Raw genomic sequence first — 52,794 nt, 5'->3', positions numbered from 1 at the left:
GCCGCCACATTATTAAAAAGCCTTTCAGGAAACTGAGAGGCTTTTGTGTTTTATAGCCCCTTGCTCTCGCTAAGCTAGCAAAGGAGTAAAGAGCGGAAGGAAGTAGAAGGAAGATAGGAGAAATAAGACAAAAGATCAATATCGTGCTTTTCCAAACTTTAAACTAAATTCCACCCTCTTCGAGCAGTCAATTCACATCATAACTCAATATCCCAATCAACTAACCCCCGCTAACTTTCTAACCTTCAAACCTTTCAACTCAATTCCCAATTTTCCAATTTTCCAATCTTGTAATCTCAAATCCCTTAATAACCCAATCAACCAATAACTAAATCAAATAACCCCCGCTAACTTTTAAACTTTCTAACCTTTCAACCCAATTTCCAATTTTTCAATCTTAAAATCTTGTAATCTCTAATTCGCCCAATAACTCAACCAACCAATAATTATATAGATTAAAAATTCTAGTCAAGTAAGAAGTTGTTGAAGAAAGTGCTTTTTAGAATCATCCAACTGAAAAAGAATAAAAGTCCCCAGAATAAATAAATTCGATAGTAATCATTGGTCTCTTTATATCTTGATTCAATGATTTCTGCTTTTTCTAGATTGTCTATTTCTTCAAATATTTGTTCGAGTGCATTATCATCAGATGCTCTGTAAAATTTACCCCCTCCTATAGTAGCAATTTCTCTCAGAGTAGTTTCATCCAAATAACTTTCAATCATTTGAGGCCTACCAAAAAAATCAACTCCATAAGGAACCATGCCATCTTTCCCTACTGCAATGCTGTATATTTTGATATCAAAAGCTGCTGCAAGTTCAGCAGCAAATATAGGGTCTACATTTCCTGCGTTGTTTTCCCCGTCAGAAAGAAGGATCATTACTTTGGATTTAGATTCTGCTTCTCTCATTCTGTTTGTACCCGCAGCAATAGCACTACCAATTGCAGTGCCTTTGGCATCCATCATATTGAAGGAAATATCTTTGATCAAATCTGTCAGTAAATTATAATCAGTTGTCAAAGGAGCCAATGAATATGCTTCACCCGAAAATATGACCATGCCTATCCGGTCTCCAAATCGACCATTAATGAAATCAATAGCAGTTTCTTTCGCAGCTTCAAGTCTATTTGGTTGGAAATCTTGAAGGTCCATTGATTCTGAAATATCAAGAACAAGCATGATGTCAATGCCTTCAGTGTATTGTTCTACTCTTTCATTTGATTTTTGTGGCCTTGCTAATGCTAATGCTACCATCCATAGGGATAATAAGAAAAATAATGTAGGAACTAATCTGAGATAAGTCCAAGGGTTATTGGTGGCAACAGAACCTGGAAGAGATAGCTCTAAAACAGGATTTTTTAGAAGTTTCACGAATTTTCTAAGGATCATCAAAAGTGGGATGATCCATATTAAGTGAAGCGCCCAGATATTTTCCCAATCAAAGCTTTTGAAGGTTTCAGGAAAAAACCAATACAAAGAAAAGAAATCAGAGATGCTATTAACGCTCATTACTTTTGGGTGATTTTTTGTTGATAGGATTCAGCACAGATTCCTTTGAGGTTTTGACATGCTTTGCTTATATCTTGCCCTTCCTTACCAGCATAAATGACCATTTCTATGTCTCTGAAGTCTTTGATTATTTCTTTATTGGCTAAGAACGCTGATATTTCTAAAGTAGTCCATTCCCTAAATGGCTTGTTATTTAGATGCTCCATGTAGGTTTTCCATAATCCTAGTAATTCATCTGCACCATCCATGTCGGGTTTTGAAGCAAATGTTCTTTCTGCTTTTTCCCAACGAAGCATGAATCTCTTATATTTTCTTTTTTCATTCCAAATTTGAAACTGTCGTTTAATACCTTCTCCAAAGAAGAAAAATAGCACTAGAGATAAGATGATAATGCTTACCAATACAGCAATCAATAAAAGGTAATTAAAGCTCTTTGGGATTGTTTGATAGACATTGTTATCTTGAAATAAAAGCTGCTCAGGTAGAGGATTGATCATCAGCTTTAATGCTAACGATGCCTCTTCAGGATAGTATTCTAAACTATCATACTTCATTACCTCAAAAACGGGCAAGGAAAAAGAAGAAATTGGATCTAAGGAAAAATTGGACACATAATAAATAGCACTATCTAGTGTTATATCCTCCTTGGTATTACTCATAAAGGTTTGCTTTTCGAGTAATACAAATGGACTAAAATCAAATGTGGAATCGGGAAATACCACATTCATTCCTTGACTGTATTTTGCTTTAAGCACATAAGGGATTTTCTCTCCAATTTTGGCAGAGTCTTTCATGAAGTAACCCTCCACTTTCAGTTCTTGTCCTTGACTGAACTGACAAGTGAATAGTAGGATTGAAAAGAATAGAAGTTTAGTAATCTTAGCCACGTTTCATGGTTTTATTTCTGGTCTTAAACAACTCGATTAACGGCAATACGATGTCTTGCCCTGTATCGATTTCAAGATAATTGATCTGGTTTTTTTTGCAGATTCTTTTGAGTAAATCTCTTTCTGTAGTAAATGTATCTGTAATTTTCTTAGAAAATGATCCAAATGCAGTATTTACCCAGGTTGTTTTTCCTTCTTCTTTGTCAAAGACTGGAATAATTCCCAATGCAGGTAGTTTGGATTCCCTAGGGTCAGTCAATTGAATGGCTACCAAATCGTGTTTCTCTGCCAAAGCTTTAAAAGGACGTTCATATCCATCATCAATGAAATCAGAAATCACAATTATGATGCTACGCTTTTTGATTAAGTTCAGCGCAAATGAGAACATCTCCTTTAAGTTTGTTTTTAGTGATTTGTTCTCGTGGTTAAAAATCCCTTGAATTACTTTAACTCCTTGCTTGGGACCCTTACTTGGAAGAATGATTTTTTCTTTTTGGTCTGAGAAAGATACAAGTCCTACTTGGCTTCCTTCAAAAATAGCCGCTAAGGTCAAAACGCCAGCAACTTCTTTTCCTTTATCTATTTTCTTTTTTCCTGATGCACCTATATCTTGAGATCCACTGATATCTAAGAGGAAATAGACACTTTGATCTTTATCTTCTTTGAATGTTTTGACAAAGGTCCCGTGGCCTTTAGCTGAGACCTTCCATTCTATGGTTCTTACATCATCACCATACTGGTATGGTCTCAAATCATCAAATTCCAACCCTGCGCCTTTGAAAATGGATTGGTAATCACCCTGAAGGTGGTTGTTGGCCACTTTCCGGATCATGATTTCATATCTTCTAAGTTTTTTGAGTAGTTGGTTCATGAAGGTTGTTTTCGGATGTCTAATTTAAGGCAGTCTTTTGAATAATAAAATTTATATGTGGTTCTCTGTTTAAAGTGTTAATTTTGAAACGTGAAAAAGTTATTATTCTTTATACCGCTCATCCTTTTCATGCAGTCTTGCAGAAAAGAAACCAAGCCTGAGTATGTTCTCAATGAAGATCAAATGGTAGGGATGCTGATAGATATTCATATTGCGGAAGGCTATGTGAGCACCTTACCTATCAATTATGATTCATCAAGAAATTTGTACCCCATGTTTGAGAAGGAAGTTTTTCGAAAACATCAAGTGTCAGACTCAGTTTTCCATAGGAGTTTAGAGTACTATTTGGCTCGACCTAGAATTATTGATAGGGTCTATGCCAGAGTAATCGATTCATTGAATGTAATCGAAAAAGAAGGGAACGTAAAAGAAAGTGATGAATTACCCAACTAGTGTTGAAGAAAAGATCAATTTTGATAAAATCAGAGAGTTGATCAAAGAAGAATGCTCCAGCTCCTTAGGGACTGCTTTTGTTGATAAAATGACTTTTTCAAAAGATCTGGGTTTGATTACTCGGCTTTTGGATCAAACGGAAGAATTTAGACAAATATTAATTTCAGGTGAGTCTTTTCCAGCTTCCAATTATACCAATATTCACCCCTATTTGGATAAAGCTAAGGTTGAAGGTACTTTCTTGTATGAGGATGATTTCCATGAAATCAAATTGTCTTTATTCACATTGGTGGGCTGTGTTAATTTTTTTAATAGGTTTTCTGAAGAATATCCCAACCTACACCAACTTCTTGGCCTAGTCCAACTGGATCAAACGCTACTGAAGGCAATAGAGCGTGTGATAGATGAAAAGGGAAAAATCAGAAATAATGCATCAAAAGACTTGGCTCTGATACGCTCCCAGATTCTTTATGAAGAAAGTCGACTTAGGAAAGTTTTGGATAGGATTTTTAGAGATGCAAGATCCAAAGGTTTGACACCAGAAGATGCATCTGTTACTATCAGAGGTGGAAGGATGGTAATCCCAGTTTTGGCCGAAAACAAACGGAAAATAAAAGGATTTATCCATGATGAATCAGCTACCGGTCAGACGGTTTTCCTCGAGCCAGCCGAAGTATTGGATATCAATAATGAACTCAAGGATTTGGAGTACATGGAGCGTCGGGAAATCCAACGAATCCTCACTCAATTGACGGATATCTTGAGAAGTTTTATTCCAGATTTGAGAAAGGCATTTCAATTTTTGGGATTGGTCGATTTTATCAGAGCGAAAGCAAAATTTGCTCTGAAAACAAACGCTGCTAAGCCTGTTCTTGAAAAAGCAAAGCAACTAGACTGGTACAATGCTAAGCACCCACTTTTGCAGTTTGCGCTAGCCCAGCAGGGAAAAAAAGTAACACCACTGAATATTCAATTAGACCACAATAGGAGACTTCTAGTGATATCTGGGCCTAATGCAGGTGGTAAATCTGTGACCTTAAAGACCGTGGCCATGTTGCAATATATGCTGCAATGTGGTTTATTAATTCCTGTGGATCCACATTCCAAATGTACTGTTTTTGATAATTTCTTTATAGACATTGGAGATGAACAAAATATTGAGAATGATCTCAGTACCTATAGCTCACATTTGATGAGCATGAAGTACTTTACTCAGTTTGCCAATAAAAAGACCATCCTTTTTATTGATGAATTTGGGACGGGTACAGAGCCTCAGTTTGGAGCAGCTATAGCAGAAGGAATTCTCTTGGAGTTGAATAAGTCAGGAGCATACGGAGTAATCACTACTCACTATGGTAACCTCAAGGAGATTGCTTCGAAGAATCAGGGTTTGGTTAATGGAGCCATGCGCTATGATGTAGATAAGCTGGAACCCTTATATCAGCTTGAAATTGGTAAGCCAGGTAGCTCATTTGCGCTTGAGATAGCTTCTAAAATCGGCATATCTAAGGATATAATCGCCTATGCAAAAGCTAATATTGGGGAAGAACGTGTCCGATATGATCGTATGCTCAACAAGCTTGAAAATGAAAAAGTAAAGTATGAACAATTAGTCAGTGAGAATGCTAGGAAGGAGCGAATGCTGGAGCAGCGTATGAAAGAGTATACGCAGCTAAAAGAAACCATCGACACCAATAAAAAACAATACATCCAAGAGGCTAAAGCAGAGGCGAAGGCACTACTTGATGAAGTAAACAAAAAAATAGAAATCACCATCAAGTCTATCAAAGAACAAAAAGCAGATAAAGAGGCAACCAAGAAGTTGAGAGTTGATTTGGAGGTGTTCAAAGCAAAAGTCAAACCAGAAAAAGAAGTGGTCAAGGCTCCTGAGATCAAGGTCATAGGAGGAGATATTCAAGTAGGGGATTTTGTAAGGCTAAAGGATAATGGTGCTGTAGCTGAGGTGCTTGCCATCAAAAGTAAGGATGTGGAGATCAGCATCGGAGATTTGAAGTCTAATGTCAAATTGAAGCGCCTGGAGAAGATATCCTCTTCTGAAATGAAGAAGGAGAAGAAATCCATAGCCAGAAGGTCAGGATTTGATCCCAATGCTAAGATGATGGACTTTTCCCCCAATTTAGATATTAGAGGAAAAAGGGGAGAAGAGATATTGCCATTGGTTCAAAATTTTGTGGATGACGGGCATATGTTGGGTCTCAAAGACCTCAGAATTGTACATGGTAAGGGAGATGGCATACTCAAGGATATTACAAGAAATATCCTTCGTAACATGTCTCAGGTAAAAAAAGTAACTGATGAACATGCTGATCGGGGAGGAGCTGGAGTGACGCTTGTAGAGCTAAAATCGTAATTTAAAGTATTGCTTAAAAACAACAGCGCCTTGATTTCATCAATAGAATCAAGGCGCTGTTGTTTTGGTTTTAATTTATGGTCAAGGCTTTCTTTTCAAAGCGAATCTATAGTTGCCAGCGATTGCGCCATTCGGAGGAGTGATTTTTTCACCAGACCCTGGCGCAACAATTGTAAAGGTCAATATAAGGTCCGAGCCCGATCTTGTAAAGGAAATTTCTGGTCCGGACGCAGGTCTTGTTCCTGCTAAAATGAATTTTGAAACATCGGTTCCTACAAAATTCCAGTTTCCTGAGCCATCGAAAAGATCTCCACCGTTGACTGTATTATAAGTTTTGCTGTTTTGATTGGCAGCGAAAGTTAATTCAAAATTTGCATAAATATTGGTCTCTGAGCGGTTATCCCTAGTGACGGTACCGCCACCAGCTACAGTCCATGTGGTAGAAGAACTGCCAGCCAGGTCTTCTATAGCCAATTCTTCGGGAGTTTTTTGCGGAGCAGGATCATCACCTTTTTTACATCCAAAAAGCACTAAGCCAAAAGCTGAAATCAATAAAAGGTTAAGTACTAATTTATTCATAATAGGGTTGTAATTTTTTGAGATTTGTAAATTTAAACATATGGCTGAAGAATCAAACACTTATTTTAACTTATAGTTTTCGATGTGTATATGATTTTCACAAAAAGTATATTCTCTTGGATCATTGGAACATACCAATATAGTCCTTTCCTTACCAAATTTCTCGATCAGCGCAAGGTACCAGTTCACCCCTTTTTCATCAAGATTGGAAGTAGGCTCGTCTAATAGTACGAGTGGGACATCTGAAAAAAGGCAAAGCCCTAATTTCAGTCTTTGCTTCATCCCTGAAGAAAATTGGTTAATAGTTTTTTGGCTATGATTTTCCAAATACATCTCTCCAATCATTTCCTCAAAAGAAAGATTTTGAAAAACTTTTTTAAACTGAAAGTGAAAGTTAAGGATCTCCAGTAAGCTAAACTCTTCGGGTAACTCCAAGTAAGGAGCAGAAATAGTCAAATATTGATAAATCTGTTCTTCAGAAATTTCTTTGTCTTCAAAAAAATACTTTATTGATCCTTCCGTCAAAGGGTTGAGGGAAGCAATAGATTTGATCAAAGTGGATTTACCAGAGCCATTACTCCCCGTGATTGCCCACTTTGATCCTGCTGGAATACTGATGCTCAAGTTTCTGAATATCCATTCATATTGAAACCTTTTTGACGCATTAACCAGCTCTATTTGAACCATATTATTGGATATAGCCTTTCATTACTCCTCTTTCGGAAGAACGGATGAAATTTACAATTTCATCTCTCTCTTTGGTAGCTGGGAGATTCACTTCTATTTCTTCCAAGGCCCGACTGTTATTGAGGCTATTTAGGAAGAGGTAACGATACACATCCTGAATATGACTAATAGTCTCACTTGAAAAGCCTCTTCTTCTTAAACCAAGACTATTGACGCCTGCATAACTGAGTGGTTCTCTGGCTGCCTTGGTGAATGGGGGAACGTCTTTTCTTACAAGTGAGCCTCCAGAAATCATCGAGTGCATCCCAACCTTTACAAATTGATGGATTGCGCTACTTCCACCTACGATTGCCCAATCGTCAATGATCACGTGACCAGCTACTTGAACGGCATTTGCTATAATTACATTATTTCCAACAATACAGTCGTGTGCAATGTGTACATAAGCCATCAATAGGCAATTGCTTCCTACTTTAGTGGTCATTTTGTCCAAAGTACCTCTACTGATGGTCACACACTCTCTGATCGTTGTATTGTCACCAATTTCAACGAGTGTTTTTTCCCCTTGGAATTTCAAATCTTGAGGAATCGCTGAAATCACAGCACCAGGAAAAATTTTACAGTTTTTACCAATTCTAGCCCCAGGGTAAATAGTGACATTGGAACCTATCCATGTACCCTCTCCGATGGTGACGTCTTCATGGATCATGGTAAACGGATCTACATGAACACCTTCACCTAAAACTGCGTCTTCGTGTATTTGGGATAGTTTGCTGATCATGATTCTTTTCTTACGATGCTTGCGGTCATAACGGCCTCGCAGACGAGTGTATTGCCTACGTAAGCTTCACCTTTCATTTTTGCTATTCCTCTTCTTATAGGAGCAAGTAATTCACATTTAAAAACTAGGGTGTCTCCAGGGATAACCATCTTTCTAAATTTACAATTTTCAATCCCTAAGAAATATGTCCAGTAGTTTTCAGGATCATCTACAGTGCTGAGGACTAAGATTCCTCCAGTCTGTGCCATCGCTTCTACTTGCAGTACGCCTGGCATCACGGGATTATTTGGGAAATGCCCCATGAAAAATGGTTCATTCATGGTGACATTTTTTACTCCTGCTACAACAGTATCATCGAGGTAGATAACCTTATCCAATAACTGAAAAGGGTATCTATGTGGTAAGATATTGCTGATTTGAGCAATGTCCATCACAGGAGGGAGTTTTGGATCGTAATATGGAATGTGACTTGGGCCAGCCTTTTCCATAGCTCTTTTTATTTTTTTTGCAAAAGCTACATTGGCAGCATGACCTGGTCTAGCTGCAAGAATTTGAGCTTTCAGAGGTCTTCCAACTAAGGCTAAGTCACCTACCACATCTAGAAGCTTGTGTCTTGCAGGTTCGTTTTTATACCTCAAATCCACATTGTTTAGGATGCCTTCTTTACGAACTTCTACTTTTTCTTTGTTGAACATTTTTGCCAAATGTGCCAATTCCTTTTCCTCGACAACTCTATCAACTACTACAATAGCATTGTTCAGGTCGCCTCCTTTGATCAGGTTCTGATTGTACAGCATTTCGAGTTCGTGTAGGAAGCAGAAAGTTCTACATGATGCTATCTCAGATCTGAATTGGCTAATATCTGTAATAGAGGCATGCTGAGAGCCTAGAACTGGAGAGTTGTAGTCCACCATCACAGTGACTCGGTAATCATCCAAAGGTAGTGCCGCCATCTCTACTTCCCTAGATGGGTCCCGATAGGAGATGCTTTCAGGAATTTCAAAAAATCTCCTCAAGGCGTTTTGTTCTTCAATACCTGCCTGGTCCAAAGCCTCGATAAATTGTATCGAAGAGCCATCCAAGATTGGAGGTTCTGGACCATCCAATTGTATCAGGACATTGTCTATTTCTAAACCTACAAGAGCAGCAAGTACATGCTCTACAGTGAAAACTCTTGCGCCACTTTGCTCCAAGGTAGTCCCTCTAGATACGTCTACGACATTGTCAACATCTGCATCGATGATGGGCATACCTTCGATATCTATCCTCTGAAATTTGTATCCATGATTGGGAGGTGCAGGCAAAAAAGTCATGTTTGAAATTACTCCTGTGTGGAGCCCGACACCAGATACGGTGACTTGTTTTTTAATAGTATGTTGTTTTACCCTCATAGGTATCGATTACTAAATTTGATTTGAGTGCGTAAATTTATTGTTTTTTTTCCAGTTCTCTCAATCGATCCTGAAGCTGAGGTAGATTTTTGAAAATTGCGTAAGCTTTTAAGAAACCTTTCAGCTCAAATCCCATGTATCCGAAAAGTGTTTGACCTGAAGTCTCTATGGATCTAATAATCCCTGTATTAGCACCTATGGTAGTTTTATCGGCGATTTTGATATGTCCTACGATTCCAGCCTTTCCCGCAATGACGCAGTTTTTACCAATTTCAGTAGATCCTGAGATGCCAGCTTGAGCGGCAATCACAGTGTTTTCTCCTATGATTACATTATGGGCGATTTGTACCTGATTATCAATTTTAGCGCCTTTTCTAATGACTGTTGATCCCATAGTTGCGCAATCTACTGTGGTGTTTGCACCTATACTCACAAAATCTTCAATGATTACATTGCCTATTTGTGGAATTGCCTTGTAGGTGCCGTCTTCTTGTGGTGCAAAACCAAAACCATCAGAGCCTATGACCGCTCCTGGGTGAATTTCACAATAAGAGCCAATGATCGTGTCATTGCAGATTTTCACTCCTGGATGTATGATACAATGATCACCAATCCTTACATTATCACCTATAAATACATTGGGGTAAATTTTCACATTGTCACCAATTACGGTTTTTTGGCCAATGTACGAAAAAGCGCCTCTATAGTGATCTCCGCCTATGGTGCTGCTATCATGAATGAAGGAGGGTTGTTCTATGCCTGATTTACTGTTTTTGGTAAATTGTGCATAAGCTTCTAAAATTTGTGTAAAACCTGTATAGGCATCTTTCACCCTGATGAGTGATGTTTTGAGTGATTTTTTGGGTTGGAAATTTTCAGATACGATTACCGCAGATGCTGAAGTTTCGTAGATGAAGTTTTCATACTTCTCGTTTGATAAAAAACTTATGCCACCAGGCTGCCCATCTTGAATCTTATCCAATCTATTGACTTTTGTAGATCCATCTCCTTCTACTTTGCCATTGAGAAGTGAAGCTACCTGCTCTACGGTAAATTCCATTATAATTGCTATTTTTTGGCTACAAAGTTAAATTTTTAGCGCGACATGCATAGTGTTTTTTGACAATCTTACTCATCGCTTTGATATTGGGTAAGTCAGCAGCTTGTGCTACATCAATAATTTCTCCTTTTTTAGTGAGGATATGAATTCGCTCTTTGGCTACATAGGCATTGTTACTGATAGTACCATTAGAGAAGAAATACTTCATGTCTTCTGTTGGAACTTGAAGCTTTTGTTGTGTTTTCTTCCAAAGGTTTTCCAATTCTTCCTGCGAAAACTCCTCACTATTTAAATTGATCTTAAATAGATTACGAGAAAGAAACATATTGGATATGCTGCGAAGGATATAATCTTTGTCTTTTTTCCAAAACTTGATACCTCCCCAAATGTCATAATCATCAAGCTCTAAGAAGGTCTTGATCAGAACATCGGAGGATTTGAAATCATCCAAAGTGAAATCATTTTTCAGGAAATGCAAAAACTCGTCTGTAGCTTTGATCTCTACACCTTCTTGAGTGAGATCTTTTGCTCTACTGATTAAGTTGATTAACATCTTCTCTGCAGCGACTGTGGTCTTATGTAAGTAGACTTGCCAATACATCAGACGACGAGCACTCAAGAAGTTTTCGATACTGTAAAGTCCCTTTTCTTCTACTACAAGTTGATCATCTTTGATCGCCATCATTTTGATGATCCGGTCTGCTCCTATGGTTCCTTCAGAGACCCCGGTAAAAAAGCAATCTCGCTGTAAATAATCCAATCTATCTATGTCGAGCTGACTAGAAACTAGTTGGTGAAAAAATTTTCTTTCATAATGATTCTTAAAAATCCTCAGTGCAAGGTCAAGTTGGCCGTTTAATTGTTTATTAAGTTCGTCAATGATCAATAAGGATAAGGATTCATGAGGGATGTTTTTCAACAGTGAAAATTCCAAAGCATGAGAAAATGGTCCATGTCCGATATCGTGAAGCAGTATGGCAATAAGAGCTGCTTCGTACTCTGCGTCACTAATTTCATTACCTTTATTTCTCAGGTTGTCCAAAGTGATGCTCATCAGGTGCATAGCACCTAATGCATGATGAAATCGGGTATGTAGTGCACCGGGGTAGACATAGTCAGTCAAACCTAGCTGCTTGATCCGACGTAACCTTTGGAAGTATGGATGGTCTATAATGGTAAAAATCAACTCGCTGGGAATTGTGATGAATCCATAGACAGGATCATTTAATATTTTACGGCTTTTCAATGTCTCGGACATTTGATTGGAGTCAAAAGTAATTATAATTTTAAACGATTTAAACAGAATTTTATGCAAAAATACAAAATCCTTTGGGCTGATGACGAAATAGATCTATTAAAACCGCATATACTTTTTCTTCAGCAAAAAGGCTATGATATCAGTACGGTGAATAGCGGGGTAGATGCAATTGAAAAGGTAGAGGAACATAATTTTGATGTTATTTTTCTAGATGAAATGATGCCAGGCATGACAGGTCTAGAGACACTTCAGCAAATCAAAATGATCAAGCCACAGATTCCTGTGGTCATGATTACCAAAAGTGAAGAGGAGCACATCATGGATGATGCCATCGGAGGTAAAATTGCTGATTATCTGATCAAGCCTATCAATCCAAACCAGATTCTGCTCTCTGTCAAAAAAATTCTTCAAAACAAGCAGTTGATCTCTGAAAAGACCAATTTATCCTACAGACAGGATTTTATGAATATCAGCATGGCTTGCAGTGATGCTTCTACACATCAGGAGTGGACTGATATATATAAAAAACTGACTTATTGGGAACTGGAGATTGATAAGACAGAAAATAAAAGTATGCAAGAGGTGCTGGAAACTCAAAAGGTTGAAGCCAATGCTGCTTTTGCAAAGTTTATCAAAAATAATTACCTCGATTGGTTAAATGACTCAAAGGCTGATAGTCCAATTCTTTCCCATCAATTGATGAAGGAGAAGGTATTTCCTCACGTAAAGGAAGGTAAGCCGCTTTTCTTTGTGGTGATAGATAACCTTAGGTTGGATCAGTGGGAAGATTTAGAGCCTTTAGTCTTGGAGTATTTCAATTCAAAAGAAGATGATACTTACTACAGTATTCTTCCTACTACCACCGCCTTTGCCAGGAATGCTTTATTCAGCGGCTTGATGCCATCTGATATGGCGAGATTTCACCCAGACCTTTGGGAAGGAGAAGATACAGATGAAGGGAAGAATAATAAAGAAGAGGAATTCTTGGCTGAAAATCTGCACAAGAACAGGTTGAATATACGATATAGCTATCATAAGATTTTACAAGCATATCAAGGAAGGAGTTTGGTAGATCAATTTCATTCTTTGATGAATAATGAACTTAATGTTATAGTTTTCAATTTTGTGGATATGATGTCCCATGCAAGGACAGATATGAAGATGATTAGAGAATTGGCTCCAGATGAATCGGCTTATCGATCCTTGACCAAGAGTTGGTTTGAGCATTCCTCTTTGTTTGAGTTATTTAAAAAAATCAGCGCTGCGGGAGCTGAGCTAATCGTCACAACTGATCATGGTACCAAGCGTGTCAACAAGCCCTACAAAATTATAGGTGATAAGAACGTAACCACAAACCTTCGTTACAAGCAGGGTAAGAACTTAAACTTTGAAAGTGGAAAAGTCTTTGAAATCAACAAGCCTGAAGATGCTAAGCTTCCAAGATTTAATGTCTCTACAAGTTATGTTTTTGCAGTAGAAGATTATTTCTTTGCATATCCAAACAATTACAATTATTATGTCAACTATTACAAAGATACTTTTCAACATGGAGGCGTATCTTTGGAAGAGATAATAATTCCTGTAGTGCATCTTTTACCGAAGAATAATTAATAACTTGAAAAAAATCTATTGTGATAATCTAGCTAGCTTACCTCAAGTAGCCCAAGAAATTATTGAAGTCTGCAAAGATGAAAAAATCTGGGTTTTCAAAGGTCAAATGGGAGCAGGCAAGACTACTTTAATCAAGGCTATTGCAAAGGAAATGGGTGTAGTAGACCTAGTCTCTAGCCCTACCTTTTCTATTGTAAATGAATATAGCAGTGAGCAAGGTCAGCAGTTTTATCATTTTGATTTTTACAGGATTGATGATGCTGAGGAAGTATTGGAAATTGGAGTTGAGGAATATTTCTATAGTGGTGCCTATTGTTGGATCGAATGGTCGGAGAGAATTCCAGAGTACATTCCTGATACTTTCCAGTTGATAAGCATTCAGGTAGATGAAAAAGGTTGGAGAGTGATTAGCATTTCAAAAATTGTAAATGGAGCACAGCATGGTTGATGTTACCGAATCTGTCGAGATACTTCCCAAAGAGGCATCTGCAAAAGTCAAGAAGTCTAAGGGTGATTTCGTAATTGGAGTACCAAAAGAAATCGATTCTCAAGAAAAGCGAGTTTTGCTTACTCCAGAGGCGGTACGTCTATTGACCAATAATGGGCTCAAGGTAATCGTGGAGACTGAAGCTGGAAAGAAATCTAAGTTTGAGGACAAAGACTATTCAGATGCTGGAGCAAAAATTGTCTACACCGCCAAAGAAGCGTTTGAGTCAGAAGTTGTACTTAAGGTAGAGCCGCCTAGTGTTGAGGAGATTGCGTATATGAAGCCGGGGTCTTGTTTGATTTCTGCGCTTCAATTGGGAAGACAGTCAGCCGATTATATTCATGCGCTCAATTCAAAGAGAATTACGGCAGTTTCTTTTGAGAATTTGGAAGATAAAGTAGGGGGAATGCCTGTGGTAAGAGCAATGAGTGAGATTGCTGGATCTACTGTGATGCTGGTTGCTTCGGAATATCTTTCTAGTGTCAATGATGGTAAGGGGCTTATTCTTGGAGGGGTCACGGGTGTTCCTCCTACTCAAGTAGTCATTATTGGAGCGGGAACCGTGGCGGAATATGCCGCAAGAACAGCACTTGGCTTAGGTGCAAATATCAAAGTTTTTGATAATCACATCTACAAATTGAGGAGGATTAAGCAATTGCTTGGTCAACAAGTATTTACTTCTACCATCGATAATATCACACTTGTACAGGCACTCAAAGAGGCCGATGTGGTGATTGGTGCCTTAAGGGCTGAAAAGGGTAGGAATAAAATAGTAGTGACGGAAGAGATGGTAGCTGCAATGATGCCGGGTAGCATCATCATTGATGTGAGTATAGATCAAGGAGGATGTATTGAGACTGCTGAGATGACTTCACATTCAGAGCCCATTTTCAAAAAACATGAAATCATCCATTATTGCGTACCAAATATTGCCTCTCGGGTTTCTCGTACGGCCTCAGTAGCTTTAAGTAATATTTTCACCCCGATTCTCCTACAGATGGCAGATTTGAAAGGGGCAGAAGAGATGATTTTTAATTACAAATGGTTTATGAAAGGGGTATATACTTATAGAGGGAGCTTGACAAACGCACATTTAGCGAGAAAATTTGCCATGACACACAAAGAGCTGCAATTATTACTTGCAGCTCGTTACTAAGAGAGTAGGTTTTGTCTTAAAAGGAATTCCAATTGATCGTTGGCCTTGATCAGGTCTTCGGTTAGTTTTTTATTTTCTCTCCTCAGGGAAAGGACTTCAAATGCATTATTGATGACTGTCCTCAGGTAATCTTCATCCCAGGGTTTGGTCAGGTAATGATAAACTTGCCCTTTGTTGATTGCGTCGATTACGGCTTGGATGTCTGTATACCCAGTGAGTAAAATTCTTATTGGGTCTGGATAAAGGGGAATGATAGATGCTAAAAAATCTACACCAGTTTCTTCTGGCATTCTCTGGTCAGTGATAATGATATCCACTTCCTGCGTTTTTAGGAATTCCCGTCCTTCCTCTGCGGAAATTGCAATTGAGATCTTATAATCTCTTCGAAACGTAGCTTTGAATGCTTGAAGATTATTTTCTTCATCGTCTACGTATAGAATTCTTATTTTTTCCTCTTTGGATTCAGACATTATTTTCAAACAGTTTGAATATTAATTAGCTAAAACATTGAATAAAAACCAATATAATTAGGTAAGTTTTTGATAATTAATAAGCTTAGTTCACTTGTTTAGCTTTGTATTTTACCAAATATCTAAATAAAATTCATTTCAGAGAACATTTTTGGCTTTTTTAATATGAAAATGATTTCAAAAATATAACTTTACCACTATCTACCACCCACCACAAATGTTAATGATTGCTCAAAAAGAACTTGATTTGGAGAGTCAGCTCGAAGTTTTGATACTTGACCCCCTCAACAATCATGATTTAAAAATAATAGAGAAACTGAAGCAAGATGACAAAATTCAGGTTTTTGACGAAATAAAAAGTCAAGTAGCTGAGCTGACCAAGCTTCAGAATCCAAGCATTAGATATAGTTCTTCTCAGCTTGATGAGGAGGTAAATAGATTTTTTGAAGAGCACGTACCTGAGACTTATGGCGTGTGGGTTTACTATCCATGGAGAAAGACCATAGCGCATTTACTTCCGGAGGAAGATTTTGTTGCGGTGAGGACGATAAGAAACAAATATAAAATCACTCAAGAAGAGCAAGATCAACTCGCGACTAAGAGAATTGGCATTATTGGATTGTCAGTTGGGCAGAGTGTGGCGATCAGTTTGGCAATGGAACGTTCTTTTGGTGAGTTGAGAATTGCTGATTTTGATACTTTGGAATTAGGAAATATGAATCGTCTTCGTACGAGCGTACTCAATATTGGAGTTCCAAAAACTACCCTCGTCAAAAGAGAAATCGCAGAGATAGATCCTTTTTTGAAAGTGACTGTATACGAGGAAGGGATTACCGATGAAAATTTGGATGATTTTTTCAGTAAAGGAGGTGACCTTGATCTATTAATCGAAGAGTGTGACAGCCTTGCAGTTAAAATCAAGGCAAGGATCAAAGCAAGAGCACTTGGAATTCCTGTCTTGATGGATACCAGTGATAGAGGGATGGTAGATGTAGAGCGATTCGATTTAGAGTCAGATAGACCAGTGTTTCATGGTAAATTGAGTGAATATGGCGAAGAGGGAGATATTTTGAATAATTTAGAGAAACTTGCTCCTACAATATTAATGTCAGTGCTTGACTTCAAAAATATTTCTGAAAGGGGAAAGGCAAGTATTGCTGAAATGGGGAAAACCATAACTAACTGGCCACAGCTAGGCACATCAGTTATTATGGGAGGAGCGATGTGTGCGCATTTTGCAAGGAATATTTTGAATGGATTTGATATTAGGTCAGGTCGAGAATATGTTGATTTAGATAAATTCTTTAGGAAAGCAGATGAAAGTTAAAATTAGAGTTGTGAGAGCAATCTCCTCTCCTGAAGATACTGAGAAATATATAGCGGGACACTTCAAGGTGCTAGAATCATATGGAGTGACCAAAGTGACCTCAGCCGATAGATCTTGGGTGAACAACCCCAATGTATATCTCCTACTAGTAGAGTCTGAAGATGGCCAAAGGATTTTGGGTGGAGGTAGAGTTCAATTAAGAAGTTCAGGCTATCCATTACCACTAGAGGGAGCTATTTTCGAAAAGGATGAAAGAATAGTAGAATACATGACTAGATTTGAGGATTTGAAAGTAGCCGAGTATTGTGGTTTATGGAATTCTAAGGAGGTATCTGGTTACGGTATTGGAAGTATATATTTAATCAGAATTGGGGTTGCTTTGACATCATTCTTGAACCTAAACTGCCTTATGGCATTTTGTTCCCCTTTTACAGTTGCAAACTCTCAAGCAGTCGGCTTAAGGATTATAGAAGAATTAGGGGTAAATGGGACATTTTTGTATCCAAAGGAAGGATTGGTAGCTACGATAATGGAGGTTGAAGATGTGAATTCACTAGAACGTGCCTTACCTGCTGAAAAGGACTTTATTTTTGATCTTAGGAGAAATCCCAAGCAGATAAAAATACTAGAAAGTAAGATGGGTGAAATGGAAGTTGAGTTTGATTTGAATTTGGAAATGTTATGATAAGAACTCAAAACAGTAAGCAGCCTTTGGTAATCGGTTTAGTAGTTATCATTTTTATTTTAGCACCTGTCATTGCATTTTTGAAAGCCACTGGGAATATCGATTCTTATGAAGTACAAAATTTCACTATATATGAGGATGATAGTTTTAATAATAAGTTGGAAGAAGTCATACTCACTGGAACTGCTTTAAATCTAGGACACCAGAATTCTGTTTTCCTTTGCTTTAGAATAACGGAACGATTGAACTTCAATGGTGATTTGGCTCTAGAACTAAGGAACCCAACTTTTAGGGAAGTTAAACTATTTAAAAGACTAGATTCAGGAGATTTGATAGAAATAGGTAAAGCAGGGACCAATTATGGAAGGTCTAACCCTTTTTCAAGCCCGAATCCAATTTTTAAATTAAACGGTGAAGAAAGTATTGGAGACTTTTTTATTTCTATACAAAGTTTTGAACCAATTACGGTCGAATTAGTCGTTAGCTCCTACGACACTTTTCATTTTGTCTACAGTCAAAAAACACTGATTGTAAGCGTTTATATGGGTATAATGTTCGCATTATTCCTCTATAACTTTATTTTGTTTTTCCTCATTAAGGATAAGATATACTTTATATATTCCATTTATATTTTATTTATAGCACTTGCTCAGACATCTTTATTAGGCTATTCTTTTTATTACTTTTTGAATCTCAACCCAAGAATTTATGAACTGAGTATAATTGGTTTTTCTTCAATCTCCGGCGTTGCAGGGATTACTTTTATGAGGAAATTTTTAAAAACAAGAAATTTTACTCCACTATTGGATAAATTTCTAGTTGTAAATATTGTCGTTTATGGGATTGCTTTTTTAGTTAGGTTAGTTGATAATGTGAAAGTAAGCTACATGCTTACAGATATTTCTGGATTGATGGTTATTGTTTTATTTGCTTTTACAGCCAGTATTATAGCAAAGAAAGGCTATAGGCCAGCAGTGTATTTTATTATTGGATGGTTCTTCTTCTTTATCGGGTTACTAGTTTTTATTCTTCAAACAAATGGCGTAATCAAACTGAACATGATCGCCAATTTCCCGATGCTTGTGGGGACAGCGATGGAAGCGATTTTGCTTTCTTTGGCATTAGCGGATAAAATCAATATTCTCAAAAAAGAGAAAGAGGATGAGCAAGCTGAGAAATTGAGAATTCTCAAGGAAAATGAAAGTTTGATTTTGGAACAAAATGAAATTTTGGAAGCCAAAGTCAAAGCAAGAACAGAGGAATTGGAAGAGACGCTACATAACCTTCAAAATACCCAAACACAGCTTGTCAATCAAGAAAAGATGGCCTCCCTCGGTCAGCTTACTGCAGGTATTGCCCACGAAATCAATAACCCAATCAACTTTGTGAGTTCAAATATCTCTCCGCTCAAAAGGGACATCAAAGACCTGCTAGAGGTGGTGCAAACATACAAAGACAGAGGAGAGGCGCAGTTTGATGAAAAGACTAAAAAAGAACTCAAAGACCTCGAAGAAGATATAGAGTTGGATTATGTCTTGGACGAAATCGATCAGTTGCTCAAAGGTATGGAAGATGGAGCTAAGCGAACAGTTGAAATAGTCAAGGGTCTCAGGCTTTTCTCCAGGGTAGATGAACAAGATGTCAAAAAAGTCGATATTCATGATGGAATCAATAGCACCTTGGTCTTGCTCAATAGCTCGATGTCAGGAAGGATTAAGGTTATTAAGGAATACAACGAAATCCCAATGATTGAGTGTTTGGCAGGTAAAATCAATCAGGTGTTTATGAATATTATCACCAATGCCATTCACGCGCTTCAAGATCACTTGGATACCAATCCAAATCCAGAAATCACCATCCGTACAAAGCAAATAGGAGATCATATACAGATCGAAATAGCGGACAATGGTCCAGGGATGCCTGAGTCTGTGAAACAAAGAATATTTGAACCTTTTTTTACAACGAAAGCTGTAGGAAAAGGTACTGGTCTTGGATTGTCAATTGTTTATACTATTATTGAAAATCATAAGGGTACTTTAGAAGTAGATACTAGCGAAGGTCAGGGAACAAATTTCATCATTACATTGCCGATTTATCAAAATACACCACAAAATGAGCAATAAAATCCGTGTTTTATATATTGATGATGAGGATAATAACCTCAATTCTTTTAAAGCGAGTCTTAGAAAAGACTTCCATATCATCACTGCAATAGACGCGGAGGAAGGCTTAAAGATTGCTGAAGAGGAAGAGCTACATGTGGTGATCGCTGATCAAAGGATGCCAGGCTTGACTGGAGTCGAGTTTTTTGAAAAGTTAATGAAAATCAACCCAGATCCTGTCAGGATATTGTTGACAGGATATTCTGATATTGCCAGTGTCATCGATGCGATCAATAAAGGAGAGGTCTATAGGTTCATTGATAAGCCTTGGAACTTGGAGCAGATCAAAAATGCCATCAAAAATGCAGCTGAGATATATTTAACCAAAAGAGAACTTAAAGACAAAAATGAGAGACTGAAAAAGGTGCATTCTGAAATGAATCAGTTTGTCTACAGCTTGTCACATGAATTGAGAGGCCCATTGATGAGTATATCTGGTGTTTCCAAACTAGCCAAAATGGAAGCTAAAGACCCGAATATCATTGAGTATTTTGATATGATTGATTCTGCTACCTTAAGGTTAGATGACTTTATCTACAAGATGTTGGATTTTTATAGGTCTACTAAAATTGACAATAAAGTAAGCAAAATAGATTTCAAGGATATCGTCAATCAGCAGTTAGAAGCATATAAAGAAAAATGGGGATTGGATGATATTAACATAGCCATTGATGTCAATCAAACGTCAGACTTCTATTCTGATGATGCTAAACTGCGGGTGATTCTCAATAATCTTTTTAGCAATGCTTACAAATTTCAAAAACTTGAATCAGAATCCAAGTTTATCAAGTTAACAGTAGATGTAAAAGATGCTGTTGCTACCGTGAAAATAGAAGACAATGGAATTGGCATTGATGAAAAGTATCATACAGAAGTATTCAATCTTTTCCACAGGGCGACACAGAGAAATGTTGGATCGGGTTTAGGGTTATACATGGTGAAGGAATCTGTAACTCAAATGGGTGGAAAAATTCAATTGGAATCAAAGTTAGACCACGGTACAATTTTCACGATTACGCTTCCTTCTTTGAAGGGATAAATTCAAAAAATCACGAAGTTTTTAATGATTTTGATCATAAACGCTCTTAAATCTATAAATATTTCAAAATTGAAGGGGGATACTTTGATAAAAATGGGAATAGGAAGTAAATTGCGCCCCATTTAAAAAGTAGAACGATAAAAAGTTTTTAGATATGATCAATCCATGGCACGATGTGCAAATAGGTAAAGAGGCTCCAGAATTCGTGATGGGCGTAATCGAAATTCCAAAAGGTAGCAAAGGGAAGTACGAATTAGATAAGAAAACGGGAATGTTACTGCTCGACAGGGTACTTTTCTCTGCTGTCCACTATCCAGCTAATTATGGTTTTATTCCACAAACTTTTTGTGAGGATCATGATCCATTAGATATACTGATTATTTCTCAGATAGACATTCCTTCTATGACTTTGGTCAAAGCAAAAGTGATTGGTGTCATGAGAATGGTCGATGGGGGAGAAGCGGATGATAAAATTATCGCCGTTGCTGCTGATGATCAGTCTGTCAATTATATTGAAGACATCGATGAATTGCCTCCTCATTTAATGAAGGAAGTACACAGGTTCTTTGAAGACTACAAGAAGCTAGAAAGCAAGGAAGTGAAAGTGGAGGATTTCTTAGGTAGAGAGGAAGCTTACAAAATCATCAGAGAGAGTATTGAGCTTTATGATAAAAACTTCAGAACAAAACGATAAAAATTCAAACCTGAATCGATTTAGATTCAGGTTTTTTTAATTTTAAGGATGCGAAAGGTTTTACTATACCTCTTTTTATTATCCCCTCTTTTAAGTGTTGCGCAAGAGCACGGCAAATTCACATTTTCAGGTTATTTGGAGACCTATTATTCTTATGACTTCAATCAGCCTGCGGATCATCTTAGGCCTGAGTTTTTATATAATTTCAAAAGGCACAATGAATTCAGTGTCAATCTTGCCCTTCTACAGGCTTCCTATCAAGAGGATAATATTAGAGCTACCTTGGGTTTGATGGTTGGGAATTATGCGCAGTTTAATCTTGCAGATGAACCTCAATGGGCTCAGCTGGTGTATGAAGCCTCTGTTGGGTTCAAGCTTTTGGATAAGCTTTGGTTGGATATAGGTATTATGCCTTCCCATATAGGTTTTGAAAGCGCTATTGGAGCAGATTGTTGGCATTTGAGCAGAAGCTTGCTGGCTGAAAACTCCCCTTATTTTCTTACGGGAGCCAGGTTGAGCTATGCTTGGAGCGAGGGTCTGGATTTTACACTATGGGCAACCAATGGCTGGCAAAATGTACAAAGACAAAGCAGGAATCAGGGGATTGGATTAGGGTTTGCAGCCAATTACCGCCCTGTTTCAAATCTTGAAATTCATTATGCCAATTACTTTGGGAATGAAGGAGTCAATCCAGCCTCCGAGCTCAGGTTCTTCAATAATTTCTACACGCAATATTCACCAGGCAAATGGGGAGCTACGATAGGATTTGATTATGGCGTGCAATCCTCAGTTTTTTCTCAAATCAATCACTGGATTGGTCTAACGGCTTCCCTGAGAAGGGATCTGGGCGAAAAATTCAAACTTGCGGGTAGGGCGGAGTACTATGCTGATCAGCAGGCAATCATCTTAGATCAAGGGATGAGAATTTCTGGTCTATCCACAAATTTAGACTATGCTATCCACCCGAGAGGGCTAGTTAGGATTGAGCTGAGGCAGTTTTTTGGAGATGATTCTTATTTTGAATTGCCAGGTGCAAAATTCAGCTACGGAAATACAGCATTGACCACATCTTTTTCAATTTCTTTCTAGCGAGATTTCACCTTTTTCTTCCCTGCTTTTTTAGAAAGATAGGATACGAACTCTTCGTAGTTTTGGTGTTCATGGTTGCTCATTGAAAATGAATTTTTATCTGCAAAGGCCACAGTGAGTTGCTTGAATTCTTTTTTGTTTGCGATCACTTTTTGTTCCTCCCAGGCTAGCACTTCATCTATTTGATAGGTTTTGGTTTGGCCTCGCAAGGGGAGTCTAGTAATGATTTTATCTTTTCCAGCTGAGATAAATTTAAAACCAGCCATCATTTTTACCAATAGCATCAAAATGACCACTGTGATCAATGGGGCACTGAATAGGTAGAAGAAAAGACCAAAACTTCTCGTCGTAGCAAATTCATTGAGAATGTAGATCAAGCCACTGATCAAGATCAAAAGAACAAGAGAGAGGGCGAAATAGGTGTTTGGTTTCGGTTTACAATGAATCATATTTCTGCTTTCAATACACTCAATCTTTTTTTAGAAAAGCTCACCAAATCCTCAAAAAAGTCGCCAAAATGTTTTCTAAGTACTTCGTGATTTTCATCCAAGAAAAGATGAGCTGTTTCCATTTTAGAATCAAATCTAGTTCTCTTTGAGATACCTGTCAAGGCTCTTCTGATGCCGTCTAACTCAGAGTAAGAATACAGCCAATTGTAATGCTTCATATACTGATAAGCTTTGAGGAAGCTTTCGGGTAATATTTGATGGTAAGCTTCTATCACTTTGTATACATCTTGCGCAAACTCATCAAGAGGCTGATGGTGGTAGTTTTTCCAATATCTCCCCAAAAAGTAGTCAAAATACATGTCTGTAATCACAGATGAGTAGCGCCCATACTCAGGCTTGAGTAATTGCTGGGCTTCCTTGACTACAGGATGCGTATCTGTAAATCTGTCAATCTCTCTATGGAGTAAAATACCAATCACGATATCCCTTTCATAAATTTCTTCAACAGGTCCTCTGACAAAGTCGCCAATAAAGTTTCCAATCAGTACCTTTGGATCTTCGAAGGATAAATAAGCGTGAGCAAGAAAATTCACAAATGATTACAATTTATTTATTGGGTTAAAACCACTTTCCCTTGACTTTGGTTCTAAGCTTAAATTCAAAGATGGATGTCTAATATACAGGAAGAATTAAAGATTTCATTAAAACTTTTGAAAGAAGAATGGAGAGAGGATTTGGATCAATACCGAAAAAAATTCCTATATACTTCTATATCAGATAAAAAGGTACAAGGAGTGTGCTGGTATCCTGTGCAGATAAAAAAATCAAAAATTGGTTTTGGGGATAGGGTTTTACTCGAATTAGAGCGTTTTGATACTGATCAGTCCCATGTGTTTCAGTCTGGTAAATCCGTGTCCATTTTCTCAAACCATGGAGATCATCAAGGGCAAGAATATAGGGTAAATGCAGTCATCAATGTGGTGAAAAAGGAGCTCATGGTGGTGACACTACAGAATGAAGAGTTTCCTGATTGGTTAGAAGATGGCAAAATAGGCGTTGATTTGCTTTTTGATGAAGCTAGCTATAGAGAGATGGAGCACACGCTCAAAGCTGTGATCAAAGCAGAGAAAGGGAGATTAGGAGATCTCAAAGAAATCCTTTTAGGAGGGAGAGAGGCTTCTTTTTCTGCCAAGGCTTTTCAGAAAATTCCAGAATTGAATTTTTCTCAAAATCAGGCTTTGAAATTGATAGATACAGCAGAGGATCTTGCAATCATTCATGGGCCTCCTGGTACAGGAAAGACAACTACCTTGATCTCGGCAATCTGTCAATCCTTGATCAAAAATAGACAAATCTTGGTCTGTGCTCCCAGTAATGCCGCAGTAGATTTATTGGTTGAAAAGTTGTTAGACCGGGGTATCGATACGCTTCGAATAGGCCACCCTGCTCGCGTAGATGAAAAGATCTTATCCCAAACCTTGGATGCTAAAATAGCTGGTCATGAAAGTTACAAAGACCTCAAGAAGCTCAGGAAAGCAGCGGAGGAATATAGAAAGCTAGGTAGGAAGTATAAGCGGAACTTTGGTCCAGAGGAACGTGCTCAGAGGAAGCGACTTTTTGATGAAGCAAGCCGAATTAAAGAAGATGCAGAGAACTTAGAAAACTACATCACTTATGATGTGTTTCAGAACACGCAAGTGATTGCCTCAACCTTAGTGGGTGCTGCCAATCAAGTGTTGAAAGGAATAGATTTTCCACTAGTATTCATCGACGAGGCAGGGCAAGGATTAGAGGCTGCTACTTGGATTCCCATTCTAAAGGCTAAAAAAGTGGTGATGGCTGGAGACCATTGCCAACTTCCGCCTACCATCAAATCATACGAGGCCGCAAAGGCTGGGCTTAGTGAAACGCTTTTTGAAAAAGCAATCAAAAGGCAAGCATCAGCGGCTACCATGCTTACCATGCAGTATAGAATGCCAGAAGTAATTATGGGATTTTCTAGCACACAGTTTTACAAAGGAAAGTTAGAAGCAGCAGAGAATACACTGAGTCATAGATTAAATGAAGATGAAGCTGTGCTCGAATTCATTGATACTGCTGGGAGTGGCTATAGCGAGCATCAGGAAAAAGAATCACTGAGTACACTCAATGCCGAGGAGGCCAAATTCACACTTTCTTATCTGGAGAGTTTGCTGAAAGGTGTTGGTATTGGTAAAATCAAGCAGGAGAATTGGAATTTAGGTTTGATTTCGCCTTATCGAGCTCAAATCAGAAAGTTTCAAGAGTTGATTTTTGAAAGTTACCAATATCCAAATATCAGATCATTTGCTGAACTCTTGACAGTGGACTCGATCGATGGTTTTCAAGGTCAAGAGCGTGATATCATTGTGATCAGCCTAGTCAGATCTAACGCAACCGGTGAAATCGGCTTTTTGTCAGACACCAGAAGGATGAATGTGGCGCTCACTAGGGCGAAAAGGAAATTGGTAATCATAGGAGACAGTGCCACTCTTAGTCATCATCCTTTTTACAATGATCTTCTAGCTTATGTAGAAGCGAATGGGGAATACAAAAGTATTTATGAATTTATTGAGTTTTGATCTGCAAATAGCTATTCAGGTAGCTCAGAACAGCCCCAAATGCTTCCGTGGCTTCTTGGTATATTTTGGGGATTTCTCTTCCCTTAAGTTTTGCCAATAATAGACCGTAGATTCCATTCAGGCATATTTGGATTTCATGACCGATAGCTACACCTTCGGCATCCATGATCATTTGGATGATATGAGGTTTTGCTTGGTTGTAAATGTTGAAATATGCTTGATCTTCTTTGAGGAGTTGCCAGTGAGTTTGGGCTAAAAGGTCAACTTGTGCTTGGATTATATTCAAGTGTCCTTTTGCAGTGATTTCTTCTGCTTTCATTAGCTCAATCAAATCTGAGAACCAAGCAGCGGTGGCCTCTTTTTCTTCAGAGGAAATAGGGTAGTGATTGACCACATATTGCTTGATGTCCTCAAGATTGCATTCATAAGCTCTAATCAAATCTTCCATTTGATACATGTAAATGATGTATTCGGGAATATTTTGAGAGCGTTTTTTTTCGGCTACAGCTTTCATTTTGGATTTTTGGTCGGACAAAAGTAAGGAACAAGTATAAAAATTAAACAAAGAGGTTCCACAAGTTTTTAAATAAGTGATATGATTATCTGCAATGACACCAGTAATTCAATAAAACGAAAGCATCAAGTGGATAATCGTCGACGGACGACGGATGACAGCAGCAACAGCTGAATTTAAGGTATGTGCCTGATAAAATATGATTACTGGTGTGAAAGCGGATATACACAATAAGTAAATAGATTAAGCTAGAAATAGGTTCAAGTATTGGTTTATATGGGGTATCAATGGAGGTAATTCTAAATTCCAGAGGTTAGGCCATAGAAATACTGATAATCCACATAAAATTACCTATTTTTGCGCCCTGAATGCGTATGAAAAATATAAGAAATTTCTGTATCATCGCCCATATTGATCATGGGAAGAGTACATTGGCGGATAGATTGTTGCAAGAGACCCAAACTGTCTCAGATAGGGACATGCAAGATCAGTTGTTGGATAATATGGACCTAGAGCGAGAGCGTGGCATCACGATCAAGTCTCATGCGATCCAAATGAAATACATGCATGAAGGTGAGGAATATACACTCAACCTGATAGACACTCCTGGACATGTGGACTTTTCCTATGAAGTGTCTAGATCTATTGCTGCATGTGAAGGGGCATTGCTAATCGTAGATGCCTCTCAAGGTATCGAAGCACAGACCATCTCTAACCTTTACTTGGCTTTGGGTCATGACTTAGAGATCATCCCCGTATTGAATAAAATAGATCTACCTGGGGCAGATCCTGACTCTGTAGCCGTTGAGGTGATTGATTTGATCGGTTGTGACAAGGAGGAAATAATATTGGCCTCTGGTAAAACGGGGATCGGTATCGATGATATTTTGAAAGCTGTAGTGACACGTATCCCTGCACCGACGGGAGATCCTGAGGCACCACTTCAAGCGATGATTTTTGATTCTGTCTACAATCCATTCCGAGGAGTGGAGGTGATTTTCAGAATTTTCAACGGCACGATTAGCAAAGGTGATAAAATCAAATTTGTCAATACAGGTAGAGAATATGAAGCCGATGAGATTGGGATTTTGGGTCTCAATCAAATCCCACAGAAAACCATGTCTGCAGGTAATGTGGGCTATTTGATCTCAGGGGTGAAAGTAGCCAAGGAGATCAAAGTAGGGGATACCATCACACATATCAAGCGCCCATGTGAAAAAGCCATCCAAGGTTTCGAAAACGTAAAACCTATGGTTTTTGCAGGGATATATCCTGTGGATACTACCGAGTACGAAGATCTAAGAGCTTCTATGGAAAAGCTACAGTTGAATGATGCTTCCCTTGTATGGGAACCAGAAACATCAGCAGCTTTGGGTTTTGGTTTCCGTTGTGGGTTTTTGGGAATGCTCCACATGGAGATCATCCAAGAGCGATTGGAGCGGGAGTTTGATATGACGGTAATCACTACTGTACCTTCAGTGCAGTTTAGAGCTCTGATGACCAATGATACCTATCAAGTGATCAATGCCCCTTCAGACATGCCTGATCCTACCAAATTCAAGCACATAGAAGAGCCATTTGTAAAAGCTTCGATCATCACTGCATCCGAATATGTAGGTCCTGTGATTCAGCTATGCATGGAAAAGCGTGGTCAGATCAAGAACCAAGTTTATTTGACTGCCGAGCGAGTAGAATTACAGTTCGATATGCCATTGGCAGAGATCGTATTTGATTTCTTTGATAAGCTAAAGACGATTTCTCGTGGATATGCTTCATTGGATTATGAATTGAAGGGTTATCAGCCTTCTCACATGGTGAGACTAGATGTCATGCTCAATGGAGAAGCAGTCGATGCGCTTTCAGCTATTGTTCATAGAGACAAAGCTTACGAATGGGGTAAGCGTCTATGTGAAAAACTGAAGGAACTTGTACCACGTCAAATGTTTGAGATTGCAATTCAAGCAGCTATTGGTACGAAGATCATCGCGAGGGAAACGGTGAAAGCCTTGCGTAAAAACGTGTTGGCCAAGTGCTATGGTGGTGATATCTCCCGTAAACGTAAACTGCTTGAGAAACAGAAAAAAGGGAAGAAAAGAATGCGTCAAGTAGGTAATGTAGAGGTACCACAGGAAGCATTTATGGCTGTATTGAAGTTGGATTAAGATTCAAGACACAAGACATAAGATACAAGACTGTGATAGGGAAGTTATTTTAGGTAAATCACTGATATATGCTTTGCGATATACATGGAAATAAGCTTACGACGATATATGTAGAGTCAAAAGTTCTTCGTGGATTGTTACTAGAAAAATAAATTCCGACTTGAGATATTTAAAAAAATGATATCGAGCTACTAATTATGAAAGTTTGGAGGTATTTCTCCAAACTTTTTACCTTTACAATCACCCAAAGAAAAAGCACCTCAAATAAAAATTTAAAATCTTTCAATTTTACAACCTTCAATCAACATGTTATTAATCGACGGTAAAAAAACCTCAGAAGAAATCAAATCAGAAATTGGGGCAAGTGTAGCTCAAATCAAAGAAAAGGGAGGTAAGTCGCCGCACCTAGCTGCAATATTGGTTGGGAATGATGGGGCAAGTCAGACTTATGTAGGAGCGAAAGTGAAGGCCTGTGAGCAAGTTGGTTTTGAATCTACTTTAGTGAGACTTGAAGAGACTGTAACTGAGGAGGAATTGTTGAAAGTGGTAGAAGGGATCAATCAAAATGATGAAATTGATGGATTGATTGTGCAATTGCCTTTGCCAAAGCATATTTCTGTGGAGAAAGTAACCAATAAGATCAAGCCAGAAAAGGATGTAGATGGATTCACTCCGGCGAATGTGGGTAGAATGACCTTAGGCTGGCCAGCTTATGTCGCTGCTACTCCCTATGGAATTGTAGAGCTTTTGAAAAGATACAATATCGATACTGCGGGTAAGCATTGCGTAGTTATAGGAAGAAGTCACATTGTGGGCTCACCTATGAGTATTTTGATGGCTAGAAATGAATACCCTGGTAATTGTACTGTGACGTTGACACATAGTAGAACTCAAAATCTTTCTGAGATCACCAAGACTGCTGATATTCTGATCGTAGCCATCGGTAAGCCTGAGTTTGTGACTGCCGACATGGTCAAAGAGGGTGCTACGGTTATAGATGTTGGGATTCACAGAATTGCGGATGCGAGTAAGAAGTCAGGGTTCAAGCTTATAGGCGATGTGAAGTTTGACGAAGTAGCTGCCAAAGTAGCTGCTATCACGCCTGTACCAGGAGGAGTTGGCCCGATGACGATAGCATCCCTGCTATACAATACCCTTCTGGCGGCAGAGGGAAAGGTGTATTCAAAATAAAAGATTGATAATGAGTATTCAGGCTTTCTGAGCTTGAAAAATCACAAATAAGATTTGCAGAGAAAGGCTTTCCTTTCTACTTTTGCTCTCCCTTGTACCGCGCACGTGGTGAAACTGGTAGACACGCCATCTTGAGGGGGTGGTGCCCTACGGGTGTGGAAGTTCGAATCTTCTCGTGCGCACAAAAAGCTCCAAGAAATTGGGGCTTTTTTATTTTTGAGATGAGTGATTTTTTAGGTTTCGAGAAGTTGCGGTGATAGTGAAATTTAGAAAAGCTTTAGGAGCATATTTACTTCTATTTTGTTACTTAGTATAAGACTACATGATTTGAAGCAAAAGACTAAATAAATTACCCTGAACAAAATCTTTAGTCCCCCAAGTATAAGTCAGAGGAATAAATTTTAAACTGAATTTTTCAGAATGAACATAAACCAAAGAAAGTCCTGTTTCAAGACCTAATCTATAAAAGTTAATTGACTCTTGGTCTAAAAATACCCTGCCCGATCTGATTCCAGTAGCCCAAACAAACGATGGCCCCACAAATGGAGAAATTTTAATCTTTTTTGTAGAAATGATATCATAATTAATGTGAGTTGCGAGAGATACTGTAGTATAGAATTCTGGCGAAAATTCTAGGTATTGTTTATCTGTCAATAAATTTCCTTGAAATGTTGGAGTCAAAGAAAACCTATCTTTTAGGTTAATTTGACGCTGAATAATGGCTCCAAATCCTCTGTATTCTTCTAGAGCTGATGGACTAAATTGACTGATAACTCCGGCTCCACCAAGATAAACTTGTGAATACGTTTTTTGGCTTAAGGAAATAAGAATAACCAAAATTGATAAGGCTTTTAAGATTTTAATCATTGCAGTTTTAATATTGAATTAAATTATTGTTTAAGCTCTTATGGTGTTATTTGAGATGTATCTACATGATTTGGAATAAAAACCTTAACACATCACCTTGTACAAAATCTTTAGTTCCCCAAGTATAAGTTAGTGGAATAACTTTCATGCTGAATTTATCAGAAAAGAAATAGCTCAATGACACACCACCCTCTAGTCCTGAACGATAAAAGTTACTGGTATCATTTTCGAAAAAGTCACTTCCTGATCTTAATCCCGTAGCCCAAATAAAGGACGGCCCAATAAATGGAGTTAAACGGAATTTTCCGATCGAAAGTAAATCATAGTTTAAATGTAGACCAAGTGTAGTTGATGCGTAGATTTGCGGTGAGATAAGTGAATACTGTTTATCAGTCAATATACTTCCTTGTAAGGTAGGTGTAAATGAGAATTTACCATCATTGAGATAAATCTGGCGCTGGATAATTGCGCCGTACCCATAATGCTGATCTTGACTTGCAGGAGTAAAAAAACTTACTGTTCTTCCTCCTCCCATGTAGACTTGGCTATGTGATAATTGACAGCTTAAAATTATTAATATAGGTATAAATAATATTCTTAAAATTTTCAACATTCCTCAAAAATTAAATAGTTATTGCTGATTGAATGACAGTTGGAAGTAAGTCAAAAATTACTATAAACACTAATTTTAGTTTGTTTTTTTATTCTTCAATAAATTCAATTTTTTTAATATAATATTTTTATTATTATATATTAAGATAATATTTATTAAAATAGGTAGTTCATACCCGGTGAAATATTTTCAATACTCTCCTCTTTTTTTGCTTGATCTAGTGAGGTTTTTGATTTTTTGTTGGATTTTTAATCAAATGATATGTCCTTATGGGAAATTCAAATTTATTATTATGTCATTTAACTAAAAATAAGCCTTACTATTGAGTCAATACTTTTGCGTAATCTTATTTTAATTAGATTCGTGAATAATCTTGATATCTATCATATTAATCGAAAACTCAACATGAACAAACTCTTTAATATTACCCTATTCCTTTCTCTTGCTTTTTCAACCTTTTCTTATGCCCAAACACCTCAATTCCCAATTGTAAAAGGATTTGGAGGGATTTATGAAATTCCTGAGGCAACCGAAAGACCAGATCCTGATGGGACTTATAAAATTATCATCGACCTTGTATCGGCTGCGGAGTCTCCAGGTACAGTCAATAGAATGGTAGATAATATTGCCAGAATGGTCAACCTACATGGGATAGCTGGTGTATCCAAAGATAATATCAAGGTAAAGGTGGCAATCCATGGTGGTGCGGTGTTTAGCGTTTTGAATGATGATTTTTATAAAAAGCTTTATGGCATAGAAAATCCCAACCTTCCAGTGTTTGAAGCCTTGAAGGAAAGTGGTGTGGTCGAATTCTATGTTTGTGGACAGTCACTGATTGCAAGAGACATGTTGACCACGGATGTTTGGGGTGGAGCAGAGATAGCGCTTTCGATGCTTACTACACTCACCAAGTATGTGCCACAGGGGTATATGCTGATGCGGTTCTAGAAAAGTTTCATTTGCTCTGGCAAATGTTTGAAGGACTTTCTATGGATAGGCGTCAGCCCTAGTTTGATGATGCCTTCTCTATGCGCCTTAGTTGGGTACCCGGCATTCTTTTCCCATCCATAACCTGGGTATTGCATGGCATATTCTGCCATCAGCTGATCTCGATATACTTTGGCCAAAATGGAAGCTGCGGCGATGCTGGCGTATTTTCCATCTCCTTTGATGATGCAACTATATGGGATTTCCAGATCTGTTTTGAATCTATTGCCATCGATAAGCAAATGAGCTGGTGATTGAGTCAGACTAATGATGGCGCGATTCATAGCTAGAAAAGAAGCATTGAGGATATTGATTTCGTCAATTTCAGCTACGCTTGCCTCTGCTACTGCCCAGGCTATGGCATGTTTTTTTATTTCAAGGACCAAAGATTCTCGGTTGGTTTTCGTAAGTTTTTTGGAATCATTGATCAATTCGTGGGCATAGTCAGGAGGTAGTATTACTGCTGCGGCCACTACTGGGCCACAAAGACAGCCTCTGCCCACCTCGTCACATCCAGCTTCCAATCTATCAGATTCTAAAAAGGGGAGTAGCATATTTTTTGTCCGAATCGTCTTTACTGTATTTGTAGATCATCTCAGCGACCAACCCAGTCCAACCTGTCTGATGTGAAGCACCAAGCCCTCTGCCATTATCTCCGTGGAAATATTCATAAAAGAGTATATAATCTCTGAAATGTGGATCCTCTTGCATTTTCTTGTAGTCGCCATTGAATGGGCGATGTCCATTTTGATCCTTCATGAAGATTTTCATACAGCGTAGGGAAAGTTCCTTGGCGATCAAATCCATGGTTAGGAAGTTGCCAGACCCTGTAGGATATTCGATGCTGAATTCGCCGCCATAGTAGAAGTCATATCGCTTTAGTGACTCTATGATCAGATAATTGATAGGAAACCAAATTGGGCCTCGCCAGTTTGAATTACCTCCAAACATCAAAGAGTCTGATTCTCCCGGTATATAAGAGATCGTAGAGACATCCCCATTGATTTGCATGGAGTAGGGGTTCTTTTCATGGTATTTGGAGAGGGAACGAATCCCATATTCGCTGAGAAATTCATCACTATCTAGCATTTTCTGTAAAATACTCTTCATTCTATGTCCTCTCAGTAGGGCAAATAACCTTCTCTTGTCATGTCCCGGCTGTTCCCAGCTTGTCACCAAAGAAGCAAGTTTGGGCTTTTCTTTCATGAAGAATTCCATGCGCTTTTTGAATTCAGGGAGGTTTTCAAACATTTCTTCGCGTATGGGTTCCACAGCGAAAAAAGGAATAATCCCAACTATTGATCGCACTTTCATGACCTTAGGGTCTTTGCCATGTAGGTGGAAGATGTCATAGAAGAAATTGTCTGCATCATCCCAAAGGCTGATGTTTTCTCCAGAGATATTGTTCATAGCTCCTGCTATGTAGAGAAAATGCTCCAAGAATTTGGTGGCGGTAAACTGGTAGACCTTGTTGAATTCACAGAGATCAAGTGAGATTCTTAGCATGTTCAGTGAAAACATAGCCATCCAAGATGTCGCGTCTGCTTGCTCTAGTTTACCTTTGTATAAAGCTGCGTGACTTCTATCTATCAAAGAGATATTGTCCAAACCAAGGAATCCACCTTCGAAGAGATTTTTCCCGTCATTGTCTTTTCTATTGACCCACCAAGTGAAATTGAGCATCAGCTTGTGAAGCGCTCGTTCAAGAAACTCTTGGTCACCTTTGCCCCCATTCATTTTCTTATCAATCTGATAGACCCGCTCGACGGCATAAGCATGTACAGGAGGATTTACATCAGAGAAATTCCATTCATAAGCTGGAATTTGCCCATTGGGGTGCATGTACCATTCGTTGAGCAGCAGGATCAGTTGATTTTTTGCAAAATCGGGATCGATTCTAGCAATTGGGATACAATGGAAAGCCAAATCCCAAGCCGCATACCATGGATATTCCCATTTATCAGGCATGGATATGATGTCATAGTTTTGGAGATGGCGCCATTGATTGTTTCGCCCTTTTTTTCTTTCTACAGGGGGGATATATCTTCCTGGATCTCCATCAAGCCACCTTTCTACATTGTAGTAGTAAAACTGCTTCCCCCACATCATGCCTGCAAAGGCCTGCCGCTGAATTTGTTTTAATTCCTCCTCTTGAATATTCTCTTGAATAATAGCATAGAAGTCGTCTGCATCCTTTTTTCTAGATGCAAGGATAGATTCACAATGCTCGGTAGCATCATCAAATTGCTGATGCATCATTCTGAATTTCACAGATACACTCCCCTTTGCAGGTACAATAAGTTTGTAGATTGCAGCTGCTTTTGTGCCGAAATGTCCTTTGTTTAGATGTGATTTGTCTCCATCTACTACATAATCATTGATTCCGTCTTTGAGATATTGCTTTTCGTTGGGAATGTGATATAGTCTCTCCCTGTTTGTTTCATTGTCACAGAACTTCAATTTCGGTTTTCCCTCGAAAGTGAAAAAATAATTCCCATTTTTTGGTGTAAAAGCCTTGATCCGATTTTTTTTGACCTTACTTAATTTGGGAAGAAAAGGTTCGTGACCTGTAAACCAGGTTTTTCGAAACCAAATGGTGGGCATGACGACTATTTCAGCGTCTTTATCTCCTCTATTATGAATCGTAGCTTTCCCAACAATGTCTTCTACGTCGTTTTTGGCATATTCTATGAAAATATCGAAGTACTCGTCCTGATCAAAAATCCCAGTATCAATGAGCTCGTACTCTCTTTCTTTTTTGCCTCTTTTCCTATTTTCGTCTACCAGTTTCCCATAAGGGAATTCATTCTGAGGATACTTGTACAGCATCTTCATATAGCTATGGGTAGGAGTGCTGTCCAAGTAATAATATAGTTCTTTGACATCCTCCCCATGATTTCCTTGATTACCTGTCAATCCAAATAATCTTTCTTTGATCTGAGGGTCTTTACCATTCCAAAAAGCCCAGCTGATGCACAGCTTTTGCTTGTGATCGCTGATGCCACCTATTCCTTCCTCACCCCAACGATAGGCTTTGCTACGAGCATCCTCGTGGGTGACATTTTCCCAAGCAGAACCATCCTTACTGTAATCTTCACGAACAGTTCCCCATTGTCTCTCTGTCAGGTAAGGCCCCCACTTTTTCCAATGCTTCTTTCGCTCCCTATCCTCTAAAAGCCTCTGTTTTTCTATATTCATGAATTTCGAATGCAAACTATCAGTTCGAAATTTACCAATTTTTAGCAGACTAGATGGGCTAAAAAGATAAGGATGTATGAAAAAGGTATAATTATTTTTTCGAAATCGTTTGAAAACAGTGCTTTGGAAATTCAAATGACAGTTTCCAAGCTGTTTATGCTTTTTGGGTTATTGTCAAATGTGCCTTAAAGTATGGATTCGCGAGTTTTGATTTGTGAGGTTTCGAGTTCAAAGGATGATTGATCAATTGATTCAATAGCTTGTCTAATGATTTGATCCAATCAGACATTTGATTTTTGGATTGGTCATGACTTGTGATATAATTGTCAAATAAAGCAAAATCAAATTCATGATGAGCGATGCCTGCTCCTGCAGCCTCCCCATCTATGGCATTACAAGCTTGCTCATATTGGCCTGCCACAGGCACCATCATCACGGGTTTGCCCAAATACATGGCTTCACAAATAGACTCAAAGCCTGCTGTACTCAATAGTCCTCGGCACGCCGCCATCTTAGTTAAGAATAAGTGATCATCAATTTGATGAAATGTGATATTAGGAAGCGGGTTTTCTAACTTGAGCGCTTCAGGATTATCCCAGAAGGCTTCTATTTTGATCTGTGGATTAGTTTTTCCAAATCGAATGAGCTCTTCTGCATAGCCTGGATTGACCATATAGCAAAGGATGAAATCTTCTTGGCTTGGACTGAGTTCAAAAAGTGATTTGCGCAAAAGTGGAGGAATGATGACGAATTTGGGGTCACCTGGGGCCATTTTATTGAAAGAGAGTGCGAGGATTCGATCAGCATTTAGAGCTGTTAGCTTGTTGTTGAGTAGAAAGAGCTCTTTTTCAAAATTCTTAGAAGGAGCAAACCTAAACTTAGGATGTGCTGTCAAATATTGATGACCGATTACCCAAAAAGCTGATTTGGGACGGTAGCAGAAGTTATAGACACCTGCAAGCAAATCATAAAAATTGATGATCACATCTGGCTGTTGGCTCAGCACAATCTCGTTGAGGAGTTTGAGTGATTTGAGGAATTTACCAGTTTTGAATAAGTTATAGGTGAGTGTTCTTCTGAGGAGGATCTTCTTGTTTGCCTTATCGCTGATAAAATTCGGGCTTTCAAAAGTGACGACTGGAGCGGAAAGGCTTTCGTAGACAAAATTTGGTATTTTTCTTCTTTTGCTTTTGCCAATGCAAACTGATACAATTTGATGACCTTTTTCTTCTAGCATAGATGCTAATGCAATCGCTTGGGTCATGTGGCCTCTCCCTTCCCCTTGGACTATGAAAAGAAATTTCATGGTTTTAAAGCATAAAGGGTGGCTTTTGATCATCTTGAAGATTCTGAAATGCCACAGTTTTCAATTCTTGATAATTAATTTTTGGTAATTCTTCTTGGATGCTTTCTTCCTGTGTTCGTTTCTGTCTAAAATTGATTTCATTGTAATAGATCAATTGCCAGTTGCCTGCTTCATCTTCGGCCAAGGCTGACATGGTTTCTACCCAATCTCCCGAATTGAGGTACTCAATCCCTTCTATACTTCTATTCTCAGCTTTGTGAATGTGACCGCAGATGATACCATCACAGCCTTTGGCTCGGGCCATTTTTGCAAGTTCTTCTTCATATTGATCTATGTAGGATACCGCAGACTTGACTTTCCCCTTGATATATTGACTTAGTGAAAAATACGGAAGGCCTCTTTTTCTTCTATGGTAATTGACCAATCTATTGAGCCAAAGTAGAAAAGTATAGCCTATATCTCCTAGGTAGGCGATCCATCTCAAGTTGGTCGTGACACTATCAAAAATATCCCCGTGTGTGATGAAGTATTTTTTTCCATTTGATTCATATATCATATCCGCAAGAATGGAAAGATTCCCTATCTGTAATGGAAGAATCTGATCTAAAAAATCATCATGATTTCCTCTAAGGTAATAAACCTTGGTGTTGTCACGCTCGATCATTTTGAGCATCCGATTGAAAAACCTGGTGTGTTTCCGCTTCCACGAGCCAGATTTCCGTAGCTGCCAACCATCTATAATGTCTCCATTGAGAATAAGGTTTTCACAGCTATACATCTTGAGAAATTGGGCTACTTCTTTGGCTTTGGATCCCTTAGTTCCTAAATGTACATCTGAGATCACGATGGTTTTGAAGTGTGTTTTCAAAGTCTTTCAGTTTTGATTGCAAGGTAGCTGCTCACTATAAACTGATGATGAATGTAGCGTTATGAAAATGAGATATTTGTGTTTGAAAAAACTAAGTTTATGAAATCTGAGTTAAGTGAATATTAAATTCAAGCATGGCTTTTGTTTCCAAAACTTTGAACTCAGGCTAATCGTTAGTAATTTGGCTTAAATTATTGAAAATGAAATGAAAAAAGGCTTTATATATATTTTTCTAGCATTACTTTGCTTTATGTCATGTAACCAAGATGACAAGGATCCTCAGTTTAATATTTTGGGTTATTGGAACGTAAGCCTTGTTAGCGCCCCTATGACAAATACGGTTTTGTCAGGAGATCAGATTGTGTTTTCAGAGCGCTATATTTTCAATGATGATGGTACTTTCATCAAGTTTTCTACGAGGAATAATCGATCCTTGGAGCCATTGTCCGAACCGATTCAGGCCTTAGGTTTGTATGAAATGAAAGACGCATTGGATCCTAGTCATGTATTTGAGTTAACTTTAATTTTTGAAACCAACCGAGGGATGGCGGCAAATTGTGGCAACGATGGTGTTGAAAATCTTCTCCTTACCAAAGAAAATAGATTGGTCAATAATTCTTGGTCTGCCTGTGATGGATTACATTTTGTCTACCAAAAGAACTCGAGTAGGTTTTGATTAAGCATTGAAGATTAATTTAAAAGTAGTTCCTTTTCCTAGTTCTGATCTTACTTGGATATTTCCCTTATGCCGTCGCATGATTTGTTTTGACAAGCTCAGACCTATGCCAGACCCTTTTTTCTTTGTAGTGAAGAAAGGAATAAAGATTTTTGAAAGTGCTTCCTCTTCTATTCCCTTGCCACTATCGTTTACTTCAATGATTATTTTGCCAGATTCATCTATAAAAGCATCAATTGATAGCACTTTTGTAATGGATGTTTCCATTGCATGAATGCCATTGTGAACTAGATTGATAAGCACCTGCTCGATGAGGTTTTGATCTCCGAATAGAATTAGGTCATCAGGAGTGACTGTACACTTGGTCATAATCTGATTGCTTTCAAACTGATGCTGCATCAAGGTCTCTAGTTGCTGTAATAAAGTCTTCAGATGAATCGTGCTGAACTTGGGGTTTGGTATATGCGCAAGACTTCTGAAGTCTGATACAAAGTTGATCAAACCTTCACTGCGTTTTTCGATGGTCGTAATTCCCATTTGGTAATCTTCCAAATCATCAAGGGCTGCTGGGAGATTTTGTTCTATTTTATGTTCGATTTCTCCTTTGATCGTGGAGGCAAGTGATGAAATCGGTGCGATGGAATTCATGATTTCATGAGTCAGCACTTTGACAAGGTTCTGCCAAGCTTCCATTTCTTTCTCTTCTAGTTCACTTTGAATATTCTGAAGCGAGACTAGCTTGATCTTCACATCCCGCATGACCAATTCGATGACGTAAACGGAAAGCTGCATGATACCATCAGGATGTGCGATTTTGATCAATTCACTCCCGCCTGTTCTCAGTCCATGTATGGCTTGGTGAAGTTCTTTGTTGACAGATTCAATTTCAGTAATAAAGTGGAGCTGCTCTATGTTCAGCATGCGTTTGGCTGCTGTATTTAGAATTTGAATCTTCCCATCTTCTTCAAATGTGATCAGTCCAATGCTGAGATGTTGGAACACAGATCGGAAATATTGGTAGTTGGCTTCTTTTTCAGCTTGGTCTTCTTTGAGTTTAGCTAGGATGGCGTTGAATTCTATATGAAGGTCGTCAGTTTCTGTTCCATCAAATTTGACAGGAAAAACGCTCGTATAATTATCCTGTTTGATGTTGTCCAAAAACTGTCGGACTTTTTTGAAAGAGCTCTCAGCATAACTGATCAAAAAAATGATCTGAGCCAAGATTAATATAATAAACAGGGATGTGGCAAACACCCCTGCTCCATTGAGGATAAAGTAAGAAAGTAAGAAAATCGATGCTGCGAGTAGGATAATCCTTCCCGCTAGCCCTACTTTATAATCCATATTTTTCTAATCTTCTATAAAGAGAGGCCCTCGTTAGTCCCAGCTCTTTTGCCGCTTTTGATATATTACCACCATTTTTGTCAATGGCCTTTTGGATGACATTTTTCTCTACTTCATCTAGGTTGTACGATGCAGGAGTGGATACTTTATCATTCGTAGGTTTGGAGCTAAGAAAAAAGAAGTCTCTACTGTCTAACTCTTCTCCTTCTGCCATGATGATAGCTCTCTCTATGGCATGCTGAAGTTCTCTGATGTTTCCAGGCCAGTTGTATTGTTGTAATAGTTGCATAGCAGCAGGCTTGAATCCTTTGAAGTCCTTTCTGTATTTCTGTCCATAGATTTTCAGGAAGTGTTCAGCCAAAAGTGGAATATCATCTTGACGCTCTCTCAGTGGAGGGAGGAAAATCTCTACGGTATTGATTCTATAAAGCAAATCTTGTCTGAAAGTATTGTCCATGACCATGTCATGCACATGCATGTTGGTAGCGCAGATTAGCCTGATATCTACAGGGATTGCTTTATTGGTTCCTATTCTTGTGACTTCTCTTTTTTGAAGTACAGTGAGCAGTTTAGATTGGAGAGGCATACTCAAATTTCCGATTTCATCCAGGAATAAGGTACCCTTGTCTGCGATTTCAAATCTACCAGCTCTATCCTCTTTGGCATCGGTGTATGCACCACGCTTGTGACCAAATAGTTCGGATTCAAAGAGTGATTCCGTAATTGCCCCCATGTCTACACCTACGAAGATTTCATCCTTCCTAAGAGACCTATCATGTATCGCACGAGCGATCAATTCTTTTCCGGTACCATTTTCTCCTAAAATTAGAACATTAGCATCTGTCTGTGCTACTTTATCTATGATCGAGAAGATGTTTTTCATAGAAGCACTGGTGCCAATGATATCAGCATAAGGCTTTTTGAGATCAGATTGTAGTTGTTTCTGTTTTTTGGAAAGTTTATCTACCTGATCATAGCTTTCTTTGAGCCTGCTAGCCGAAGTTAGGGTGGCCAGAAGTTTTTCATTCTGCCATGGCTTGAGGATAAAGTCTGAAGCCCCCTCTTTTAGAGCTTTGACTGCCATTTCTACATCACCAAAAGCCGTTATCAAAATTACAACAGCCTTAGGGTCTATCTCTTTGATTTGTTTGAGCCAGTGAAAGCCTTCTTTGCCAGAGGTGGTGTCTTCAGTGAAGTTCATGTCCAAAAGGATCACATCATAACTGTTGTTATTGACTAAAAATGGGATACGTCGGGGATCTTTTTCGATAGTAACTTCCTTTGCATACTTCTTCAAGTGCATTTTGGCTGCAAAAAGTAAGTCTTCATTGTCATCTATGATTAAGATTTTGCCGAGTTGCTGATTGTCCATGTTTACCAATTGTTTTTCTGATATTCAGTCAAAATAATGCCATTCGCAAAAAAGCTTATTTCTAGCTCATTTAAGCAATATTACAAATAATACTGTTCAAATACGAACAATTTTTGAACGTTTATGGACGCTTTGCAGGATACTGTCCGCTGAGGTTTTTATCCCTATCAAAAATACCTACCTTTGTGATTTACAATAAATAATAAAAAATAATTATGTCATTAGCTAGTAAAGGAAATTCGGTAAAAGTTCACTACACGGGTAAATTGAAAAGCGGAATCGTATTCGACTCTTCTGAAAATAGAGAGCCGCTTCAGTTTGTCCTAGGTGATGGAAATATGATCAAAGGTTTTGATGCAGCTGTTCATGGAATGCAAGTTGGAGAAGCAAAGTCTGTCACTATCCCTTCAGATGAAGCATATGGTGAGAAAAGAGACGATATGATGGTGGATATTCCAAGAGCAGAGGTTCCTGCCAATATTAGTCCTGAAGTAGGTATGGACTTGACACTTCAAGGGCCACAAGGACAGCCTATGCCAGTAAAAGTAGTCGCAGTAGATGAGGAGAAAATTACTTTAGATGCAAATCATCCATTAGCTGGAGAGGATTTGATTTTCGATATTACCTTAGTAGAAATCGCTTAAGCATAGCTTGCGTGTATCAATAAAAAAGTCGCTGGAATTTGATTTCAGCGACTTTTTTATTCATTAACTTGTGCATTACTGCCACTGCGCTTTCCTGGTGGAATGGCGTAGATGCTTTTTGTAATATTGTATTTAGCATTTCCCACTTCTACTACAAATAGTTGACTTTGTACATTTGAGAAGTCAAAGGTCTTCTTGTTTCCATCTTCTGGATTGATTCTGTCTTCATGAATCAAATTTCCAAGTGTATCAAAAACCTTGATTTTTGTAATTACTGTTGGTTTTTTTTCCAGTATTATGGTGAATTTTTTTATTCCTTCAGATTGTAAATCAAAAGCTACCATTTCTCTGTTGAGCGTGGAAGGGAAAGAAATTTCTGTTTCAACTTTAGCCCTTTTCTTAAAAATTTGACCAAAAGCTTCAAATGAAAAAAATAACATAGTCATCATCAAAACTGATGCGAAGTGTGTCATTTTAGGCTTAAGGTTTATAGGTTTGTTCATGAACTACAAAATTGCAAAAATCAAACCAGTTTATTGCAGAAAAATGAAAGCTTTTAACAATTTTTTATAAGATGTGTCGTTTATCGCTGATTTAAGGGTGATAAAGCCTTGTCGTAGATCAAAATTTCTGATAAGTTGTAAAAAATGACAGCCTTGTCGGAAATTAAAATTGAGTGGTTATTCACCTCTTTTGGAATTGTGAAAGTGGAGGCTTTGGTATTGACATAATCCATGAAGTGAATAAGTCCATTCTTAACATACACCAATTCTTGTTTTGTGAATGACAAAGCTTGATCGGTATTGAATGGTAATATTTTGATTAAGTTGGCTTGGTTGTCTAAGATACTGATGCCCTCGTCTTTGATGCGAAGAAATACCAAGTTTTGATATTCTTTGATCTCCTGAATCATCAAATCAGAATTGGTCAAGATCAAATTGAGAGGTTGTTGCTGTATGATTTGATTTCTTCGATGATCGAATTGCTTGAGGCTAAAGTCAGATTCGTCATAGATCCAGATGATGTTATTATTGCCTAGCGTGGCAGCTTTCCCCAAATTGATGCCTTTCGTTTGAACTCTGTTTTCAGCTATAGGATTGAGAAACCTATCCAGAATTCTATATTCTTGGAGATCTATAGAGTAAGTGAAAATATTGACTGTCCAAGAAGCTTCTAAAAAGTCTATACGCCCTTGGCGGCTCGGAGAAAAGTTATTGACAAAATCACCAAATCTATCATATTGGTAGATATCCCCCTCTTGATTTGCCATCATGATGAAGCCCTGATTGTCTAAGGATACAGCAGTGATTCGGTTTTGTTTTATGACGATAGGTTCTGACCATTCATTTTCTTGCGCCCATAGAAAAGGACCAAAACAAAAGAATGACATAATCAAAAAAAACCTTTTCATGCTTCGAATTTTTTGAGCTTTAACCCTTCATTATCAAAAACAGCATAGGTGAATTGACTGACCCATTCTCCAAGGTTGATGTATCTGGATTTTTCTCCCACAGGAAGATCCAGAGGCAAATGCCTATGACCGAAGATGAAATAATCAAAGGCTTTACTTTGGTCGATTTGCTTACAATAAGCCCAAAGCCATTCATCATCTCCCTTAAAATGATCTTCATTTTTACCCATATTTGTCAGTCGGCTATTGCTAGACCACCTGTGAGCAATTCTGATGCCGATGTCGGGATGAAGCCATTTAAACAACCATTGGCAAAAGGGGTTAGTGAACAGTTTTTTAAGCAGCTTGTAGGTTTGGTCTCCAGGACCTAGCCCATCTCCATGACCAATTAGGAAATGCTTGTTTTCTATGGTGATCTCAATAGGCTGATGAAACACTGGGATGCCAAGCTCTTGGCTGAAGTAATCCTTCATCCATAAATCATGATTGCCTGTAAAAAAGAAGATTGGGATACCTTGATCTCTTAAGTTGGAGATTTTAGAAATGAACTTGACAAATCCTTTGGGGATGACCTTGTCATATTCAAACCAAAAATCAAATATATCACCTACCAAAAAAATAGCTGCGGCATGATCTTCAATACTGCTTAGCCACTGTATGATTTTTTCTTCTCTTTGCCTACTTGATTTTTCGTCAGGAGCTCCTAAGTGAAAGTCTGAGGCAAAAAATACTTTTTTCTGATTGAGCTGGATGTTCATTTCATAGCGTTCGACCTTCAAATATAGAAATTAAAGGTTGATTCGATTGGGTGGGGATGAAATAAAAGTATTGATCAAAACAGATATAAATAAGAGATGCTAGTGAAATAAAGGGTTTTATTTTAATCTGCTTTTCGTTTTTTGTTGCTTTTCGCGTCAATTTCGATAGGGAGTATAGGCGTATTGTCTTTGGCTAGAATACTTTTGGAAGAGGGGTCGAAGAGGATTTGGTGATAATGTATGGGTAGTCTGAAATTACCATCTTCATCAAGAATCCCATATTTTCCATCTTTTCTAGCTAAAATAATATCAGTAGACTCTCTTCTCAAAAGCTCGTATTGAGGAAAGAGAATTTCCTTACCATTTGGATTAATTAATCCAAAATCCCCTTTAATTTCTGTCAGATAGTAATTATCAGGGAGTAAAGAGATTTTATCATACCCGTGTTCTGTGATAATAGCTCCATTAGTATTAATCAGTTTACTTTTTCCGTCTTTTTTGACGATCGCTAGCCCCCTATGAAAATCTTTAGCATCTTCATAAGTATTTTGAAGATTAAAATTTCCTTTGCTATTGATATAAGTCCATTGACCATTGAGCTTTACAGCTGCCATACCATTTGAAAATTGCCTAGCTTCCTCAAATTTATTTTCAATTACCCAAGAACCAGACTTATTGATATATCCCAATTTCCCATCTTTGATAGCGGGATAGAGGTTTTCACTTCCAGGTAGAATAGCGTCTACTCCTCCGATTGGATTTACCTCCCAGCCTGAATTCCCTAATAGCCCTACTTTCTTTTCTCTTGTATAGATATTGTACCAGTTTTTCCCAATAGGTTTGACTGCTTCCATTCCCGTCATGTCTAAAAGTATACCATCATTTTTCATGACCCTTCTGAGTTTGCCGTGGATATACTCGAGTAGGATGTTGTTTTCAAATGTGATTTTATGATAACTGGTGTAGTTGATGTCAACTTTCTCTTCTCTACCCTTGATTAGCATGTATTGATTGCCATCGAAAGCATAAAAATAATCATCCTCTAAATGAACCATGTGATCAATGATCGGATCCAATACGTATCGGCCTTCTCTATTGATCAAACCATAGCCACTATCTTCTTTAGAAATTAAAAAGTTCTCGTTGACTTCTTTGATTTCTATATAGATTCGATCGGGATCAGCGGAAATGGGTAAGAAATAGCCTTGTGCTCCTTTTGCTATGACTTGGCCATTTTGAGCTAGGGTTGCATTTTCAAATTCACCAATCATATGATTAGTTCTATTCATTCGGTCATAGACCCAGTATTTATTTCCTTTTTTAGCGAGTAGACGGGTATAGAATGTTTGGATTTCATCATATTCGAGTGCAAGTATCTCTTCTCCATACTCGTGGAAAGCTCCAAAGCCCTGCTTACTTTCAACAATGATCCATGGTTCGATAATTTGATTGATGCTGTGTCCTTTGAGATTAAGGAATGGTCGAAACTCTTTGCTCAGTAAATTTACCTGATTATTGGTTTTTCCAATCCTGATCTGCTCACTTAAAAAGTTGATATCTTCATTAAGAATCCTAGATTTCAGCTGAATATTTTGGTCATATATTTCCCATGTTTGTGCTAAGCCTAAGAAAGAAATCATTGTAAAACCTAGACCGAAAAGCCCCAACTTAATCGTACGCATAATTCTCATAAATCAAGTAATTTGAGAGGTAAAATAAGCGCTTTGAATCTGTAATTCAAAAAATAACTTGACATAAGAAGAAATAAAAAAGGATGCCTTTTGGCACCCTTAGGATATTTTTTAGCTTTTCTTTTCACTGACTTTTTCTAAATCAAACAAATCAGATAGAAGTTCTATCATTTGATCTGCCTGATCTCTCTGGCAAGCAGCCTTTAATTGTACTACAGGCACCTTGAGAATCTTTTGCATCATGCTCTTTGTCACCCTCTCAACGATAGCTTTCTCTTTTTCATCAGCATTTTTGAGGAATCTTTCCATTTCCTCTAGTCTGATTTGCTCTAAAGCATTTTTTAATTTATTGATGGTAGGAGATACCATCATTTCTTTTTTCCAATTGTAGAACTCCTCAATACTTTCGCTGATGATGCTTTCTACTTTAGGAATGGAATCAAGCCTTTTTTCTAATGTCTCAGAGGCTTTGCTTCGAATATTATCAACATTGTATAGTAATACCCCAGGCACCTCTTCTATTGATGTCTCAATGCTCCTTGGGACAGAAAGGTCTACAAACAACTTATAGCTTGCAATATCAAATTGGCTAACCAACTCCTTGGTGATAAATGGCTCAGATTTCATGATTGAAGATACTATCACATCTGCATATTTCATAGCAGATACAGCGTTTTCAAATGGAATCACATCAAAACCCATTTCATCAGCTAATACTTTTGCTTTGTCAAAAGTTCTGTTGGTGATGGTGACTTTAGCCTCAGGTAGGTGCACCATATTTTTAGCTACATCTTCGCCGATTTCTCCTACGCCAATTAACAAAATTCTAGGTTGGTAGGTATTAGAAGTCAATTCTTCAATCAATTCAACTGCTGCATAGGATACAGATGCAGCTCCATCTCTGAAAGCCGTTTCCTGTACTACTCGCTTGTTGGTAAAGAAGATTGTGTGCATCAAGCGATGTAGGAATGGACCTGCCATATCTAGGTCAGCAGAAGCTTGGTAAGCTCTTTTTACTTGATTTGCTATCTGCATATCACCAATCACTTGAGCCTCAAGCCCCATAGACACCTTGAATAAATGGTCTATGGCCAACCTGTCATTATTGATTATTTTAAAATACTCTATGTAATCTACGATTCCTGTGATACCTTTCTCCACACCGATAAGCTTGATTATCTCAGTACTCAAATCAAGGTCATGCGAGTAATAAATCTCAGTTCTATTACAAGTGGACAAAATCAAAGTGTCTGTAATGCTAAAAAAGTCTTTCAGTTTGACCAAAAGTGAATGAATAGAGGCCTCGTCTAAAGCAATGATCTCCCGGATTTGAACAGGAGCACTCTTGTGAGATAAACTTATAGCTCTAAAGTTGTTTTGCATTTCAGGTAATTTACGGTACAAATTTAATTCATTAAACAGAGCAAAAGAAAATTTTGAAGAATGTCTGATTAATTTAAAATCTGTCTAAATAAGAGTTTTTATTTTCTTTATTCAGATACAAATATCGCCATTCTTGACTTCATAATCCAATTTTATTAACTTATGACCTATAGATACGATCTATAATGGAATCTTGGATTTACTTTTCATTGATTTAATTGCTGTCGGGTATGGTCAAAAAGATTTATTTTTTCTTCAAAACCTATTTTGGGTTCACCAACAGGGAATCGAGGGGGTTCATGTTGTTATTACCAATTGTTGTTTTACTCTATGCTATTCCTATTGTCTACGAACATATAGTTTTGAGTAGAAAATCTTTAGACAACGAGCACTACTTGTCTCAATTGGACAGTTTGGAGAAAAGTGGTTGGATCCAAATGGCATCTATGCCCAATTACCAAAATTCAATTGCTGATACATCGCGAAAGCAGTCTAGTAATAGAAGGCAAGAAGTTTACAAGAAGTTGAATTTTGAAGAAGCAGATTCTATTGTGCTTCAAATAGTACCAGGTATTGGTCAAACAATGGCAGGTAGAATTATCAAGTTTAGAGATGGGTTAGGAGGAATGCATAGCAAGGATCAGCTACTTGATGTTTATGGGATGACAGAGGAAGTCAGCGCAAGAGTTTTTGAATTTTTTGAGTTTTCGCCGGGAATCAAATCAAAGATTTCGATCAATACTGCAGATGTCCAATCTCTTGCCATGCATCCTTATATTAATTATGGTTCTGCAAAGGTGATTGTTGCGTATAGAGATCAACATGGTCCATTTGCTTCAGCTGATGACTTATTCAAAGTGCGAATTTTTACAGAAGAATGGATCAATAAAATCAGGCCCTACCTTACTTTTTGAATTGGTAAAAAATACCCTGAACAGGGTATTTTTTCAAAGTGATTGTTTAGTTAATTTTAACTTATTGTAATTCAATTTGTTGTATAACTTTTAACCCTACTACTTTTATGATAATAGAAAAAAGATACTGCAAGAAATGTAACGAGCCAATTTATGGACGTTCGGACAAGGTGTTTTGCGATGATGGATGTAGAAATGCTTACAACAACATTCATCGAAAGGAAACCAACGATTGTGTTGTAAAAATTTACAAGCAATTGCGGTTAAACAGAAAAATCCTAGAAAAAATTTACACTGGAGGGGTTGGAAATGTAAGAGTACCCAGGAACAAAATGTTGAAACTGGGGTATAATTTTCTTTACCTTACCAATTTCCAGGTAGATTACAAAGGTGACCAATATGAATACTGCTTTGATTATGGATACTTGGTTTTGGACAAAGACTGGGTATTGGTAGTCAAAGATATGTTTGAGTGAAAAGTAAAATCACTGTTGATACAATCTTTGATCATTTGGGAGTTTTTCGGAGCTCCCTTTTTTGTGGCCTCTATCTATTTTCTGACCTTTTTTCCCAATACATTTAAGAATGATTGATAATAATTAACTTTTTTTCACAACTTCATGCAACCAATTTTTGAGAACCTGCATCTACCTACTTGAAAGACGATTTACAATGTTTGGAAATAGAATTTTTAGAAGTGAACAAGATATCATCGAAGGATGCAGAAGGGGAGACCGAAAGGCTCAGCGCATACTTTATGATAGCTATTCTAAAAAATTCTATGCGATCTGTCTGAGATACATCAAAGACAGAGACCTAGCAGAAGATGTATTGGTAGAAGCTTTCATGAAGATCTTTGAGAAAATCAATCAGTTTGAATCCAAAGGAAGTTTTGAAGGATGGATGAAAAGAGTAGTTGTGACCCAGTCATTGCTGACACTCCGAAATAACAAGAACTTACTGATGGAAGTCAATTTAGAATCAGAAGGAGATTACAACCAACCAAGCTACGAATCTAATCATCTTGAGGCTGAAGAGCTGATGGATTTGGTGACTAGCCTGCCTACTGGATACAGAACGGTATTTAACCTTTATGCGGTAGAAGGCTATAGTCATGCAGAGATTGCAGAGCTTCTAGGGATAACTGAAAGCACCTCAAAATCTCAATTGAACAGAAGTAGAAATTTGCTAAAGCAAAAAATAGCCGAACAAGAACTTAAAGAAAGGAGAATCAATGGCTAAAGAAGATAAAAGAATAGACGAGTTGTTTCGAAATAAACTCGCTAATCATGAAGTGAAACCCTCAGCGCTTGCATGGGAAAAATTGGAAAGTCAATTACCTCAAAAGAAAGGGGGAGTTTATTTCCCATTGATGCGAATTGCTGCATCCATACTAGTATTGCTGGGCTTGGCTTATCTAGGCTGGTTCCTATCCAATGACCTAGTACAAGAGGATATTCCAGTAGCCTTCAATGAATCGGTACCCTCCTTCAATCAAGAGTCCGAAAACTCGGTAGATGTTGACAATAAACAAGTAGAGGAGGCTTTCAAGGATGATTCTGAAAATCAAAGTCAATCACAAGTCAAGAAGACGAGTTCTAATCCTTCGCCTAAAGCAACAGCTGTAAATGTTGATGTTTCTAAAAAACAAGAAACAGTACAAAAGCAGGAATTGGTAGCTGAGGTGAAAAACGAGATGGAAAAGAGCACTGAGCTTTTGGATTTGCCAGAATTGAAGTTGCCAGAGTTGAAAATTGAAGAGGCCATAGCAGAAGCCAAAATAGATGACACACAAGAGGAGGTGTCATACACCATTACCATACGAGGAAGTGGAATCAAAGAAGCAGAGCCTGCCAAGCAAGGGCTGATAGATGAAATTGAAGAAAAAGTAGAAAAAATAGGTGGATTTCTAAACAAAGTAGATCAGGGTTTTGCAGAACTGCAGGATGCAAAAAACAATCTTTTTGCCACAATCACCACTAGAAAAGAGAGAAGTAAATAAGCAAAATTTGAATTAAAGACTTATGAAAAAATATTTGTTGTTATTCGGTTTAATGGCTATAGTACAGTTTGCGTTTGGAAACAGCCATATGGGGAAATTTGCAGAAAAAGACAGCATCATTGTTGAATTTGGTAAATCTGGTAAGATCGTATTGATTATTGAAAGCAAAGAGGATTTTGATAAGCTCAAAGCGATGGATGTCAATGAAATCATTCGACAATTGGACATAGAACTAGATAAGGAAACTGGTGAGTGGAATATTGTAGAACAAAAAGCCAAGATTGGTAACAAAGAGATCATCACAGTCAGAGAACAAGGGCCTGAAACAGAGGTGACTGTAGGGAGGGTAAAGGTGACTGTAGACGAATCAGGAGGGAATACCAAAGTGAAGGTTGAGTCTGGTGAAAAGAAAGTGAAAAAAGAACAGACCTTCAGAACTTTTTTTAATATCGATTTGGGTATCAATACTTATTTGGATGGAGACGGTAATTTTCCTTCCTCAGCAGAGCCTTTTGCTACTAAGGGTTGGGGAAGTTGGAATGTTGGGTTGAACTGGATGGCCTCTCAGCGAATCGCTAAAGGTTTTTATTGGGATTTCGGGATAGGTTTCCAGTGGTATAACTTCAAGTTTGAAAATAGAGATTTTCAAGCGGTGAGAGGTGATGGAGAAATAGATTTCATCCAAAGAACAGATGTGAATGGATTCAAAAGTAAGATTTCTGCGTCTTACCTGACTGCTCAGTCCTTACTCAAATTAGATTTTGGAAGGATGAATGATAATGGTGACAAAGGACTGAGAATAGCTGCTGGCCCATATGTTGGTTACCGTGTAGGAGGTAGAAGTAAGTATGTCTATCGAGAGCTAGATGGTGGAGGAAGAAGAAAGGAGAAACTTAATACTGGGACCTATTTGAGTAATTTAAGATATGGTCTAAGAGGTGAAGTAGGTGTAGGTAGATTCAATTTCTTCTCAACATATGACCTCAATACGCTCTTTCAAGATGGTCGTGGTCCAGAGTTGCATCCGATCACATTTGGGGTGATATTTTAAATACAACAAATTAAAAGATTGATTATTTCTGAATAGTAAAATGTAATTATATGAAAAGGCTTTTTTTAACATTTACAATGACTATGATCTGTATAGGAGTCATTATGGCTCAAGAGCAAGACACTGTTGGCAAAGAGGTTGTGAAGTCCCGAGATTTTAGAATGTTTGGTGAGGAATGGCATTATGAAAAGTATGAAGACAAGACTTGGAGCTTAACAACAGAAGGTGGTGCCATTGATATGGAAGGTAAAAAGAAGCGTAGACATGAGCGATCCCTCAACCTTGATTTGGGAATTAATACTTGGTTGGAAAATGATGCAGCACCTCAAGTAAAACCTTGGGGAAGTTGGATGGTGGGGATCAATTATCAGCATCAATATAAGCTTGGTAAAAACTTCTCTTTGAATCCTGCCATTGGTGTGAATTGGTTCAATTTCAAGTTTGAAGACAGGAATCTAATAGCTCAAAGAGGAGCTGATGGAATCCTTTTTGAGCAGTTTGAAGATGGAGAAGGAACCAAGTCAAAAATCACTTCATCTTACGTAAATCTGAGTTTTATTCCCACTTTTCATACTGCAAATGGTAAATTCAGATTCGGAGTTGGTCCATATGCAGGGTACAGATTAGGAGGAAGAGGCAAGTTTGTTTTCGAAGACGAATCTGGTTCAAGAAACAAGACTTTCGATAGAAATAATATGTTCGCTAACAATTATAGGTATGGAGCAAGATTGGCCCTTGGGGTAGGAGGGACTGACTTTTTTTTCAATTATGATTTGAACGAATACTTCCAAAAGGACAAAGGGCCACGAGTAAATGCAATTAGTTTTGGTATCATTTTATAACTCTAAAGAAATGAAAAATTCAATAAGTATATTTCAAATTATTGTTGGTGTGCTCGTGCTTATGGTGTCATCAGAATCGATTGCTCAAAGGCAAGTTTTGATTGATACAAAGCGGGATTTTAGTGGTATCCAGAGAATAGAAGCGAGTAGCGGTATGTTGGAAATGGAGTACTTAGGTGATCCTAACAAGCAAGATGTAAGTGTAGATGTGTACTTGGAGTCCACCAATACAAATCAGGATGTTGTTTTTGTAGCCGTCGGGGATGTGTTGAAAATCACCTATCAGCAGAATAATAGTGGGAGCAATTCCTGGAAAGGTAGTCAAACTAAAGGTTATATTAAAATTTCAGGTCCGGAGCAAATGCTTTTGGAACTTAGTGCAGGATCTGGCACTATCAAAGTAGATCAAGTTATTGCTGCACAAACAAAAGTCAGAGTAGCTTCTGGTAGCATGGATGTTTCTAATGTGACAGGTGCTTTAGATGCCAAAGCATCATCCGGAAGAATTAGTATCAGGGGGTTGAATGGTGATTTGATGATGAGTGCATCATCAGGTTCAGCTTCCTTGACAGACATCATGGGTAAGGCCAATGTAAGCTTGGTAAGTGGTTCAGTGAAAGGAAATAATATTGAAGGTCCATTGTCACTTAAAATTAGCTCAGGAAGTGCCAAACTAGCACAGGTTAAGCAAATTGAATCAGTCAATTCAGTTTCAGGCTCAGCAGAGTTTACTAAGTCAGGCTTATCAGATTTAACCAATCTAAAATCTAGTTCAGGGAGTATAAAAATTAAAACCACATCGAGTATTGAGGATTATAACTATAATTTAAAAGCTTCTTCAGGTTCATTGCGAGTGGGGAATAATTCAAAAGGGAAAGCACTTCAAATCAATAACGGCTCTTCAAAAATTGTCAATGGATCTGTCGTTTCTGGTTCGATCAGTATTGAAAATTAATGTTTTAAATAATCAACAATTGGAATAAAAAAAGCGACTAGGATCACTTAGCCGCTTTTTTTTATTTGGTTTTTGAGCGTTTTACTCAGCTTTTTCTTTTTTCTGAACCTTGATCGTCAACTCTTCACCTTCGCCAGAATAATCTGCTAGGATGATATCGCCTTCTGAAAGCTCTCCTTTTAAGATTTCCTCTGCTAGGGCATCTTCCAGATATTTTTGGATAGCTCTATTGAGTGGTCTTGCACCGTATTGCTGATCATAACCTTTTTCAGCTAAGAAATCTTTAGCCTTATCAGACAATTCTATCGTGTAGCCTAGATCTGTGATTCTGCTGAATAGCTTATTCAAGCTGATATCAATGATCTGATGGATATGTGATTTTTCTAGGGAGTTGAATACCACTACATCATCCAAGCGATTGAGGAAT

At 38.0% G+C, this 52,794-nt stretch carries 51 protein-coding genes and 1 tRNA gene (1 of these 52 cut by a window edge); 25 read left to right on the top strand and 27 right to left on the bottom strand.

What is annotated here, in order from left to right; all coding sequences use genetic code 11:
• Positions 1-464 precede the first annotated feature (464 nt).
• Genes BW935_RS14535 through BW935_RS14525 form a run of 3 tightly spaced genes read right to left on the bottom strand, consistent with a single transcriptional unit; the run spans position 465 to position 3,269 of the window.
• Complete coding sequence (locus BW935_RS14535; protein ID WP_076502509.1) at positions 465-1,511, bottom strand: vWA domain-containing protein; 1,047 nt, start codon at positions 1,509-1,511, stop codon at positions 465-467.
• Positions 1,511-2,398 carry a hypothetical protein gene (locus BW935_RS14530; protein WP_245802714.1) on the bottom strand — a complete coding sequence of 296 codons (888 nt, stop codon included), beginning with the start codon at positions 2,396-2,398 and terminating at the stop codon, positions 1,511-1,513. Before BW935_RS14530 ends, BW935_RS14535 begins: the two co-directional genes overlap by 1 nt.
• On the bottom strand, positions 2,391-3,269 hold the full coding sequence (locus BW935_RS14525) for a DUF58 domain-containing protein (protein ID WP_076502508.1): 879 nt from the start codon (positions 3,267-3,269) through the stop codon (positions 2,391-2,393). The genes BW935_RS14530 and BW935_RS14525 overlap by 8 nt, the downstream gene beginning before the upstream one ends.
• Positions 3,270-3,359: 90 nt before the next feature.
• On the opposite strand from BW935_RS14525, the gene BW935_RS14520 reads away from it, so the two are divergent.
• Positions 3,360-3,722 carry a DUF4296 domain-containing protein gene (locus BW935_RS14520; protein ID WP_076502507.1) on the top strand — a complete coding sequence of 121 codons (363 nt, stop codon included), beginning with the start codon at positions 3,360-3,362 and terminating at the stop codon, positions 3,720-3,722.
• Entirely contained in the window at positions 3,706-6,093 is a 2,388-nt protein-coding gene (locus BW935_RS14515; protein ID WP_076502516.1) for an endonuclease MutS2, read from the top strand. Before BW935_RS14520 ends, BW935_RS14515 begins: the two co-directional genes overlap by 17 nt.
• Before the next feature lie 81 nt (positions 6,094-6,174).
• Here BW935_RS14515 and BW935_RS14510 read toward each other — a convergent pair whose 3' ends face one another.
• Genes BW935_RS14510 through BW935_RS14485 form a run of 6 tightly spaced genes read right to left on the bottom strand, consistent with a single transcriptional unit; the run spans position 6,175 to position 11,849 of the window.
• Positions 6,175-6,672, bottom strand: a complete 498-nt coding sequence (locus BW935_RS14510) for a hypothetical protein (protein WP_076502506.1) — start codon at positions 6,670-6,672, stop codon at positions 6,175-6,177.
• 60 nt (positions 6,673-6,732) lie between these two features.
• The gene (locus BW935_RS14505; protein ID WP_076502505.1) at positions 6,733-7,359 is read right to left on the bottom strand and encodes an ABC transporter ATP-binding protein; all 627 of its coding nucleotides are present in this window, start codon (positions 7,357-7,359) and stop codon (positions 6,733-6,735) included.
• A 1-nt stretch (position 7,360) separates the two neighbouring features.
• The gene (lpxA, locus tag BW935_RS14500) at positions 7,361-8,140 is read right to left on the bottom strand and encodes an acyl-ACP--UDP-N-acetylglucosamine O-acyltransferase (RefSeq protein WP_076502504.1); all 780 of its coding nucleotides are present in this window, start codon (positions 8,138-8,140) and stop codon (positions 7,361-7,363) included.
• Positions 8,137-9,531, bottom strand: coding sequence for a bifunctional UDP-3-O-[3-hydroxymyristoyl] N-acetylglucosamine deacetylase/3-hydroxyacyl-ACP dehydratase (locus tag BW935_RS14495; protein ID WP_076502503.1), 1,395 nt, complete (start codon positions 9,529-9,531; stop codon positions 8,137-8,139). The genes lpxA and BW935_RS14495 overlap by 4 nt, the downstream gene beginning before the upstream one ends.
• A gap of 37 nt (positions 9,532-9,568) precedes the next feature.
• Entirely contained in the window at positions 9,569-10,591 is a 1,023-nt protein-coding gene (gene lpxD, locus BW935_RS14490; RefSeq protein ID WP_076502502.1) for a UDP-3-O-(3-hydroxymyristoyl)glucosamine N-acyltransferase, read from the bottom strand.
• A 19-nt stretch (positions 10,592-10,610) separates the two neighbouring features.
• Positions 10,611-11,849, bottom strand: coding sequence for an HD domain-containing protein (locus tag BW935_RS14485; protein ID WP_175606676.1), 1,239 nt, complete (start codon positions 11,847-11,849; stop codon positions 10,611-10,613).
• A 51-nt stretch (positions 11,850-11,900) separates the two neighbouring features.
• On the opposite strand from BW935_RS14485, the gene porX reads away from it, so the two are divergent.
• From porX to BW935_RS14470, 3 genes are read left to right on the top strand one after another with little or no spacing between them, the layout of a single operon-like run.
• On the top strand, positions 11,901-13,460 hold the full coding sequence (gene porX / locus BW935_RS14480) for a T9SS response regulator signal transducer PorX (protein WP_076502501.1): 1,560 nt from the start codon (positions 11,901-11,903) through the stop codon (positions 13,458-13,460).
• 4 nt (positions 13,461-13,464) lie between these two features.
• Positions 13,465-13,908, top strand: a complete 444-nt coding sequence (gene tsaE / locus BW935_RS14475; protein ID WP_076502500.1) for a tRNA (adenosine(37)-N6)-threonylcarbamoyltransferase complex ATPase subunit type 1 TsaE — start codon at positions 13,465-13,467, stop codon at positions 13,906-13,908.
• A complete protein-coding gene (locus BW935_RS14470) occupies positions 13,901-15,103 on the top strand; it encodes an alanine dehydrogenase (protein ID WP_175606677.1) in 1,203 nt (400 codons plus the stop codon). The genes tsaE and BW935_RS14470 overlap by 8 nt, the downstream gene beginning before the upstream one ends.
• Here the strand turns inward: BW935_RS14470 and BW935_RS14465 are convergent.
• A complete protein-coding gene (locus BW935_RS14465) occupies positions 15,100-15,573 on the bottom strand; it encodes a response regulator (RefSeq protein WP_076502498.1) in 474 nt (157 codons plus the stop codon). The two genes, BW935_RS14470 and BW935_RS14465, sit on opposite strands and share 4 nt — an antisense overlap.
• Positions 15,574-15,790: 217 nt before the next feature.
• Between BW935_RS14465 and BW935_RS14460 the strand changes: the two genes are divergently transcribed.
• From BW935_RS14460 to BW935_RS14435, 6 genes are all read left to right on the top strand, one after another.
• Positions 15,791-16,900: a ThiF family adenylyltransferase gene (locus BW935_RS14460; protein ID WP_245802713.1), complete on the top strand. Its 1,110-nt coding sequence runs from the start codon at positions 15,791-15,793 to the stop codon at positions 16,898-16,900.
• The gene (locus BW935_RS14455; protein WP_076502496.1) at positions 16,890-17,585 is read left to right on the top strand and encodes a hypothetical protein; all 696 of its coding nucleotides are present in this window, start codon (positions 16,890-16,892) and stop codon (positions 17,583-17,585) included. The genes BW935_RS14460 and BW935_RS14455 overlap by 11 nt, the downstream gene beginning before the upstream one ends.
• Positions 17,582-19,708, top strand: a complete 2,127-nt coding sequence (locus tag BW935_RS14450) for a 7TM diverse intracellular signaling domain-containing protein (RefSeq protein ID WP_076502495.1) — start codon at positions 17,582-17,584, stop codon at positions 19,706-19,708. Before BW935_RS14455 ends, BW935_RS14450 begins: the two co-directional genes overlap by 4 nt.
• Entirely contained in the window at positions 19,698-20,786 is a 1,089-nt protein-coding gene (locus tag BW935_RS14445) for a hybrid sensor histidine kinase/response regulator (protein WP_076502494.1), read from the top strand. The genes BW935_RS14450 and BW935_RS14445 overlap by 11 nt, the downstream gene beginning before the upstream one ends.
• 154 nt (positions 20,787-20,940) lie before the next feature.
• On the top strand, positions 20,941-21,480 hold the full coding sequence (locus BW935_RS14440) for an inorganic diphosphatase (protein WP_076502493.1): 540 nt from the start codon (positions 20,941-20,943) through the stop codon (positions 21,478-21,480).
• A gap of 48 nt (positions 21,481-21,528) precedes the next feature.
• Entirely contained in the window at positions 21,529-22,569 is a 1,041-nt protein-coding gene (locus BW935_RS14435; protein WP_076502492.1) for a porin, read from the top strand.
• Here BW935_RS14435 and BW935_RS14430 read toward each other — a convergent pair.
• Together BW935_RS14430 and BW935_RS14425 are read right to left on the bottom strand one after the other, a co-directional pair.
• Entirely contained in the window at positions 22,566-23,018 is a 453-nt protein-coding gene (locus BW935_RS14430) for a hypothetical protein (RefSeq protein ID WP_076502491.1), read from the bottom strand. The two genes, BW935_RS14435 and BW935_RS14430, sit on opposite strands and share 4 nt — an antisense overlap.
• The gene (locus tag BW935_RS14425; protein ID WP_076502490.1) at positions 23,015-23,611 is read right to left on the bottom strand and encodes an acyl carrier protein phosphodiesterase; all 597 of its coding nucleotides are present in this window, start codon (positions 23,609-23,611) and stop codon (positions 23,015-23,017) included. Before BW935_RS14425 ends, BW935_RS14430 begins: the two co-directional genes overlap by 4 nt.
• Before the next feature lie 75 nt (positions 23,612-23,686).
• Here BW935_RS14425 and BW935_RS14420 point away from each other — a divergent pair, with 75 nt between their 5' ends.
• Positions 23,687-25,618, top strand: coding sequence for an AAA domain-containing protein (locus tag BW935_RS14420; RefSeq protein WP_076502489.1), 1,932 nt, complete (start codon positions 23,687-23,689; stop codon positions 25,616-25,618).
• Here the strand turns inward: BW935_RS14420 and BW935_RS14415 are convergent.
• Positions 25,605-26,132, bottom strand: a complete 528-nt coding sequence (locus BW935_RS14415) for a DUF4924 family protein (RefSeq protein ID WP_076502488.1) — start codon at positions 26,130-26,132, stop codon at positions 25,605-25,607. The two genes, BW935_RS14420 and BW935_RS14415, sit on opposite strands and share 14 nt — an antisense overlap.
• Positions 26,133-26,500: 368 nt before the next feature.
• Between BW935_RS14415 and lepA the strand changes: the two genes are divergently transcribed.
• The 3 genes from lepA to BW935_RS14400 all read left to right on the top strand — a co-directional run bounded on the left by lepA (position 26,501) and on the right by BW935_RS14400 (position 29,667).
• On the top strand, positions 26,501-28,294 hold the full coding sequence (gene lepA / locus BW935_RS14410; protein WP_076502487.1) for a translation elongation factor 4: 1,794 nt from the start codon (positions 26,501-26,503) through the stop codon (positions 28,292-28,294).
• 306 nt (positions 28,295-28,600) lie between these two features.
• Positions 28,601-29,485: a bifunctional 5,10-methylenetetrahydrofolate dehydrogenase/5,10-methenyltetrahydrofolate cyclohydrolase gene (locus tag BW935_RS14405; RefSeq protein ID WP_076502486.1), complete on the top strand. Its 885-nt coding sequence runs from the start codon at positions 28,601-28,603 to the stop codon at positions 29,483-29,485.
• A gap of 99 nt (positions 29,486-29,584) precedes the next feature.
• Positions 29,585-29,667, top strand: a tRNA-Leu gene (locus tag BW935_RS14400).
• A gap of 136 nt (positions 29,668-29,803) precedes the next feature.
• Here BW935_RS14400 and BW935_RS14395 read toward each other — a convergent pair.
• Together BW935_RS14395 and BW935_RS14390 are read right to left on the bottom strand one after the other, a co-directional pair.
• Positions 29,804-30,352: a hypothetical protein gene (locus BW935_RS14395; RefSeq protein WP_076502485.1), complete on the bottom strand. Its 549-nt coding sequence runs from the start codon at positions 30,350-30,352 to the stop codon at positions 29,804-29,806.
• Between the two features lie 61 nt (positions 30,353-30,413).
• Positions 30,414-30,887, bottom strand: a complete 474-nt coding sequence (locus BW935_RS14390; RefSeq protein WP_245802712.1) for a hypothetical protein — start codon at positions 30,885-30,887, stop codon at positions 30,414-30,416.
• Between the two features lie 483 nt (positions 30,888-31,370).
• Between BW935_RS14390 and BW935_RS14385 the strand changes: the two genes are divergently transcribed.
• On the top strand, positions 31,371-31,913 hold the full coding sequence (locus BW935_RS14385) for a DsrE family protein (RefSeq protein WP_076502483.1): 543 nt from the start codon (positions 31,371-31,373) through the stop codon (positions 31,911-31,913).
• Here the strand turns inward: BW935_RS14385 and BW935_RS14380 are convergent.
• The 4 genes from BW935_RS14380 to BW935_RS14365 all read right to left on the bottom strand — a co-directional run bounded on the left by BW935_RS14380 (position 31,910) and on the right by BW935_RS14365 (position 37,324).
• Positions 31,910-32,506 carry a ribonuclease HII gene (locus BW935_RS14380; RefSeq protein ID WP_076502482.1) on the bottom strand — a complete coding sequence of 199 codons (597 nt, stop codon included), beginning with the start codon at positions 32,504-32,506 and terminating at the stop codon, positions 31,910-31,912. The two genes, BW935_RS14385 and BW935_RS14380, sit on opposite strands and share 4 nt — an antisense overlap.
• Positions 32,481-35,150: an MGH1-like glycoside hydrolase domain-containing protein gene (locus BW935_RS14375; protein ID WP_076502481.1), complete on the bottom strand. Its 2,670-nt coding sequence runs from the start codon at positions 35,148-35,150 to the stop codon at positions 32,481-32,483. The genes BW935_RS14380 and BW935_RS14375 overlap by 26 nt, the downstream gene beginning before the upstream one ends.
• A gap of 154 nt (positions 35,151-35,304) precedes the next feature.
• Positions 35,305-36,456 carry a glycosyltransferase family protein gene (locus tag BW935_RS14370; protein ID WP_076502514.1) on the bottom strand — a complete coding sequence of 384 codons (1,152 nt, stop codon included), beginning with the start codon at positions 36,454-36,456 and terminating at the stop codon, positions 35,305-35,307.
• A 4-nt stretch (positions 36,457-36,460) separates the two neighbouring features.
• A complete protein-coding gene (locus BW935_RS14365; RefSeq protein WP_076502480.1) occupies positions 36,461-37,324 on the bottom strand; it encodes a UDP-2,3-diacylglucosamine diphosphatase in 864 nt (287 codons plus the stop codon).
• 328 nt (positions 37,325-37,652) lie between these two features.
• On the opposite strand from BW935_RS14365, the gene BW935_RS14360 reads away from it, so the two are divergent.
• Positions 37,653-38,000 carry a hypothetical protein gene (locus BW935_RS14360; protein WP_139325555.1) on the top strand — a complete coding sequence of 116 codons (348 nt, stop codon included), beginning with the start codon at positions 37,653-37,655 and terminating at the stop codon, positions 37,998-38,000.
• Here the strand turns inward: BW935_RS14360 and BW935_RS14355 are convergent, their stop codons facing one another.
• Both BW935_RS14355 and BW935_RS14350 read right to left on the bottom strand, forming a co-directional pair.
• Positions 38,001-39,344 (bottom strand): sensor histidine kinase, encoded by a 1,344-nt coding sequence (locus BW935_RS14355; protein WP_076502478.1) that lies wholly within the window; start codon positions 39,342-39,344, stop codon positions 38,001-38,003.
• Positions 39,334-40,716, bottom strand: a complete 1,383-nt coding sequence (locus BW935_RS14350; protein WP_076502477.1) for a sigma-54-dependent transcriptional regulator — start codon at positions 40,714-40,716, stop codon at positions 39,334-39,336. Before BW935_RS14350 ends, BW935_RS14355 begins: the two co-directional genes overlap by 11 nt.
• Before the next feature lie 215 nt (positions 40,717-40,931).
• On the opposite strand from BW935_RS14350, the gene BW935_RS14345 reads away from it, so the two are divergent.
• The gene (locus BW935_RS14345; RefSeq protein ID WP_076502476.1) at positions 40,932-41,360 is read left to right on the top strand and encodes an FKBP-type peptidyl-prolyl cis-trans isomerase; all 429 of its coding nucleotides are present in this window, start codon (positions 40,932-40,934) and stop codon (positions 41,358-41,360) included.
• 56 nt (positions 41,361-41,416) lie between these two features.
• Here BW935_RS14345 and BW935_RS14340 read toward each other — a convergent pair whose 3' ends face one another.
• The 5 genes from BW935_RS14340 to hemA form a co-directional block, all read right to left on the bottom strand.
• The gene (locus BW935_RS14340) at positions 41,417-41,863 is read right to left on the bottom strand and encodes a T9SS type A sorting domain-containing protein (protein WP_076502475.1); all 447 of its coding nucleotides are present in this window, start codon (positions 41,861-41,863) and stop codon (positions 41,417-41,419) included.
• A gap of 80 nt (positions 41,864-41,943) precedes the next feature.
• On the bottom strand, positions 41,944-42,771 hold the full coding sequence (locus tag BW935_RS14335) for a hypothetical protein (protein ID WP_076502474.1): 828 nt from the start codon (positions 42,769-42,771) through the stop codon (positions 41,944-41,946).
• Complete coding sequence (locus tag BW935_RS14330) at positions 42,768-43,529, bottom strand: UDP-2,3-diacylglucosamine diphosphatase (protein WP_076502473.1); 762 nt, start codon at positions 43,527-43,529, stop codon at positions 42,768-42,770. Before BW935_RS14330 ends, BW935_RS14335 begins: the two co-directional genes overlap by 4 nt.
• A gap of 122 nt (positions 43,530-43,651) precedes the next feature.
• Entirely contained in the window at positions 43,652-45,220 is a 1,569-nt protein-coding gene (locus BW935_RS14325; RefSeq protein WP_076502472.1) for a WG repeat-containing protein, read from the bottom strand.
• A 111-nt stretch (positions 45,221-45,331) separates the two neighbouring features.
• A complete protein-coding gene (gene hemA / locus BW935_RS14320; protein WP_076502471.1) occupies positions 45,332-46,603 on the bottom strand; it encodes a glutamyl-tRNA reductase in 1,272 nt (423 codons plus the stop codon).
• 299 nt (positions 46,604-46,902) lie between these two features.
• On the opposite strand from hemA, the gene BW935_RS14315 reads away from it, so the two are divergent.
• From BW935_RS14315 to BW935_RS14285, 7 genes are all read left to right on the top strand, one after another.
• Complete coding sequence (locus BW935_RS14315) at positions 46,903-47,517, top strand: ComEA family DNA-binding protein (RefSeq protein WP_245802711.1); 615 nt, start codon at positions 46,903-46,905, stop codon at positions 47,515-47,517.
• A 107-nt stretch (positions 47,518-47,624) separates the two neighbouring features.
• The gene (locus BW935_RS14310; RefSeq protein WP_076502469.1) at positions 47,625-47,993 is read left to right on the top strand and encodes a hypothetical protein; all 369 of its coding nucleotides are present in this window, start codon (positions 47,625-47,627) and stop codon (positions 47,991-47,993) included.
• A gap of 196 nt (positions 47,994-48,189) precedes the next feature.
• Positions 48,190-48,759: an RNA polymerase sigma factor gene (locus tag BW935_RS14305; protein WP_076502468.1), complete on the top strand. Its 570-nt coding sequence runs from the start codon at positions 48,190-48,192 to the stop codon at positions 48,757-48,759.
• Positions 48,752-49,519: a hypothetical protein gene (locus tag BW935_RS14300; protein WP_076502467.1), complete on the top strand. Its 768-nt coding sequence runs from the start codon at positions 48,752-48,754 to the stop codon at positions 49,517-49,519. Before BW935_RS14305 ends, BW935_RS14300 begins: the two co-directional genes overlap by 8 nt.
• A 22-nt stretch (positions 49,520-49,541) precedes the next feature.
• Positions 49,542-50,570 carry a hypothetical protein gene (locus tag BW935_RS14295; protein ID WP_076502466.1) on the top strand — a complete coding sequence of 343 codons (1,029 nt, stop codon included), beginning with the start codon at positions 49,542-49,544 and terminating at the stop codon, positions 50,568-50,570.
• Positions 50,571-50,620: 50 nt separating this feature from the next.
• Positions 50,621-51,412: an outer membrane beta-barrel protein gene (locus tag BW935_RS14290; RefSeq protein ID WP_084565962.1), complete on the top strand. Its 792-nt coding sequence runs from the start codon at positions 50,621-50,623 to the stop codon at positions 51,410-51,412.
• 10 nt (positions 51,413-51,422) lie between these two features.
• The gene (locus BW935_RS14285; RefSeq protein WP_076502513.1) at positions 51,423-52,367 is read left to right on the top strand and encodes a DUF4097 family beta strand repeat-containing protein; all 945 of its coding nucleotides are present in this window, start codon (positions 51,423-51,425) and stop codon (positions 52,365-52,367) included.
• An 81-nt stretch (positions 52,368-52,448) separates the two neighbouring features.
• Here BW935_RS14285 and BW935_RS14280 read toward each other — a convergent pair whose 3' ends face one another.
• Positions 52,449-52,794 carry the 3' end of an ATP-dependent Clp protease ATP-binding subunit gene (locus BW935_RS14280; RefSeq protein ID WP_076502464.1) on the bottom strand. 2,180 nt of this gene lie beyond the right edge of the window, so the window shows 346 of its 2,526 coding nt (coding positions 2,181-2,526); the start codon falls outside the window, past its right edge; the stop codon is at positions 52,449-52,451.

This window comes from Belliella pelovolcani, from assembly GCF_900156785.1.
In the GTDB taxonomy this organism is placed as follows: Bacteria; Bacteroidota; Bacteroidia; order Cytophagales; family Cyclobacteriaceae; genus Belliella; species Belliella pelovolcani.
The sequence above is the reverse complement of the archived record's forward strand: the minus strand, read 5'-3'. Positions and strand labels throughout refer to the sequence as shown.

Coding starts and splice junctions, on each gene's coding strand:
- BW935_RS14535 (WP_076502509.1), bottom strand. CDS start 1,511: ATGAGCGTTAATAGCATCTCTGATTTCTTTTCTTTGTATTGGTTTTTT.
- BW935_RS14525 (WP_076502508.1), bottom strand. CDS start 3,269: ATGAACCAACTACTCAAAAAACTTAGAAGATATGAAATCATGATCCGG.
- BW935_RS14515 (WP_076502516.1), top strand. CDS start 3,706: ATGAATTACCCAACTAGTGTTGAAGAAAAGATCAATTTTGATAAAATC.
- BW935_RS14510 (WP_076502506.1), bottom strand. CDS start 6,672: ATGAATAAATTAGTACTTAACCTTTTATTGATTTCAGCTTTTGGCTTA.
- BW935_RS14505 (WP_076502505.1), bottom strand. CDS start 7,359: ATGGTTCAAATAGAGCTGGTTAATGCGTCAAAAAGGTTTCAATATGAA.
- lpxA (WP_076502504.1), bottom strand. CDS start 8,140: ATGATCAGCAAACTATCCCAAATACACGAAGACGCAGTTTTAGGTGAA.
- BW935_RS14495 (WP_076502503.1), bottom strand. CDS start 9,531: ATGAGGGTAAAACAACATACTATTAAAAAACAAGTCACCGTATCTGGT.
- lpxD (WP_076502502.1), bottom strand. CDS start 10,591: ATGGAATTTACCGTAGAGCAGGTAGCTTCACTTCTCAATGGCAAAGTA.
- BW935_RS14485 (WP_175606676.1), bottom strand. CDS start 11,849: ATGTCCGAGACATTGAAAAGCCGTAAAATATTAAATGATCCTGTCTAT.
- porX (WP_076502501.1), top strand. CDS start 11,901: ATGCAAAAATACAAAATCCTTTGGGCTGATGACGAAATAGATCTATTA.
- BW935_RS14470 (WP_175606677.1), top strand. CDS start 13,901: ATGGTTGATGTTACCGAATCTGTCGAGATACTTCCCAAAGAGGCATCT.
- BW935_RS14465 (WP_076502498.1), bottom strand. CDS start 15,573: ATGTCTGAATCCAAAGAGGAAAAAATAAGAATTCTATACGTAGACGAT.
- BW935_RS14460 (WP_245802713.1), top strand. CDS start 15,791: ATGTTAATGATTGCTCAAAAAGAACTTGATTTGGAGAGTCAGCTCGAA.
- BW935_RS14455 (WP_076502496.1), top strand. CDS start 16,890: ATGAAAGTTAAAATTAGAGTTGTGAGAGCAATCTCCTCTCCTGAAGAT.
- BW935_RS14450 (WP_076502495.1), top strand. CDS start 17,582: ATGATAAGAACTCAAAACAGTAAGCAGCCTTTGGTAATCGGTTTAGTA.
- BW935_RS14445 (WP_076502494.1), top strand. CDS start 19,698: ATGAGCAATAAAATCCGTGTTTTATATATTGATGATGAGGATAATAAC.
- BW935_RS14440 (WP_076502493.1), top strand. CDS start 20,941: ATGATCAATCCATGGCACGATGTGCAAATAGGTAAAGAGGCTCCAGAA.
- BW935_RS14435 (WP_076502492.1), top strand. CDS start 21,529: ATGCGAAAGGTTTTACTATACCTCTTTTTATTATCCCCTCTTTTAAGT.
- BW935_RS14430 (WP_076502491.1), bottom strand. CDS start 23,018: ATGATTCATTGTAAACCGAAACCAAACACCTATTTCGCCCTCTCTCTT.
- BW935_RS14420 (WP_076502489.1), top strand. CDS start 23,687: ATGTCTAATATACAGGAAGAATTAAAGATTTCATTAAAACTTTTGAAA.
- BW935_RS14415 (WP_076502488.1), bottom strand. CDS start 26,132: ATGAAAGCTGTAGCCGAAAAAAAACGCTCTCAAAATATTCCCGAATAC.
- lepA (WP_076502487.1), top strand. CDS start 26,501: ATGCGTATGAAAAATATAAGAAATTTCTGTATCATCGCCCATATTGAT.
- BW935_RS14405 (WP_076502486.1), top strand. CDS start 28,601: ATGTTATTAATCGACGGTAAAAAAACCTCAGAAGAAATCAAATCAGAA.
- BW935_RS14395 (WP_076502485.1), bottom strand. CDS start 30,352: ATGATTAAAATCTTAAAAGCCTTATCAATTTTGGTTATTCTTATTTCC.
- BW935_RS14390 (WP_245802712.1), bottom strand. CDS start 30,887: ATGGGAGGAGGAAGAACAGTAAGTTTTTTTACTCCTGCAAGTCAAGAT.
- BW935_RS14385 (WP_076502483.1), top strand. CDS start 31,371: ATGAACAAACTCTTTAATATTACCCTATTCCTTTCTCTTGCTTTTTCA.
- BW935_RS14380 (WP_076502482.1), bottom strand. CDS start 32,506: ATGCTACTCCCCTTTTTAGAATCTGATAGATTGGAAGCTGGATGTGAC.
- BW935_RS14375 (WP_076502481.1), bottom strand. CDS start 35,150: ATGAATATAGAAAAACAGAGGCTTTTAGAGGATAGGGAGCGAAAGAAG.
- BW935_RS14370 (WP_076502514.1), bottom strand. CDS start 36,456: ATGAAATTTCTTTTCATAGTCCAAGGGGAAGGGAGAGGCCACATGACC.
- BW935_RS14360 (WP_139325555.1), top strand. CDS start 37,653: ATGACAAATACGGTTTTGTCAGGAGATCAGATTGTGTTTTCAGAGCGC.
- BW935_RS14355 (WP_076502478.1), bottom strand. CDS start 39,344: ATGGATTATAAAGTAGGGCTAGCGGGAAGGATTATCCTACTCGCAGCA.
- BW935_RS14350 (WP_076502477.1), bottom strand. CDS start 40,716: ATGGACAATCAGCAACTCGGCAAAATCTTAATCATAGATGACAATGAA.
- BW935_RS14345 (WP_076502476.1), top strand. CDS start 40,932: ATGTCATTAGCTAGTAAAGGAAATTCGGTAAAAGTTCACTACACGGGT.
- BW935_RS14340 (WP_076502475.1), bottom strand. CDS start 41,863: ATGAACAAACCTATAAACCTTAAGCCTAAAATGACACACTTCGCATCA.
- BW935_RS14335 (WP_076502474.1), bottom strand. CDS start 42,771: ATGAAAAGGTTTTTTTTGATTATGTCATTCTTTTGTTTTGGTCCTTTT.
- BW935_RS14330 (WP_076502473.1), bottom strand. CDS start 43,529: ATGAACATCCAGCTCAATCAGAAAAAAGTATTTTTTGCCTCAGACTTT.
- BW935_RS14325 (WP_076502472.1), bottom strand. CDS start 45,220: ATGAGAATTATGCGTACGATTAAGTTGGGGCTTTTCGGTCTAGGTTTT.
- hemA (WP_076502471.1), bottom strand. CDS start 46,603: ATGCAAAACAACTTTAGAGCTATAAGTTTATCTCACAAGAGTGCTCCT.
- BW935_RS14315 (WP_245802711.1), top strand. CDS start 46,903: ATGTTGTTATTACCAATTGTTGTTTTACTCTATGCTATTCCTATTGTC.
- BW935_RS14310 (WP_076502469.1), top strand. CDS start 47,625: ATGATAATAGAAAAAAGATACTGCAAGAAATGTAACGAGCCAATTTAT.
- BW935_RS14305 (WP_076502468.1), top strand. CDS start 48,190: ATGTTTGGAAATAGAATTTTTAGAAGTGAACAAGATATCATCGAAGGA.
- BW935_RS14300 (WP_076502467.1), top strand. CDS start 48,752: ATGGCTAAAGAAGATAAAAGAATAGACGAGTTGTTTCGAAATAAACTC.
- BW935_RS14295 (WP_076502466.1), top strand. CDS start 49,542: ATGAAAAAATATTTGTTGTTATTCGGTTTAATGGCTATAGTACAGTTT.
- BW935_RS14290 (WP_084565962.1), top strand. CDS start 50,621: ATGAAAAGGCTTTTTTTAACATTTACAATGACTATGATCTGTATAGGA.
- BW935_RS14285 (WP_076502513.1), top strand. CDS start 51,423: ATGAAAAATTCAATAAGTATATTTCAAATTATTGTTGGTGTGCTCGTG.